The organism is Sutcliffiella horikoshii, from assembly GCF_044809035.1.
GTDB classification, from domain to species: Bacteria; Bacillota; Bacilli; order Bacillales; family Bacillaceae_I; genus Sutcliffiella_A; species Sutcliffiella_A horikoshii_G.
Map to the genome: position 1 here is coordinate 2,633,141 of NZ_CP085237.1, position 57,671 is coordinate 2,690,811.

Here is a 57,671-nt window from a genome sequence, read left to right on the forward strand (position 1 = left end):
AGAAGCTCTTCATAGGTATATACCGCTACGTCTACAGGCATTTCTGTAAAAGACGTGAAGCGTTTAAACTGGTCGGCTTTTCCTTTGCAAAATTCATTGATATTCTTTGCCGCCTGCTTTGCTATACGAAGGAAATCTGCCTCCCAATCAGTGAGTGATTTCTCCATAAACAAAACATTATATAATGTCACTGCCGTGTGAGGGATTTGCACCGAATATTCCATTTTCAAATCCTTTTGAATCAGGCTAGTAGGGGGTGGTGTCACCTCAGCGCCTACCTGTTCACACAAATCTGTGTTCCACTCCATCAGCTTTTGAATTTCCGAGACCATCAGATTAGCATTCAAGCCAGCCAAAGGCTCCCCGACATGCGTTTCTTTTCCATAACAGAAGAAGCCTGGCAAAAGCTTTCCAATGGCGCCTGTATAAAGATAAAGATTATTGTCTCCAGGATATTTTTGAAACATTGGTTCGGAATTGACGCAGGCCTTATAATTCAACTCATGCCTTGAAGCTAGATCAGTCAATGCCGGCAAAGCCTGAAGCATTCCTTGTGAGTTTACCTCTTCATCCGGAACCGCCAATAGGAGCAAGTTTACATCCCATTTTTCCTCAATCGCTTTTTCCAGGAGGGACATTTGAAGAGCCAGTCCAGCTTTCATGTCCATGACCCCTCTACCAAAGATCCACTCGCCTGATAGTAGGTGTTCCCTCGCTTCACCAGGAAGGGCGTCTGCATGGTGTTCTAACTCCCGGGTCAGCTCAATCGGCTGAAACGCAAGATCTTTCAAAAACCCGTAGTCTTCCACCCCTACCACATCAAAGTGACTGACAAGCACAATCGTTTCTTTTTTCTCAGACTGTTTCACTAAAGCGGTTACAAAAGAACGCCCATCTTCCATACGATGGAGTTCCAAATTACCAGGGTTTTCTTGAAAATAATCTAAATGATTCAGTTGATAATAAATAAAGGAAGCTAAGCGCTTCTCTTCCCCGGATAATGTCACACTTCCGTGCTGGACAAGGGATACAAGTAGATTTGTCAGCTGCTCTTTCGTTTGCCAGTGCATCTCCCATCCTCCTCTAGATAGTAGTATTTTGCTCCTATCATACTACTATTTTCAAGAATTGAACACCTATCTTTTGGAGGGAACAAAAACGTTTGATATAATATTTTAGGAACTCGAAATATATAGGAGGAATCATTTATGAAATCAGCATTATTTTCCCCATATACAGTAAAAGGTGTCACACTGAAAAATCGGATTGTCATGTCCCCGATGTGCATGTATTCCAGTCATAATGAAGACGGGCATGTTCAAGATTGGCATATGACCCACTATGTCTCCCGTGCAGTCGGTCAGGTAGGTCTTATCATGGTGGAAGCAACAGCTGTCCAGCCACAAGGGCGCATTTCCCCTCAAGACCTTGGTATCTGGAACGACGAACATATTCAAGGTTTCCAAGAACTAAACAGACAAATAAAGGTCCATGGATCTAAAACTGCCATACAGCTTGCTCATGCCGGGAGAAAGGCAATGGTAGACGGCGATATCTATGCACCAACCGCGTTGGCATTTAACGAAAAAATGAAAACTCCTGTGGAAATGTCTACAGAGGACATAAAAGAAACAATCGCTGCATTTGTGGAAGGCGCCAAGCGTTCCAAGGAAGCAGGATTTGATATTATTGAGCTTCACGGTGCTCATGGATATTTAATCAATGAATTCTTATCACCACTAACGAACAAACGTAAGGATGAATACGGTGGAAGTCCAGAAAATCGCTATCGCTTCCTTCGTGGCATCATAGATGGCGTGAAGGAAGTATGGGACGGACCATTATTTGTCCGTGTATCAGCTAATGACTATCAGCCTGAGGGGTTAACTGCAGAAGACTATGTAACTTATGCAAAATGGATGAAGGAGCAAGGAGTGGACCTTGTAGATGTTAGCTCTGGTGCAGTGGTGCCGGCAGCGATTGATGTGTACCCTGGCTACCAGGTTGGCTTTGCTGAAACCATCAAGTCCGGTGCAGACATTGATACTGGTGCGGTTGGACTGATCACTTCCGGTTTGCAAGCGGAAGAAATCTTACGAAATAACCGTGCAGATTTGATTTTTGTGGCAAGAGAGCTACTGCGTGATCCTTACTTTCCGAGAACAGCGGCTAAACAACTCGGTGTTGAGATTGAATCTCCAAAACAATATGATCGTTCTTGGTAAGACAAACGGCCACTCATCGAAGAGTGGCCGCTTTTTTTAAATGGAAGACTCAAGCAGGTTTTTCTTTTCTTCTCTACCAGAAAGCAACTCTTCCTCCATTTGGTCCCGCTGACTTTTCAAGCTTCCAAGCAACCTGGAAACTCTTCCGATAATCTGAGACGTCTGTTCATAGCTTTCTGTAATTTTCCCGTGCACCATCCAATCGACAATCAGCCCGTCAAAGAAGTAATCAGCAAAAGTGAGCATCCCGCCTACTTCAATCGTGGAATCAAAGTGATGCTTGATATCAAGTAACTCATCTTGGAACACTCTCAACTTATTCTGTGCCTGATGAATATGTTTTTTTGCTTCATCCAATCGGCTATGCTTCATCGCAGTGGAAACCATCCCGCCGCCGAACATATCAAACGTGGACCAGCCTTTAGCAGAATCTAAGGAAGATAACGCCCGCTCCAAAGCATGCAATGCCAATTGACCGGCATCTATTGCCTCATCGTATTCATTCAGGTTCGTTTGCAGTTCTGCTTCTTTATCCGCAAGATCAAATAATTTTTCACTCCACACCGAATTGGTGTCGTGAATTAATCTTTCCTTTTCACGGATGATTTTCTCGTATCTAATCGCAGAATTAGCAACGGGTGCTAATAACAATTGAAACTCTTCCAGCTCCTTCTCCACGTCCTCAATCGTCTCCATAGCTTCGGTATATTTCAACTTTGCTGCAAGTACTTCCTTTTGTTCTTGATCAAGCTTCTCTAACTTTTTACCAGTCATTGAGTAGAACACACTTGTTAGAGTAAATCGTTCAAGGCGAGCAACATCCTCTTCTTCTTTTTCCAACAGTGCCTTTAACTGACTTCTTTTACGTTCTTCTTCTGTCAAATATGTATGCAATCTTTCAATATGTTCTTCGTACTTTGCTTTCTTACGCAAGTTGTCCTTTACTTCCATTAACTCCTGATTTAAATCTGCAAACAAAATAAATCCCCCTTTAATTAAAATCTCATAATCTATCTACGAACGAAGGCTCCATTAGTTACAGATTCCCTAAAAAGGATTTTTATTTAACTTGCATCAAACTTGTCCACAGAAAATCTTCACCAAATAAATCATTTGTCAGCGAAATTTTTACCATTTCTCTGAATTCAATTATCTCAAAGTCTTTTGAAAAAATACGTTTCAGTCTTTCTTCCGTATAGCCAATTCCACCGTTCATGCTTTTTTGTTCATATACATCCCAGTCAGCAGTTTCTGCAGCCGCTTTTGTATTAAAGCAGACCAAACCGAAGTGTCCGCCTTTTTTTAGTGCTTTCTTTATCGTTTCTACATAGCTCAGCCGGCGATGTGGCGGAAGATGATGGAACAACCCACAATCATAGATAAAATCATAAGTATGGGGTTCCACTTCATACTCAAAAAGGGAGGCATGGTGAAAGTTAATATCCACCTTTTCAGAAAAAGCCCTTTCCCTGGCCCAAGTCAATGCCCTTTCCGAAATATCTATAGCATCTACTGTACAGCCCATTTTTGCTAGAAAAATTGCATTCCTCCCTGGGCCACATCCTATCTCTAATACTCGTTTTGGTAACAGGCAGTTCTCCAAATAGGAAACTAAATTTTCATCTGGACCATTCACTTTAAAGAATGGGATCTCCTTGTTTCTGTCCTCATAAAAGTCGTTCCAAAAAGTTCTCGGCTCTCGTAAAAGGCCGTCTAACATCTGAAAAAGGTCATCATTATTGACAATTTCTTTAGCCATCTTGTCTCCCCCTCACCTTATATGTAATATTGTACCAATATACTATCAATCTATTGTTACACCGCCTTTAAAGTTAGGTAAAATAGGTAAAATTGGAAACCATTACTCCCTATTAAATCTTTATCTACCGCAACATTACTACCCCTATTTCTTCTCTATTAACACTAATAGACATATAGGATAAGGACGTACTAAATGATGTTCTATCCGACCTAAAATCATTCAGATTAGTGACCCCTTTTACACTAACTCTCTCCATTCGTAACATTTGTAATGTAAATGCAACAAAAAGAACGATTACCTCAAAAGTAATCGTTCTTCTCTATCAATTATGCCTTTTATTTAATCGTAATGACATCCAAATCATTTACTACGGCCGTGTTTGAAAATATCTCTTTTGCCTCTTCCATTAATGATAGTATGTCCTCTTGCTGGTACCTCGCACTTATATGCGTTAAGAGCAATTGTTTCGCCTCTGCCTCCTTGGCAACCTTTGCCGCCTGGACTGTAGTAGAATGAAAATACTCTTTTGCCAGCAATTCGTCCTTTGCTGCAAAAGTGGCTTCGTGGATCAGGACATCCGCAGCTTCTGCCAACTCAACAGAAACAGGCGTATACCTAGTATCTCCGAGGACCGTGATTACCTTCCCTTTTTTGGGAGGACCGATATAATCTTTTCCTTCTACTATTCTGCCGTCAGAAAGGGTAACGCTTTTCCCCTCTTTTAGGTCTTGGAGGTGTGGACCTGAAGGAATATTTCTTTGCTTGACTTTGTCCATCAATAAAGCACCTGGCAAGTCTTTTTGAACAATTCGAAAGCCAAAGGAGGGAATTCCATGGACAAGTTTCTTCCCTATTATGGTGAAATCCTCATCTTCTAGGAGTAACCCTTCTTCTTCAAACTCTTCAATGATTAGCGGATACTTCACATGTGTCATACTAACTCGCAAAGAGGTTTCGATAAACTCTTTTATCCCCACAGGTCCGTAAACCGTCAAAGGTGTTTCCCCACCTTGAAAAGAACGGCTGCTTAATAGACCAGGCAAGCCAAAGATATGGTCTCCGTGCAAGTGGGTGATAAATATTTTGGAAATCTTTCTTGGTTTTAATGATGTATGTAAAATTTGGTGCTGTGTCGCTTCTCCACAATCAAACAGCCACACCGAACCATCTTTATCATCTATATGTAATGCCAGCGAGGATACATTTCGGTGCTTTGCAGGAACACCGGATCCTGTACCTAAAAAAGTTAGTTTCATATTCATCCGCTCCTCTTGTTCCATTATACTCAAAAAAGAAATTTTCCATAATACAAACAATGAATATAGTACAATGATAATATCACGGATAAAGGAGTATGGATGCTATGGACAACATTTCTACAATCGTATTTGATCTTGACGGTACGCTTTATGAGGACACCCACCACTTTCAGTATTACGCCGATCTTCTCAAAAACAAGTTGCCTGCGGAAAAACAGACCAAGTTTGAAGAAGACTACAAAGCTATTGAGGCAGGGACGCATACGCTTAAGATGGGTAGGGTGTATGATGCTAAGAGGAATCTAATTCTAGCACATATTGATGGCAAGGTAACAAAAGGCTGGACTTGGGATGGAGTGGAAGTATCACAAGTAAAACTTACTTCCTATTATCCTGACACTCTTCAATTTGACCTGTTTGACATGCTCAGCATCGGAGACCTATGGTGGGTACCAGTTTCGATTGCCAAGCACTACGGATTAAGCAGCGAAGAAGCATATGCTGCCTTCCTGCAAACAAGAAAACATATGATGACAGAAGACTTCCTATTAGAACCACTAGCAGAGTTTGCTAATGTATTAGAAAAACTCCATCAAAAATATACATTAATTCTTATGACCAATAGCCCGCAGACAGACAGCGATGTCATATTGAAGAAACTTGGGTTCACTTCTTACTTCCATGATAAAATTTATGAAGCCAATAAACCGGTACATACAGCAGATCGTCTTTCATACATATCTCAACAACACCATGTTCCTTACAGTCAAATGCTCAGCGTGGGTGATAACTATATAAATGAAATTCTTCCAGCTGCATTATTGGGTTGTAAAACTATTTGTATCGATCCTTTTGACCTATTTAAAGAAAGCGAAGCAACCTATACAGTTTCCGGGTTAACAGAACTTTCCATGCTTTTAGATAAAGCCTTCTTGAAATAACACTTCACGGTGTTATTTTTTTTTGCATAAAACGCTTGCTTTTAGAACACTTGTTCGATTATAATAAAGATAGAACAAACGTTCTAATAACTTATGAGGTGATTCTAATGAAATTAATCCAACAATCTTTCTACGTCATTTTGAAACTATTGGCTGTTTCCGGTTTTGCCCTTCTTTTTTATGTCATGATGACAGATAAGACAAGCCATGCCCCAATGTTCATGCTCAGCCTGATGACTTCGCTCTGTTTAATTGCAATCCCTGGTATGAAGAATGTTATCAATAACTACGAAGAGACTCATCATGAATCCTGATGCTTCTTCCGTTTCCAAGGAAACTTCCCTCAAAATTGCCAAAAGATTGATCAATTATAATGTAACGAATGATTTAGATATTATCAGCTCCGTAGTAGATGTTTGTAAGGAAGATGTGGTTGCCTACCTAAAGAAATCAGCATACAAAAATAAAAAAAGCCCTGCGACCGAACATCACAGGACAGGCTAATCAGTTATTATTCTTTTTTTCTTCTACTGGAATCTCTGGGATAATAACTGGTGCTACTCCTCCGCCACCACTTCCGCTTTGCTGATAGTACATTGGCACTTTACCCGGAATAACCAAATCACCTATTTTAACGGAGTTATTGATCTCCATTGGCTGTTCCACCAACGGAATGATAATATTCATTTTCACACTGACATTTACGTATACTTCAATGATCGTATTGTTTATCCCGGTTTCCAGCACCTTTGTCTCTACGTTCGAGATAACATCTCCCAGTATCTCAAACCTAACGGGTATTTTTGGACCTAGATTGGAAAAAAGGGTCGTTTTGGTCGCCATCCCTAACGGAACCTTATACACGATACCATTCTGTTTTTTTGATGCTTCGTAATCTATGTTCAAATCATTTTTATATGATTCCATTCCTTCCAGATTTCCTTCTTCCAGAAAGTCGAGATACCTTTGGACCCTTAAAGTTGTTTCAGAAATCACCCTGTTTACCACTTTATAATTTGTACTATAACCCATATTATCTGTACCTTCATTGTGCACAATAATCAATTCTCTTGGATCTAAACTGTCAGCAACCTTCTTTGAAACCGCATCATTTATAGCCTGCGTTGCAATCTGTCGAGCCTTAGTCTCCGCAATACTTCTTAAACTTGGTTCCAAATTCTTATTAATGATAATTAAACTAAAAACCGTCAAAATGTTAAATAAAATAAAAGAAATTAAAAAAACGTACTTTAGTGGCAGTGGCCCACTTTTTAAAAGGGAAGTCCGACGCATTCTCTTCATAGTTGCAATCCTCCTCCCCTTATATATATAAGACTGGTGGACAGATTATTAATCATTTTTTTAGTAATAGGACTATGATATTATAAGTTTTCTAGTTGCTGATTGGAGCAAACGGTGTAGACTCCTGCGGGGGGGGGGGGAGCGACATTGTTGAGACCCGCAAGCGTTGTGAGGAGGCTCAAGGTCGCCCCGCGGAAAGCGAAGCAATTTGCGGAAATCAGCAGCGGTGTTACAACGCCACATTTATTTTACATAAAAAAACTGTAAACCAATATGGCCTACAGATAAGAAATTTCTTATTCTAAAAAATCCTTCTGAAAACTAGTTGTTATTTTAGCCTTTGAGCCCGCATCAGCAGTATTCTTATTCTTAATACCCCTTTTAATAATACCCTTCCCAAATTTATCTTCTAGATCTTGAAGGGTTTTATGCAACGGCTCTTTCTTGGCATCCTCTTGAAATGTAAATAAATCAAGCTGTTTGACGGAATCATCCTTTTCCACAAGTTCTTGAGCAGTTACTCCCAATAAGCGTACAGGTTCTCCGTCCCAATGTTTTCTAAGTAAAAACATTGCAGCTTTTTTAATTTCATTTTCACCTTCTATTGGATTGGAAAGCTTCCGGCTTCTTGTCACCGTATGATGAATACCGTATCTTATCATCAATTGAATATTATGGCTGAGCACTGACTTTCTTTTCATTCTTGCACTCACGGAAGATGACAGCTTTTCGATGGTCTTTTCTAACAAACGTTCATCGTCTGAATCCTTTGGTAAAGTAGTAGAGTTTCCAATACTTTTAAATTCAGAGACACTATCGGGATCAACCGGGCGAGTATCAACCCCATTTGCTCGCTTTTTCAACCTCTCTCCATTTATACCTAGTAGATGTTTTAGTTGATAATCATTGCCTTTAGCCAATTCTCCTATTGTAGTGATATTGATTGTCTTCAATTTTTCGGCAGTCTTCGCCCCGACACCATGCATTTCCCCCACATTCATAGGCCAAAGAATTTTCTCGATTTCTCTCTTTCTTAGGATAGTAATTCCCATAGGCTTTTTCATATCCGACGCCATTTTCGCCAAAAATTTATTCGGGGCAATCCCTATGCTACAAGGCAACAAAAGTTCTTTTTGTAACCTTAACTGGATCTCTTTGGCAATTTGTATGGGTGTTAAAGGTCCTGAATAATCTGTAACATCCATATAACCTTCATCAATGGAAACCGGTTCAACCTGCTCTGTATACTCCCTTAGCAGTTCAAACATGGCTTGGGAACTTTTCCTGTACCTGTCAAAGTTAGGCTTTCGCACAATAAGCTGGGGACATTTCTGTCTTGCTTCCCATAAAGGCATCGTTGTTTTCACGCCAAAGGACCTTGCCTCATAACTACAAGTAACGATGATTCCTTTTCTTTCTTCTACATTTCCCGCAATTGCTACAGGCTTTCCTTTAAGCAAAGGGTCATAGGCCATTTCAACTGATGCGTAAAAGCTATTCATATCTACATGAAAGATTATTCGGTGTCCTTTTGTAATTTTTTCATTCATAAAACCCACCCTAAACTTTTATGCCTAATTTATTTTGCAACCAACTTTGTCAGAAGTTCACTTAATACTTTTAGTTCATCCGTATCTAATGAAATTTTCTCTAAAAACTTGTTTGGGATACACTCTACCTCTTTGTTTAAGTCTTTGCCTTTAGGGGTAAGAGTTATCACAACACTTCGTTCATCTTTTTTGGAGCGGCTTCTTGTAATTAATTGATTGGTTTCCATACGCTTTAACATTGGAGTTAAAGTACCTGAATCCAGAATTAGTTTTTCACCTAACTCCTTCACAGAAATGGCATCCCTTTCCCACAGTACCAATAGTACTAGATATTGAGAATAAGTTATTCCCAACTCATCTAAATAAGGCCTATATGCTTTCATCATTTTCTTTTCTGCAGAGTAAATTTTAAAACAAAGTTGATTATCTAGTTTTAAGTTACTTTTCATACATATATCTCCTTTAAATCTCAATAATACTATTGTACAACTCACTTTCCTTATATACAAATTCCTTTTACACAACTTATTAGTTGACTAAATAATTGATGCACGATAAGATAGTAAGGAATTAAGTTTTACGCAATATAATTTTACACAATTTAAAGGAGTGGATTTTACATGGATGCATTATATACAGCGAAAGTAACAGCCTCAGGTGGTAGAGCAGGAAAAATTCAAAGTGAAGATGGGACTTTAGATCTTGCACTTGCAATGCCCAAATCATTAGGTGGAACAGAAAAAGAAGGCGCAACTAATCCTGAACAACTATTTGCTGCCGGGTATTCCGCTTGTTTTGACAGTGCACTAAACCTTGTAGCACGTCAGGCGCGCCAAAAAATTGAATCAGAAGTTGTTGCAGAGGTTTCTATAGGGAAAGATATTGATGGTGGTTTTAAACTGGCTGTCGTTTTAAATGTAAGCATAAATGGAGTTACTCAAGAGGAAGCAGAGAATCTTGTTAAACAAGCTCATGGAGTGTGTCCATACTCTAAAGCTACAAGAGGAAATATTGAAGTAGAATTAGTAACAAAAGCACATTAATACAACAAGCCCACCAGCTAAAAAAGCGGGTGGGCTTATGTTTTTAAAAAACTTAATATGTATTTTTCCTATACAGTAGAAGCTTCTACCGCATCTTTAATATGATGGACTTTTTCAAGGCTACCCACTAATCCAGTTGGATCAATAATTGCAATCAATCGACTATCAAGATTTACCATCCCGCTTATATATGGAGAGGATTGAAATGCCAAAACATTTAAATCTTTGATTGCCTCTTTTTTTACATCTAGTATTTCCTTTGCATCTTCCACTAATAATCCTACAGATAGTTCTAAGGTTTGCACTACAATTAACCGTGTTTTATCGGTCACTTCTATCGGGTCAGAGAATAATATATGCTTCATATCAAGAACCGGAATTAGTTGCCCCCTTACTTTCATAAGACCTTTTAGGTAAGCCTCCATTTCAGGTAAAGCCGTTACGGTTCCGAGCTTTTCAATGGAAACCACGTGTTCAACTGCTATGGCATACTCTTCTTCCTTCGCTTCAAAAATCACTAGTTTTTGGGATTCCATGACTTTTCTCCTATTCGCCCTTTTTCTCTATTATAAAACAAGGCATAAAAAAAAGCTTGGCATTTTCACCAAGCTTTCCCATTTTATTTTGCAACTTCCTTCATGATACTTACAACCAGCTCTGTTGTTTTAATCAATTCTTCAATCGGCATTCTTTCATTTGTCGTGTGAATTTCTTCGTATCCGACTGCAAGGTTGACCGTTGGAACGCCAAATCCTGCGATAACATTGGCATCACTGCCTCCGCCGCTGCGTTGTAACTCAGGCGTTCTTCCAATTTCAGAAACCGCACGTTTTGCCACTTCCACCACGTGATCGCCATCAGCAAATTTGAAGCCTGGGTACATAACGTCTATCGTAACTTCTGCACGGCCACCCATGTCTGCTGCAACTGTTTCAAAGGCTTCCTTCATTTTTGCTACTTGAGCTTCCATTTTTTCTGGAACCAAGGAACGTGCTTCTGCTAGAATATCTACGCGATCGCATACGATATTTGTCGGTCCGCCGCCTTCGAAACGCCCGATGTTTGCAGTTGTTTCTTCATCAATTCGACCTAATGGCATTTTTGCGATAGATTTTGCTGCAATTGTAATCGCAGAAATCCCTTTCTCCGGTGCAACTCCTGCATGCGCCGTCTTACCGTAAATTGTTGCTTTTACTTTTGCTTGAGTTGGTGCTGCAACAATGATGTTTCCAACTGTCCCATCGCTATCAAGGGCAAAACCGAATTTCGCAGTTACTAAAGCTGGATCAAGAGCTTTTGCTCCTACAAGACCAGATTCTTCACCAACTGTGATAACAAACTCGACTTTACCGTGTTCAATGTTATTTTCTTTTAGTACTTTTACCGCTTCAAGCATCGCAGCAAGACCTGCTTTATCATCAGCTCCAAGGATAGTCGTACCGTCAGTCACAATGTAACCGTCTTTAATGGATGGTTTGATTCCCTTACCAGGAACCACTGTGTCCATATGTGACGTGAAATAGATGGTATCCACACCATCTTTTGTGCCTTCAAGTGTACAGATAAGGTTTCCTGCACCATGTCCCGTCTCATTCATGGTATCATCTTCTACTACGTGGACACCAAGAGCAGAGAATTTGTCTTTTAATACTTTGCAAATTTCTGCTTCGAATTTTGTTTCTGAATCTACCTGTACAAGCTCTAAAAATTCTTCGACAAGTCTGTCTCTGTTAATCATATGTATGTTCCTCCTACTACTTTTTAAATCCCATCCTATTATAACCTATTCATGCGATTTTTTCCTTGCTCAGGCTAATTATTCGGCAAAGTAGCGGTATCAAATTCTTGTATAGACCTTCTATATTCATCGTAACGCTCCGTAAAGGTATTACTTGTATATTCCTTGATTGTTTTTCTCCAAAAAGCCTGAGCCGGATAGTTATTTTCAATCTGAAAAATTTTCCATTTACCGGGAAACATAGAAAACAGCTGCTGAGAAGCTATTGTTCCCACCCCTTTTCCATGAAACTTTCTCAGGACAAAGAACTCTTCTATAACATTTGGTGAGTCTCCGTGTTCCACTTCAACCAAGGCAAACCCGGCAAGTTCTTCTCCATAATTAATAAAGAATGCATGATACTCATTGTTATTCCAATACTTGTTCAAATCAAATGGTTTATACTTTCCATCTGTTTCTAATTTAATTTGTTTATTAAATCTTGTGAATTCGTAAATATAAAACTGAATAATATTATGAAGAACCGCTTCCTCATCCTGGTTCACTTTTTTCAGATTAACCATGTTCTTCCCCTTTTTAGTTAAAAAAGATAGCAGGCTTTTTCGACCTACTATCTCTCCTCATGAATTATAGCGGGATATTCCCGTGTTTTTTATATGGTCTTGTTTCTTTTTTATTGCGGAGCATTTCTAGTGATTGTATCAATTTAATCCTTGTCTCTCTTGGATCAATCACATCGTCTACCATTCCTTGACTTGCGGCCACATATGGGTTGGCAAACTTTTCACGATACTCTTCAATCTTCTGTGCGCGTGTCTCTTCGGGATTATCGCTCTCATTGATTTCACGGGCAAAGATGATGTTTGCAGCTCCTTGAGGTCCCATAACTGCAATTTCCGCATTCGGCCATGCAAAAACAAGATCCGCACCAATGGATTTACTGTTTAGAGCTACATATGCGCCTCCATAGGCTTTACGCAAAATTACAGTCAGTTTTGGTACAGTCGCTTCGGAATAAGCGTAAAGGATTTTCGCTCCATGACGGATGATTCCGCCGTGCTCCTGTTTCACACCCGGAAAGAATCCAGTGACATCCTCAAACGTAATCAATGGAATGTTGAAAGAATCGCAGAAACGAATGAATCTCGATGCTTTATCAGATGAATCGATGTCAAGGCCGCCTGCCATCACTTTTGGCTGATTACAAATTAGCCCAACTACTTCTCCCTTCAGCCTTGCCAATCCAACTACGATATTTTTGGCAAAATCTTTATGAACTTCCATGAAGGACCCTTCATCCACCACCTGGTTGATAACGATTCGAACATCATAAGGTCTGATAGCGTCAAACGGGATCGCATCCGCTAAATCCGGACGATAATCATCACCTTGTTCGCAAGAAATTCTTTCCGGCTTTTCTTCATTGTTTTGTGGCAGGTAACTTAGCAAGTTTCGCACTTGTGCCAGTACCTCTTCCTCCGATGAACTGGAGAAGTGGGCATTCCCGCTTATCGCGTTATGTACTTTTGCTCCACCGAGGCCTTCTGAACTGATTTTCTCTCCTGTTACCGTTTCAATTACCTTTGGTCCCGTGATAAACATTTGACTAGTTTTTTCTACCATGAATACAAAATCGGTAATGGCTGGGGAATAGACAGCCCCGCCTGCACATGGTCCCATAATGACTGAGATCTGCGGAATCACACCTGAATAGATGGAGTTTCTGTAAAAGATATGCCCGTATCCATCTAAAGAAAGAACACCTTCCTGGATTCGCGCTCCCCCTGAATCATTCAAGCCGACAATTGGTGCACCATTTTTTGCTGCCATATCCATGACATTGGCGATTTTCTTTGCATGCATTTCTCCTAGAGCTCCACCAAATACAGTAAAGTCTTGTGAGAATAGGTAGATTGGTTTTCCGTTCACTTTCCCATACCCTGTAACGACACCATCTCCAGGACCTTTTTTCCCCTGCAGACCAAAGTCATTGCAACGGTGTTCAATAAAAGGATTTAGCTCCACGAATGTCCCTTCATCCACCAAAAGTTCGATTCGCTCTCTTGCAGTCAATTTCCCTTTTTCATGCTGCTTGTCAATGCGATCGTCTCCACCGCCAAGTTCTACTTCGCGACGTTTATCATAAAGCTCGTTTATTTTTTCATAGATATCAATTGTCATGGTGTTTCGCCGCCTTTTCGCAGAATTCTACCAATACGCCATTGCTTGCTTTCGGGTGCATGAAAGCGATATTCGCTCCGCCTGCCCCAACGCGGGATTGCTTGTCGATCATCGGAATTCCCTTTTCCATCATTTCTTGTATTCTATCTTCTATTGATTCTACACTTAAGGCTACATGGTGGATTCCTTCCCCACGCTTTTCAATAAACTTGGCAACCGGACTATCCGGAGAGGTCGGTTCCAATAACTCCAGCTTGCAATTTCCGGCATTGATGAATGCCACTCTCACCCTTTGCTCCGCTACATGTTCCACGGCTTCAAAGGTCAACCCCAAAGTCTCTGTATAAAATGGAAGCGCTGTCTCAATGGAACTGACAGCAATTCCGATATGATTTACACTTTTGATCATGCTAATCCCCCTTGTTGTATGTCCCCTAACTATGACTCTATAACAATTCGACTTTTTGTGCAAAATTCCTTCCTTTTTAGTGTAGAATCCTAACTTGAGAAAGAATTGAAATCCATGTAAAATAGAGATAGTAGAATGAATGGGGAGTGAATGAACTCAAATGATGAACCGCAAATTCCAAAAGGTTGTCGTATATTTAATGATCGGCGTTATGCTAATTACCACACTATTAGCTGGAGCGTCCATGTTTTTTTAATAGATTAACAGACAAAAACGAGCCAGAGATACATGGCTCGTTTTTTGATTAACTGTAAAGTTTTAAAAGGGAGTCAATATTGAACAGGAAAACCACAAAGACAACATTCATAATTAGTGTAATGATAAATTCTTTAGATTCCTTAATGTAAGTATATTGGATGATTGCCTGAAAACAAAATAGAACTGTAAATAATATGATAAAAAGATAATTCATTTCTAGTACTTCTGTTTCAATAAAAGCAGGATACATAATAAATGCTAAAATGACACAAATAATTCTTCCGAGCATATCTATTTTCTTCCCTTTTGGATCTGTAAGCTTCGCACGTTTTATACCCAGTAACTTTCTCACTGCTACATCCACGAATACAAGCGCTACAGCTATTGTCAACATCAACCACACAAAAGTCATGCCAACACACCCCTTTCCTAAAAGACTTTGCGGAATTCCCCAATTTGTATCAACATAACAAGGACTTCTGTTCCTCGATTTCCCTTTCACAGAGGTCTTCATATCTCTATGAGGACTTCACTTCCTGGATTTCCCTTTCACAGAGGGCTTCATACTCCGTTCTAATCACACATAGTGAAAATCTCCCCCTTAGTAATACGTTAAGAACCATAGGAGGTTTCATTTTATTATTTCCAACATAAAAACCGAACCAATGCGGTCCGGCTAACTACTAAAAACCCAGCATTCTTGGAATAAATAATACAGCGTCCGCCCAATATGTGATGATCATCAAGATGAAAATTCCCATTATTAGAAATGGGGTGGTAGCCTTTATTAGCTTTTCGATTTTCACATCCGCAATGGAGGAGACAACAAATAATCCAGTTCCAACAGGAGGTGTTAAAAGTCCAATGGTCAAATTAATACAAATGATAACACCGAAGTGAATAGGATCAATACCAAAAGCAACCACAAGGGGCATCAATACTGGAATCAAAATAATAAGTGCAGCAATGCCATCTAGTACGGCACCAAGCAATAAAAGCATCAAATTAACCATTAATAAGAATACTAGCGGGTTTTCTGAAATGCTTAACATGCTGTCCGCAACAAGTTGCGGGATTTGTTCAAACGCAATCATCCAACCAAATATGTTTGCCATCGCAATAAGAAACGTCACAGTGGCAGTACTAATTACGGTGTTCATTAATAGCTTTGGAATATTCTTCAGTTTTAACTCTTTGTAGAGAAACATACCAACTATCAGCGCGATAAAACATGCAACGGCAGCCGATTCTGTAGGGGTAAATGCACCACTTAAAATACCGAAGATAATGATAAATGGAACACTTAATGCAGGTATGACATACAACCCGTGATGTAGAATCTCTTTGAAGGACGAACGTTCACTTTTGGGAAAATTGTACTTATAACCCATAAAAGCAATTAAACCAATAAAACCTAAGCCATATATAATTCCGGGAATAATTCCTGCCATAAACAATCCACCTATGGAGGTGCCTGAGAGAGTCCCATAAATGATGAATATCATACTTGGAGGAATGATGGGGGCGACAATGGAGGAGGCCAGGGTGAGCGCGGAGGAAAACTCTCTTGTGTACCCTTCTCTTTCCATTTCCGGGACCATGACTTTACTCATCATAGCAGCCTGCGCATTTGCGGAACCTAATATGGACGCAATAAACATATTGGATATAATCGTTACATATGCTAGCCCGCCTCTCACGTGACCAATTAATGTTTTAGAAAACTTCACCAGCCTTGTTGTGATTCCACCGCTATTCATCAATTCTCCTGCGAGCATGAAGAGTGGAATTGCCAAAAGTCCGAAATTCTCTAACCCGGAATACAAACGCATAGGTGTCGATTCTAGCAACACCGGGCTTCCTACAAGCAAGAAGTACAATACTGTTGTCATACCTAATACGAGAGAGATAGGAATACCGATTATTAAAAATACAAAAAACATGACAATTACTAAAACCGTCATTCTACTTCCCCCTCCCGGAAAACAACTAGAAAGTTAGTCAAAATATGAAACGCTGCACATGTGAGTCCAATTGGGACTGCACTATAAGGAATCCACATTGGCAACAGAATACCGCTGGATTTTTGCAAAGCTACATTGGGTGATAGTATCCATGTGTAGGTATAGTATAAAATGATTAAAAGAAAAATCAGCATGCAAATATGACTGATCAGGATTAATGACCTCCTAATTGATGTTGACACATACTCCAAAAAAATCGTAACAGAAGCCTGGGACTTATATTTCAATCCCAAGCTACCTCCAATAAAGCTGATCCAGATTAATAGAAAGATAGATACTTCCCCGGCCCATGACAAGGGGGAGTTCAGGAAGTATCGGAAGGCTACTGATAATGTTATGATAACCGCCATGCACAACATTAAGAATGCACCGAGAAATTTCTCGACTTTGGCTATTCCGTCACTGATTCTCATCATTCTTGTGACTTCCCCCTTAAATCTTATTTTCTATACGTATCAATAAATTCTTTAATTAAAGGGTCTGAATCTTTGTATTTTGCATCAAACTCTGCAATCTGGTCGGCAAATGCATCTGCAGGGATATCATAAATTTTCATTCCATTGTCGCTTAATGTTTGTCTGAATTCTTCCTCTTGACCAGAGCGAGTGTTCACTGCAAAATCGGTGGCTACTGTCAGTGCATCACGGACTAATTTTTGGTCCGCTTCAGACATACCCTCAAATGTGGATTTGTTTACTATGGCAACGGATGGCCATACCATATGGTTGGTAACAGCTCCATATTTTACGACTTCATAATATTTATTAGTGATGGCAGCATCCAAATCCATGTCCATCCCATCAATTACGCCAGTTTGAACGGCTGCATAAACTTCAGGAAGAGGCAATCCTTCAGGCGAAGCACCTGCGGAACGATAAAAATCTTGCATTGGCGGGCTTGGTGTAACACGCAATTTCAAACCGGCCATATCTTCTGGTGAAGTCACTTCCTTATCTTTAAAAAGCATGACACGTTGACCGGCAAACAGATAATCCAATCCGATAAGGCCTTGCTCATCTAAAGTAGCCAAAATCTTCTTAGAAACATCAGATGTTCTTGCTTCATGTGCAGCATTGATGTCTTCAAATGCATATGGCATGAACCATGCGGCAAAAGAAGGAGAGCGAGAACTCATATAAGCTGCCGTGATTAGTCCGAAGTCAACAGATCCTGCTTCAATTTGTTGAACCATATCTGCTTCTGTTCCAAGCTGACTTGCTGGATAGACTTCCACTTTCATTCTTCCATCAGATTTGCTTTCCAGTTCTTCTGCAAATTTCTCTGCAGCTTGATGCCACATATGGTTGGTTGGGGTAATATGTGCTAATTTAAAGGAATATGTTTTACCTGATTCATCTCCGCTTGTTTCGTCTCCTCCACATGCTGCGAGCAACAATACCAGTGACACGACCATCATCATTACTATATTTTGCTTCACCTTTTTCATCGTTCTCCCCCTTTTTTTCCTTTATTCATCATTTTGTGCCTTAGTAACACCGCCTGTTCCCCAATTTTCCTTGGGTATCTCCATGAGCAACACCCTCACTTGTTCAGGAGCAGTTCCAAGCGTATGGGTGATGGCTTTGGTGACATTTTGTATCAGTTCTTGTTTTTGCTCGACACTTCTGCCTTCCAGCAAATGAATATGAGTAATCGGCATATCGAATCTCCTTTATAATTCCACGTTCAACTTCAGTGTCCCTAAATGATCGTAGTGAACCTCTATTACATCGCCTTGGTATACATTTACAGCTTCCGTTATCCCACCAGCAAGAACCACCATTCCCGGTTGGACGGAAAGCCCTTCGCGGTCCAGCATTTTCACTAATTCCACAATGGACTTCACAGGATGATCTAAAACCGCCGCTCCTACTCCTGACTGGACCGTCTCTCCATTTCTTGACAATGTCACTCCAACCTTATCCCAAGAGGTGAAATATGGGGAAAATGCTTGATTCCCTAAAATGAACTTGGATGATGATGCATTGTCTGCCACAACATCCTCTAAAGTAAAGGAAAAATTTCGATACCTGCTGTCAATGACCTCTATTGCAGGGAAGATGCATTCTGTTGCCATCCAGACATCACGAACGGTAATTTGCTCACCCTTAAGTTCTTTGTTAAGAATAAATGCAAACTCAGGCTCCACCCGAGGATGAATGAGATTGCCAATATGTAAGGTAGGTTCCATCAATTCCATGGAAGAGGTTAATCTACCATAAATGGCCTCTTCAACTCCCACCGACAATTGTTTTGCCTTACTGGTCAATCCCATCTTCCAACCAATTAATCTGTCTCCATTATTTATTGCCTGGTCCATGCTCAGCTTTTGAATTTCATAAGCATGATCGACATTCATATTAGGATGAGATAGAGTGATTTTGTCCATCTCTTGTCCCTTCTTTTGGTGATCAGCTACATGTTTTGCAATTTGAAGTAAGTCCAAACATATTCCCTCCTATTAGAGTTTTACGGTCTTTTTAGCCATCTCGGCAGCAATGTCGACGATCATATCTTCCTGCCCACCTACAACTTTCCGTTTCCCTAATTCTATTAATATATCTTTTGCATCAACCTGAAACTGTTTTGCCGCTTTGTTTGCATGAACCAAGAAACTAGAGTACACCCCTGCATACCCAAGAAGCAGGCCTTCCCTTGTAATTTCTTGGGGCTTCTGCAAAATAGGTGCGACAATCTCTTCCGCCACATCCATCATTTTATATACATCAATACCAGTTTGAATGTTTAGCCTGTCAAGCACGGATACCAACACTTCAGTCTGTGTATTACCAGCTCCTGCCCCTAGACAACGGATACTTCCATCAATTCTGGTTGCCCCTTGTTCTATTGCTACTAAAGAATTGGCGACTGCTAATGAGAGATTGTTGTGGGCATGGAACCCGATTGGTATGTCTAAGCTGTTGCGCAAACAACGAACTCTTTCTTTTACTTGATGCGGTAAAAGAGCTCCTGCAGAATCAACCACATAAACGACGTCTGCTCCATAACTTTCCATCAAGCTTGCCTGTTCGAGCAACTTTTCCGTTGGTGCCATATGGGACATCATGAGAAAACCAACGGCTTCTAAACCAAGCTCCTTTGCAAAAGAAATATGCTGCTTTGACACATCCGCTTCTGTGACATGGGTAGCAATCCGGGCTATTTTTGCACCACGGTTTGCCGCCTCCTTCAAATGCTGAACGGTACCTATGCCCGGAAGCAACAAAACAGCTATTTTTGCTTTCGTAACAACATCCGCCGCAGCGCTAATGAGGTCCATTTCATTTGTACGGGACAACCCATACTGAAGGGAAGATCCTCCAAGTCCATCGCCATGTGACACTTCAATAACAGGAACATCCGCATCATCTAGTGCTTTGGCGACATTTTTCACTTGATCCACGGTAAATTGGTGACTGATGGCATGACTACCATCCCTTAGTGCAACCTCTGTAATCCATACATCACGTATCAACCTTTTGCCCTCCCTCTCTTATGTAGCTCTTACGGGTCTAGATCTTTTCCCTACCAATCTAGTAGCTTTTTCTTCTCCAACTTTAACTGCAGCTGCAGTCATGATATCCAAATTGCCAGAGTACTCTGGGAGATAATCCCCCGCTCCATTTACTTCAATGAAAATACTGACCTTATCACCATCGAATATTGGTTCCGTGCGAAGTCGATATCCTGGTACATATTCTTGGATTTCTTCTACACGTCTAGCTATCGCGGCACTAATTTGTTCTTCATTTCCTTTCAGGTTTTTCACTTGGCAATAAACCGTATCTCTCATTAAAATCGGTGGTTCTGCAGGATTAAGAATGATGATCGCTTTTCCATTTTTAGCTCCACCTATTTTTTCAATCCCACGTGCTGTAGTGGTAGTAAATTCATCAATATTCATGCGGGTCCCAGGGCCAGCACTTTTACTTGCAATAGTCGCAATAATTTCCGCATACTCCACTTCACACACTGTACTGACAGCATGAATGATAGGGATGGTTGCCTGTCCCCCACAAGTAACCATGTTCACAACAGGTTCATTTATATGTTCCATTAGGTTTACGGTTGGTACGACAAATGGGCCGATAGCTGCTGGAGTTAGATCAATAAGATGTTTGCCTGTTTTTTTCAAAGCCTCCGCATGTTTGTAATGGGCTTTGGCTGAAGTTGCATCAAAAAGGATGTCTGCAAGATCCGGCTTTTCTAAAAAACCATCCACTCCGTCCATGATAATATTATGACCGTATGCTTTTGCCCGTCTGAGACCGTCTGAATTAGGATCTATACCTATCATGGCAGTCAGTTCAAGGGACTTGGAACGGTGAAGTTTGAGCATTAGATCGGTACCTATGTTTCCTGAACCTATTATCGCTACTTTCACTTTTTCCAACTCTCACTCCTCCTATCTTTATTTAAAGTTCACTTTCACTTCTCCGAGTGTTTGAAACTTGGCCACAAACTCATCGCCCTCTTCTGCGTTCACTGCCGCCGATATAGCACCTGAGAGGATTACTTCATTGGCTTTCAATGTAATTCCAAACTCAGATAGTTTATTAGCAAGCCAAGCTACACAATAGGCTGGGTCACCTAGAGCTGCTTTTCCCATTCCTTCATTGATTAGTTGTTCATTCTTATAAAACGACATCTTCTCTTCCTTAAGGTCCAGTTGATGTGGCGGGAGCTTTTTATCCCCTAGAACATAAAGACCCGAAGAAGCGTTATCCGCTACCGTGTCACAAAGTTTAATTTTCCATCCAGCTATCCGGCTGTCGACGATTTCTAATGCAGCCACAACATATTCAGTAGCATCCAATACATCCGCAACGGTCACATTTGGCCCAGCTAACTCCTTTTTTAGAAAAAATGCGATTTCACCCTCCACTTTTGGTTCGAGAAGCTGCTGGCGTGAAATAACCTCACCATTTTTCACTTCCATTGATTGAAGAAGGTGACCATAGTCGGGTTCGTTTACGCCGAGAAGTTGTTGCATAGCCAGAGAGGTAAGTCCGATTTTTTTCCCACTGATCGTTTCTCCGATTTCCAGCTTCGCCTGAATGGTATCCAATTGAATGTTGTAAGCTTCTTCCACTGTCAAATCTGGATTCATGTCGGTTAAAGCCGAGACGCCTTTTCTAGATTTTTCAGCATTCCATAACAAGTCAGATAGATTTTTAGTTTGAATGGTCAATTTCCAGAACTCCTTTCAAGCACTAAAGTTTTACCGTAACATTGGACAATTCACTGTAAAAGTCAAAGCTGTGCATGCCGCCTTCCCTGCCGATGCCGCTTTGTTTCATGCCGCCGAATGGCGTTCTTAAATCTCTTAAGTACCACGTGTTGATCCAGATGATTCCCGCTTCAATCTCTCTTGCAACACGATGCGCACGGCGGAGATCATTCGTCCAGATTGTCGCACCCAGCCCATAATGAGTATCATTTGCCTGTTCCAATACTTCTTCTTCTGTTTCAAACGGAATGACGGTGACGACTGGCCCGAAGATTTCCTCTTTGACACATCTTGCCTGTCGGTCAAGACCAACGACAATCGTCGGTTCAATAAAGTACCCTTTATCAACAGAGTCCGGTCGACCTCCACCTGTCAAGATGGCCCCACCTTCTTCTTTAGCTAATTCAATGTATGAAAGCACTCGTTCATAGTGTTCTCTACTAATAACCGCACCAACTTTTGTAGCTGGATTAAAAGGATCCCCTGTTTGTAATTCTTTCGTTCTGGCAGTGAATTTTTCTAAAAACGAATCATAAATAGAACTCTCTACATAAATTCTTGAACCACAAAGACATACTTCCCCTTGGTTCATGAAACTTGATTTTAGCGTGGTATCAATGACCTCATCCAAATCAGAATCGGCAAAGATAATATTGGGATTCTTCCCTCCGAGCTCATAGGATAACTTTTTAAGTGTGGGAGCTGCCGCTTTCATAATGGCTGATCCTGTTTTGGTTTCCCCTGTAAAAGTTATCGCATCTACACCCGGATGCTCCGTTAATGCAGACCCAGCTGAATCAGCACCAAAACCATGTACGAGATTTATAACTCCATCTGGCACCCCTGCATTTTTGCAAATTTCCGCCAGAACAGTTGCTGTCATCGGGGACCATTCCGCAGGTTTCATGACTGTGGTATTTCCTGCCGCAAGACACGGGGCCAATTTCCAAGTCAATAAGAGTAATGGTAGATTCCAAGGATTAATCATCCCGACGACTCCAACCGGTCTTCTAATGGTATAATGAAGCGCAACATTATCTTGTTGGTAGGATTCCCCTCCCATCGATGTTAAAAAGTCCGCGAAAAAATAAAAATTGTAGGCAGATCTGGTGATGTCCATTTCAAGAGCCAATTCATAAGGCTTACCTGTATCCATGGATTCCAGGACAGCCAGTTCTTCTTTTCTCTGTAAAATTCCATCTCCAATTCTTCGTAATAAATCTGATCGCTCCTTGGTTGTATACTTTTTCCACGGACCTTTTAACGCTTTTCTTGCAGCAGATACGGCACGATCAACTTCTTCTTTCCCGCCTTCTGCCACTTTTCCCATCACTTCTTCTGTTGCAGGATTGATATTATCGAAGGTTTTCAGGTTCATAGAATCGATATAATCGCCGTCAATAAAGTGGCGGCAGTCGATTGGTTTTATTTTGCCGGGAATAAACTCTTTTACTTGCATGAGACAACCCTTCCTTTCCATAATGAAGACTCCCTCTCATCCTAGAGAGAGAAGGAGTCGTTACTCTGCAATTTCCACAATCAGTTCTATTTCGATAGCTGTATTATTCGGCAGCTGTGCCATTCCTACTGCAGAACGGGCGTGTTTTCCTCTATCACCGAATACCTCAACCAATAAGTCTGATGCCCCGTTCATCACTTTAGGTTGATCAGTGAAATCCTCTGTACTATTGACAAAGCCCAACATTTTCACGACTTTTTTCACCCTGCTTAATTCACCTAGCTCATGCTTTAACACACTTAATAGATTTAGCATGGACTGGCGGGAAGCAAGATACCCTTCCTCCATGGTTAAATCCCTGCCCAACTTACCATGGTATTGATCCACTCCTTGGCCAGCTGTGAAAATTAAATTGCCCACTCTGACATGACTAACATAGGTACCGACTGCCGGACGGACATCTCTTAACTCAAGATTTAATTGTTTCAGCTTTTCCTCTGGAGTCATCAGCTTTTGTTCCATAGGCGGTCTCCTTTATATTCAAAAATTCCAATGCATTCTTCCCTAATAACAGATTTTTGTCTGATTCAGACAATTCCTCCATTGCATCGATCACTTTTCCCGGTGCAATTTCTCGTAACAGGAAGGGATAATCAGACCCCATAATCACTTTATCGATACCAAATCGTTCAATCAGATACTTCATGGAAAGGGAATCATAGTTCAAAGAGTCGAAATAAAACTTCTTTGCATAATGACTAGGAGGATGTGTCGTAAGCCTGAGGTGCGGCCATACCTCCCAACCCTTGTCCAAGCGTGGTAATATATATGGGAAAGAACCGCCACCATGGGCAAAACAGATTCTAAGTTTCGGGAACTTTTCCATTACCCCGCTCCAAATCAAGCTTGCGGCAGCAAGAGCTGTTTCACTCGGCATCCCGATGGTATACATGAAATTATGTCTTGGAGTACGGTCTTTCGCCATCGTTTCCCATGGATGAATAAATAGCGGTACATTCCACTCTTCTGCCATCTTAAAGAACTCTGTTAAATGCGGGGAATCGAGATTCTCCCCGTTTACATTTGTTCCGATTTCTATTCCGGCAAGCTTCAGGTCATGCATGCATCGGTCCATTTCCTGAATGGCAACCACCGTATTTTGAAGCGGTACGGTACCTAAGCCTATGAATCTTTTAGGATATTCTTTTACGGTATCTGCAATAAAATCATTTTGAATCTGTGCCATTTCAAGTGCCGCCTCTTTATCAGCCCAGTAGGAAAATGTCACAGGTATCGGAGAGAGTACTTGAATATCCACACCCTCTCTGTCCATATCCTGTATACGCTTATGCGGACACCAAACTTGATCGGTCACTTCGCGAAATACCTTTCCCGCCACCATAATGTTTGCCCCACACGTACAAGTCTGATCTAGTGTTGGCCATCGGTCTCCGCCATATTTTTCTGCAAAATCCGGAAACTCCTTTGGAATGATGTGAGTGTGAAAATCTATTCGCATTTCCACACATCTACTTCCTCTGGCATTACATGACCGCAATGGTCACATGTACGCAGTTCTTCGCTTCCATTGAACTCCTCTATCGCTCCCTTTACCTGCGTTTCGATATTGGTTAATTGAACCGTCACCCGGTGCATTTCCTCATTACAGTTATCACAGAACCAAACAAAGTCCTCAAGCTCCCCTTTGTCCCGTTTCCGTTCTAAAACAATTCCGTACGTGTCCGCCACTCGGTGCGGGGAATGCGGTACGTTTGCAGGCAGCATAAACATTTCCCCTTCTTTTACCGTAACCACTTCGCGCTCTCCATTTTCATTGATGCATTCTACGTAGCAGTCACCCTTTACCTGATAAAAGAACTCGTCTGATGGATCCACATGGAAGTCCCTTCTTCTATTTGGACCGCCTAGCAGCATCGCGATAAATTCAGAATCCTCCCAAAGAACTTTATTGTTAACCGGCGGCTTCAATAAATGTTTATTATCCTCGATCACTCTCATAATGTTCATGGATCTCGTCTTCAATGCCATAGCTAATTCCTCCTCATTATTTTGTAAGCGCTATCAAATTGCGCTAATATAACCCAACTCTTTTGAAATTTGCCTGGAGGTCCGCAGAACACTTTGGATGATGGCCTGTTTCTGTTCCCCTTGCATATAAGAAATGGGCCCAACCATGTTGAGCGCGGCTACAGTTTGCCCTGTATAAGAATGAATGGGAGCAGCAATGCCGTATAATCCCAGTTCATTTTCATTATTACTGATCGCATACCCTTGTTCTCTTATTTCTTCCAGTTCTTTTTTTAGCTTTTTCACACAAGTAATGGTATTTGGCGCTCTTTGTAACAGTCCTTTAGAAATGGTAGGCTGGATGAATGACGGATTGAAAGACAATAATATCTTTCCTGTACTTGTACAATAGGCAGGCTTTCTGGCACCTACAAAAGTCGGAACAGGTACGGAGTTTTTGGCAGAAACCTTCAGGACAAACCGAACTTCCCCAGCATCGAACATACCGATATGAACCGTTCCGTTGTATTGACGGACCAGGTCCTCTACAATCGGGATGGCTTCGCTGTATATTTCTTGCTGATACATAACATGGTTACTCCACTCCAATAGCTTCCAACCCAGTCGATATTTTTTTCGACTGTCTTGTATCAAGATACCTTCATGGCATAGCGTACTGACAATATGATGAACAGTACTAACATTCATCCCTAACTTCTCTGCGATTTCCCGATTACCCAAAACCGGCTCATTTCCTGTAAAACAGTCCAAAATCTTTGCTACTTTCAGCACAGAGGATATCATGTCTTTGCCCCTTTTCCATCAAAGTTCTACAATAAGTATCAGAATATATGTAATATTCTAATATTTACACAAAGAACGCCATTTCCCTTTATTTTAGATGAGATTTTTTTCTGGCTTAGTTGTATCCTTTAGGGCCTTTTCCGCCATTTCAAATTTACTCTTACGCTTATATTGGTTATAAAAAATTGCTCTCTTTCTAATTGGATCTCCAGTATAATAGCGTTCATATTGCAATAAGCGTTGGCCGAATGCTTCTCCGCAAAGGTCCCATGCCAGCTTAAATATGCGAACACGTTCTTCTGCAGAAACTCCTTCTCGGCCACCAAAATACTTGTCCAAATCAGGGCGCAATTCCATATTTTCAAAGTCGGCACCTGTAGGAGACATCAGCAAACCACCCGCTCCGATAATCTGCATCACTTCGATTGCCCGTGGATACATCTTTGGTAACAAGCCTCTGATTGTTTCAAGTGGTGCAGGCGCTGGACGATATTCGCCGTCCTTTGTGACCTCATACTCATATTCGGATACCCGTAATAATGCTCGAATGGTTTCTACGGCCTGAACTAGTTCTCCAAGATCATTTTGCACATTCAAAAATCCGTCTACTCCGATCGAATCTGCAACTTTACACGCTACTTCCGTTGCAAAGGCCAGTTTCACATATCCTCTGACTCCTGACTGATGTGCAGGCTGCTGAGCAATTCCTGTCATTGGGTACAAGGAATTGGCCGCTTCCACATTGTTATACATAAACACCCTGTCCCACGGAACCGTTACATCGTCAAATGCAAGAATAGCATCCATTTCTTCGTACCTAGAGGCCAATGGATGATCGAAAACTGAGCGCTTTCCATCCTGCATTGGTTCCCGGCAAATAATCCGTAATCCTGGTGTATCAATAGGAATGGCAAATGCAAGTGCATACCTCTCATCACCCGGTTGGAAGCCCGGGAAAGAATAGATAATCACTTCATCTGTGATAGGAGCTAGTGTTGCCAACATTTTGGCACCTCTAACAACTAGCCCATCCTTTGTTTCTTTTACCGTTCCTAAATGGGTAAACAAATCCTTTTGTTCATAGGAAGCTTTACTTCGATCATTTTGCGGATTAATGATGGCATGTGTTAAAAATAAATCATTATCCCTGATATGACGGTAATAGTTTCGTATATTCACAGACCAATCCGGATTGTATTTATCCAAAAACCAGGAGTTGCTTGCCATGGAGGTGACCACCACATTCAGGAAATCCGGAGTTCTTCCCATCAGTCCGAACGTTGCACGTGCATAAGCCTCAAACAATCTGCTGCGAGCCATAAGATTTTCATGGGACCTAGGTACAAGAAATGCGTTGTTCACTCGTTCCCCTGTCTCTTCACACACATGCGTAATCTTGTCTTGATACTCGGGATCAAACTGCATGTCATATAGTTTGGCAATTTCATGAATTGGTTGCTTGAACACATCTTCGTTATATAAATCCTCCACTTTTCGACCACCAAGCCAGACTTCAGGCTTTCTAGCTCTTAAAGAGTTAATGTATTGCTCCCCTGTCCTGATTCCCATTCTATTTCCCCCTTTTATTGAAATCGCTTTCATTTTATGAAGCTCAGTCTCCAAAAATATGTAGTTTCACCTCCATACAAACTCTCTTTCTAAACTATAGGCCGAAAGTTTTATTGAAACAATCAGAAAATTTCAAATAGTGAAATCCCAACAAAAAAAGCCAATTCTTTTTGTTAGGAAAAGAACTGACTCTTTTTTATAGCAATGTACCTACCTTCTACCTCACTTCAATACACCCTTCTCCCTACCAAGTTCCTCAAAAGTTTTCCCTGTCTTCACTATCCATATTTTCGTCCCTACCGGCACCCTGTCGAATAATGCCTCCACATTCTTATTTTCCAAACGAATGCAACCTTGTGTCACATAACCCCCTATCGAATAAGGATTGTTTGTCCCGTGAACACCATAGGTACGCCCGTCCGTATCTTCTGCGTCAAAACCAATCCACCTTGTTCCTAGCGGATTTTTCGGATCGCCCCCAGCGATGTCTTTTTTACGATAGTATGGGTTAATTGCTTTTACGGTGATCGTGAACTCCCCCTCAGGAGTAAGCTCTTTAGATTTTCCGGTGGCTACGGTATGGACCTCTTTCAATTCTTCTCCTTGAAAGTAGGCAAGTTGATTTGTTTGTTTATTAACGATAATATATGGATCGCCTGGAAGAGGATTTGGTCCAAGCGGCCAAAGTGGTGATGTCACCAATGCAAATATCAATGAAAAAATGAACACCTTTCATCCACCTGCCTTTTAGGTATAGTGTGGTTAAAAGATGTTCATTCCATTCGTTTACTTCTTCGTTTTCAATCCGATAAAATCACTTTTAAGTATGAGGTATTGTTCAAATTCTTTAAGGAGATGACGAAGGGCCGCTCTTGTTTCAAACTCTTCACGTGATTGTGGCAACGGCATTTCTTGAAAAGCTTCGTGCATATCGCGCAAGCGCTGTAAGAAAAGATAAGCCGTATTTCCTGCATGAATGGCATGCTCAAGATCCTCAATAAAATCTGCTACCATATGTGCTTGTTCCACATCATGTTCTATCGTAGCTACTATAGGAAGCATCCGTTCCATAACATCCAGCTGTTTTTCCCTCATTTTAAAATAAAAATAATAATGATTTTCCTCACGCCTGAAGTGGTTCTCGACATCACGAAAGGCCAAACTTTTCGCTTCTTTTAATATCTTATTCGTTTCCGGTATCTCTTGCCCACCCCAACCTCGATCTCCGTGTCGAAGAAAATAGGCTATCTCGGAAAACACCTTATGAAAATTTTCTTCCACCTGTAGCTGGTAGCTTTTTAGTTCTTTTTCTACGCTCGGCATGTATGTATTCATAATTAGCGCTACACCGATTCCGATGGAGATGATACTTAACTCATTGACTACCAGCCATAATGAATAGGCCTCTACTGAATAGACGTGAAGAAGAATAACCGAACTGGTTGCTATACCCTCTGTTATCCTGAGCATAACAGTAACCGGTATAAAAAATAACAACAACAATGCTATGGATACCGGATTGTACCCTAACAGCTCAAAAAACACAAAGCCGAATAAAAGGCTTAAGGAACATGCGATAAAGCGGGCAGTTGCCACTTTCCAAGACTTTCTTACTGTATTCTGAATACAGAGGATTGCAATGATCCCAGCGGATGCGTAAAAGTCCAAGTTCAATAACTGAGCGATACTGATTGCAATCCCTGTACCCAATGCAGTTTTTGCTGTTCGGTATCCGATTTTAAATTTTCTCATACATAAAACTCTCCCGACTTTCGTTTGTTCAACATATCACATAGTACTACTATACATGAAAATGGTGGGGAGTTGTTTACTTATTTCTGAGCTATTATTTTAATAACTCCTCAAATTCATTAACCAGTTCTTCAAACCGTTTTAACGATTCTTCAATCGGTTCTTTTTTACTCATATCCACACCCGCCCGCTTTAGAATATCAATTGGCGGTAGGCTGCCACCTGAAGAAAATAGCTCTTTTACTATCTTGTTCTGCGACTCAGAGCCACCTTCTTCCAGTTGTTCCGCAAGGGCTGCGGAAGCGGCAAAACTTGTAGCATATTGATACGTATAGAAGCTTGAATGGAAAAAGTGCGGCACCCTTGCCCATTCCATCGCAATTCCTTTGTCTATTTCCATGTCTTTTCCATAATACTTTTTATTGAGATCATGATAGACCCCTTTAATAGCCTCTGCGTGTAAAGGTTCTTCATTTTGCCCCATTTCATGAATAATCTTTTCAAACTCCGCAAATTGCGTCTGACGGAAAAGCGTTACGCGGAAATCTTCTAAGTATTGATAGAGAGCATGAATCTTTTCTTCCTTCGTCGTTGCTTCATCCATCAGTTGCTTATGAAGAAGATGCTCCTGCAAAGTAGAAGAAACCTCCGCCGTAAATGTCACATACCTTGCATCTTGGTAAGGCTGATTTTCATTGGAATAATAAGAATGCATCGCATGTCCCATTTCATGCGCAAGTGTTAAAACATCACTTGGCAGACCCTGATAATTCAACAAAACAAATGGATGAGAGTCATATGATCCTATCTGATATGCTCCTGTTGCTTTACCCGGAGTGTTATAGACATCCACCCAATTGGAAGAGAGCCCCTTTGATAGTGTTTTGATATAAGCCTCTCCTATCGGCGATAATCCTTTCATAACTATTTGCTTTGCCTCCTCATATGGGATCTTTTCCTCTTTTGTAAAAGGAGACGGAGCAGATAGGTCGTACATGTGCATGGAGTCGTCAATGCCAACATATTTTTCTTTCAATTTAAGGTATCGATGAAAAAGCGGTAGTCCTTCTTCTACTGTTTCGATTAGTTGCGTGTAAACTTTCGGATCTATGTCTTTCCCTTCCAGATGCGCATCTAATGCAGAAGGATAGTTTCTCGTTGTAGCAAAAAAGTTATTCGCCTTTACAATATTAGCAAGCATGGAAGCAAAGGTATCCTGGTAATTCCCAAGGGTTTGGTAATATGTTTGGAAAGCAGCCTTTCTCACTTCCCTATCCTTGCTTGACATATAGACAGAATATAAAGGTGCCGACATTTCATACACTTTATCCTTTACCGTAAAGCTTGGGAGGACAAGGTCTTTAGACATCATCGTAAAAAGCTCACTTGGTGCGTTAACAATCGGCATTGTTTTGATTAGCATTTTCTCCATTTCTGGAGGCAGGGAATGTATTTTATCTTCATACGTATCTTTTAGATGGTTGTAGTATGGCTTGAGTTTTGGGCTTTCGAGAAGCTTTTCCCAATCTTCCTTTTCAATTGCCTGCAATTCATTCGAGAACCACGCTGTCCGCTCCACCACGTAGATCATCATATTTTGACCTTCATCAGATAAGGCCTGAGCAGATGTGTTGCTAATATCCACATCCAGGTTGATTCGGGAATAAACAAAGATTTTTTCCATCAAACGAAACAGCTCAAAGTAATCCTCTAAAAGAGTGAGAATTTGCTTGTCACTGTCCAGCTTTTCTTCTTTTTTCGCAAAACGGTCTGCCTGCTTTTTGGCTTTATACACATCCTGTTTCCATTGCGTTTCATTCTTATATAGAGTCTGGAGGTTCCATTTATATTCGGGTGGAATATCTGCGCGAGATTTGTAGGTTGGGCTTTCTGCATAGGTTAGAGTTGACGTGAAACTTATAATGACGGTTATTAATAGTGATGTAATGATTCGTGTGGTTTTCATTGTCATTGTGGGCCTCCCTTAGTTTTCTGCTAAGGGTTAGTGTTTGTTTTCCAGCTTTTTCTATACATTTTGGTGTTTGGTCACTCTGTTTTCCTTAAGAACATGTTGATTAAAAATAGGATAATCATAATGTGGAGTATCATTCCTCCAATAAGATACAGCCAAAAATCAAATGTCCCTGCAAAAAGAAGCGTCCATACCGGCCAAAAAGTAGGAACCAACATAAAAAGCCACTCCCACCCTTCCGGTACAAAGTAGGCAATAATTGGAACGATAATGCTGACGCTTAGCACTTTATTCAACGCTAACCCCTCTACCTTATTGTTCGCAAACAGCGCTAATAACAACGCAAAAATTGGAGCTTCCAAAGCATAAAGAATGCTTAGTGGGAAATTGACCCACCAAGAAAGTTCCAACAAGTCAGAAAGGGACACGACTACATAAAATAGAAATAGAGAAAGTATGAACGTTACCATGATTCTATATCTTATATACCCTATCCTTTTGAGTGGCGTTACTGCAAAGTAGGTGAGCAAGCCTTCATCACGGTCATCCAGTAGCATAAACCCTGCCATCATCCCAAGCATAGATGGTGTCATCAAGAGAGTAACCCCCATAATTAATTGGAGATGATTATATAGATTTAAGCCTGCAAGTTGGTAGGCTATTTCTGCTACATGAGAAAAACCAACTCGGAAAAGAAACGCGATAAATATTGGGGCAAGAATGCCTACTAATAAAATACCATCCCTCTTAATTAATCGAAAATCACTTACTATTCTATCCACCAGAGAAATCATTAGATATCCTCTCCTCTTTCCAAAACATGATAGCTAAAAGATTTGGTTGCAATGTTGAAAAGAGCGAGGCTCCAAACGACAAGAGTAGTGATGGCATACATTGCTTCTCCCCAAGATATAGGCTCAAAAGCGCTTTGGATCATCAAGATACCAGCATAACTGGGAAGTAACATCAAAAAGATTGAGTCCCACCATTCAAAGACAATCACTATAGGCAAAAAAAATACCGTTATCACTAATGGTGATGCTAGTAAAAACTGGTTAACTGTCCGGACTCTGACTGCAAGAAGAAAACCGATGAGCGTAAAAACGACTGAACTCAACACAATACCTATACATAATGGAACAAAATGAAATTCTACCTTATGAACTAAGATTAAAATAACTAAACTGGATACAAGGGAAAGGAATGATAAAGAGATTACTTTAGAGGCGATAAATGTTTTAACTTTAAGACTTGTCATAAAAATCGAAGGATATACGCTCTGACTTTTTTCAAGTAAAACAATTCCTCCTATAAAAAAACAACCTAATATGGTCGGGTCTGTAAAAACGACTAGAACAGTTAGTGGTTGTAAATAGTATACGGGTGTTGCGTGAAGCAACAACACATAGATTGTTACCATAAATAAATAAGCATAGTAGAACCCATGCAAATATTGAAATTTGATGTCTGTATATAACATCCAAAATAGTTTCTTCATTATCGAAGGCTCCTTCCTGTCACTTCCAAGAATACTTCTTCCAACGTACGTTCTTTTGTATGAATGGAAAGAATTTCTTTTGACCGTAACAATTGCTGGAAGTGGACATTTGATGCTAAGGAATGAAGGTCAAAAATAGCTATTTTAATTATTTGACCTTCCATGTATTCAACAATCACCTGTTTACTGGTATTTTCTCGTTTCAATTTATCAGGGGTATCTATCAACGCTATTTTTCCATCTACCATAAACGCCACACGGTCACAAAGCTCTTCTGCAAGATGCATATGATGGGTTGTGAGAATAATAGTCTTCCCCTCATCCTTTTTCTGCAACATAATGTCTTTTAAACGTCTACTATTATTTGGATCAAGTCCAGAAGTGGGTTCATCCAGAAACAATATTTCGGGATCATTCAAAAGTGCCCTGCAAAAATTCAACCTCATTTTCATCCCTTTTGAATACTTATGGAACCTCAGACTTGCAGCGTCTTCAAGGTCAACCTGCTTCAATAAGGACATCGCATCTGTTGTTTTTCTTTTATATAAACCTTTAAAAAGATTTATATTTTCCAATCCAGTCAGTTTATGATAAAAGTTAGGAAACTCGAAAGCCACTCCTATTTGTTCGTAAAAGTCCTTGCTTTTTTGTTTCATCTCCTGTCCATTTATTTTGACAGTTCCCTGATAATCAGATAGTAAGCCGATCATTATTTTTTGAGTGGTACTTTTCCCCGCACCTGATGGTCCAAGAAACCCAAATATCTCTCCTTTTTTCACATGGAAATTCACATCATTCAGAGTGGAATCTCTTGCTTTTTTATATCGATAGCTTAGCCCTTTAACTTCAATCACCGCATTTGCTCCTCCTTAAACAGCCGGTTTGCTAATCCTTCTGCAATCAGCTCCATTGTAGAATCGTACACTCCTTCCCCTATTTCTCTTTTATGCATGGCTAACAGAATCATCGAACGAAATGCTCCACTTATTACCTCTGGCGATTCCTGAACCATGCTTCCTTCCTTTTGCCAGATTTCAATAAGAGGTGTAAGGTCATTAGTATCCTTTTTAATATGTTGCTGCAATTTCTCTGATGGTAGCTTTCGAATGAGCTGCTCCATTTCTTCCTGCTTAAAAAGCTGCTGGATAAAAGAATTTTCCTCTACCATTCGCACTGACAGCATCAACAAATTTTTAAAAGCTCCTGCTGTCATCGGGCTTTCAATCTGTTGAAGGATTTTTTCTTTCAGCAATCCTTCCTCTTTTTCAAGTATAGAAAAATATAATTCTTCTTTAGAGGAAAAAAACAGATAGAAAGATCCTTGCGCAATTCCAACAGATTTAGTGAGCTGGGACATGGATGTTTTTTTTAGTCCAAACTTCTCAAATAGCTCTCTTCCGTTTTTCATCAATTTGCTTTGAATAGCATCACGTTCTTGATCAGTAAAACCTTTAGCCATTTACTCAAACCTCCACCCTAATATGAATATATGAATAATTTTATTTTATATTCATACATTTATTATAGACGATGAACTTAGTAAAGGGAAGTGCGTACGGTGCTTACATTGAAAAAAGCAGCTATGGGCTGCTTTTAAAGTAGAGATTTTGGTTACCACTTTAGGGTATTCACTAACGAAAGTAGTTCGTTTTTTTCTCCTGTTTGCCACGTCTCTATTTCATCTTTTAAGGAATAGAGGGTCCCATGTCCTTTCACAAAGCTGTTTAACCTCGCTACCAAAGTTGCATTGTTAAATGCTTCCTCTGTCAGAAAGAACTTGCGTAGTTTTTGTGTCGCATTTTGGTATCTTTTCAAGTAATACTTCTGGTGCCTTTCTTCTGCAAGTGTGAAATAATTTAGTGGTGCAATTTCAGTTCCAATTGTTTGAGAATTTATATCCTGGGTTTCTTGCTTAATCTTTTCCAGTACTTCTTTTTGGTAGTAGTCATGAAATAAAAAGATAGACAGATACTGCCGACCCTTATAGTTACCTCGATTGGAATTGTGTGAGTTCCAAAAATGTCGGACAATTTCTTCAAAAGTTATTTGGGTAGGATTAAAGTCAATTTGTAGACATTCGGTATGATCTCCCATTTGTTTGTAGGTAGGTGAAAGTGTGGTGCCACCTGCATAGCCTACTCTTGTGCGGATAACTCCATATAAATACCCGAACCGGGTATCGGTTCCCCAAAATCAGCCCATGCCGAGAGTGGCCGTTTGGAGGTTGTGGTCGTGTTTGGTCATTTTTTGTGCTCCTTTCTTTGGCAAGAGTTATTGTTTGTTAGTGTTAAGTTAGCATGAATAATTATGTATGGGAAGGTGTTTTATGAGGACAATGTTTCTCCTTTTTTCGCTAACTTTGTCCTCATACATAATAAAGAAAACCAGCCCCTCAAAGAGAGCTGGTTCCACATCAATCCTACAACATCTTCTCCAAAAACACCTTAGCACGCTCGGACTTTGGAGCTGTAAAAAATTCTGCAGGAGGAGCGTCCTCCACTAACATTCCATCATCAAGGAACAATACGCGGTCAGCCACCTCACGGGCAAAGCCCATTTCGTGTGTCACAATAGCCATCGTCATTCCCGTATGAGCCAGTGCCTTCATTACTTCAAGCACCTCTTTTACCATCTCTGGATCCAGTGCGGAAGTTGGTTCATCAAACAACATAACCTCAGGGTCCATCGCAAGAGCACGTGCAATTGCCACACGTTGCTTTTGCCCACCGGACAGGCGGTTAGGATATTCCTTTGCTTTCTCAGCTAGTCCCACTTTTGCAAGCAGATCCATCCCTTTTGCTTCCGCTTCCTTTTTCGAAAGTCCTTTTACCGAAACAGGTGCATATGTTAAGTTTTCAAGAACCGTCTTATGAGGAAACAGGTGAAAGTGCTGAAACACCATTCCTAAATTCTGACGTACTTTATTGATGTTCGTTTTCCTATTTGCAACATCCTGATCTTTAATCCAGATGTGACCGGAAGTTGGCTCTTCCAATAGATTCATACAGCGAAGTAAAGTAGATTTACCAGACCCCGAAGGCCCGATGATTGCCACTACTTCCCCTTCTTTTATTTGAGCAGAAATCCCTTTTAGCACCTCTAACTTGCCAAAGGATTTATGCAAATCTTGTATTTTAATCATAGCGTCTCATTCTCCTTTCAATGAGCTTGCCAATTAACGTGAGAATCATTACTAGAACATAATAAATAAGTCCGGCAAACATGAATGCTTCTAAATATGCATAAGTACTCGATGCTGTCATAAAAGAACGTCTCATAACATCCATTACTCCGATAACTGTAACAATGGCTGATTCTTTTGTAAGTGTAATATATTCATTCATAAGTGCTGGTAAAATGTTTTTCAATGCTTGTGGTAAAATGATATCTTTCATCATTTGGCGATAGGGTACGCCAAGGGCCATGGCAGCTTCTCGTTGTCCTTTATCAACAGCCATAATTCCTGCTCTGATTACCTCAGATATGTAGGCTCCAGAGTTTAACCCAAATGCAAGAATGGCGGCAGTGACAGGTTCAAACGTGATACCAGTTGCTTGCGGCAGCCCGAAAAATATTAACATTAATTGAAGAACAAGCGGTGTTCCTCGGAAAATGGATGTATAAACATCCGCAAAAATTCTAAGTAGTTTGATTCTACCAATCTTACATAAAGCCAACAACGTTCCGATGATAAAACCAATAATCCCCGCTAGTGATACAACTTGAAGTGTTACCTTCACACCGGCAAGGATATAATCCATCGAACCTGTGATGGCGCTAAAATCTAAGAAGTCAATCGTCAAGTGCTACCAGTCCTTTCTGTCATATTAACAAGAAAATCAAAAGGGCGGTTATTGCACCCTTTTGATCTCAGTAAGACTTATTCTTCTTCTCCACCAAACCATTTGTTAATTAACTTTTCCATCTCACCGTTCTCTTCCATTTCTTTTAGAACACGGTTGAATTCTTCCGTTAATTCGCTACCTTTTGGAAGGGCAATGGCCGATCCTTCTTCATCAGACTCAAGAGTAAATCCTGTCAAATCGGCATCCTTCTCCATAAAGCCCTTCATGACAGTATCTTCAATGATCGCTGCATCAAAACGGCCAGTTTTCAAGTCTTGAACAATTTGCGGGATACGGTCGCGGTTTTCAATAGTAATATTCACTTCTTCCGCAATTTCTTCTGCTTTATCATACTGGATAGAACCCATTTGAACCCCTACCGTTTTACCTTCTAAATCTTCTAAACTAGTAATATTGCTATCTTTCAAAGAAACAATCATATGATTCGCTGTATAATATACATCTGTGAAATCAACTTGCTTTGCACGGTCTTCTGTCGGTGTCATACCTGCCAAGATAAGATCGATATTACCTGATTTCATGGCAGTAATTAAACTTCCAAAGTCCATATCTTGAACTTTCAACTCATAACCAAGTTCTTCTGTAATAGCTTTTGCAAGGTCCACATCAAAACCAATAATCTCTTCTCCAACTTCTGTATCAATGTACTCAAATGGAGGGTAGTCAGCGGAAGTCCCCATGACTAGAACTTTCTTTCCATCTTCACCTTCTCCACTCGTTTCATCTCCATTACCGGATGTTCCACAAGCGGACAACAAGCCTACTACTAAAATACTAATTAATGAATACAAAAACCATTTTTTCACAATAATTTCCCCCTATTCTTTTTTCAGAAAAGTTAAAAATTTAATCTAATTATGAAACAAACCTACATTTAAATCAAGTATTATTATAATGTATGTTTATTCGAATAAATGTATTTTAACACAGGTTAATATTTATGCAATATAGTTTATAAAGATAAATAAAGTTTTTGTATTTTTATTATTCTGAAATATACTGTTTCTGTTATAGTTCCATTAGACTAGGTTCATGTTATAATTACAATGAACTAGAAAAAGGAGGTGATAGGAGATGAACACAGATGCAAAATTAGACTTGATTTTGAATAGGATGTTGGACTTTAAGGATGAAATGAAAAAAGAATTAAGTGAGTTAAACGGGAAAACTTCCACCCTTTCTGAGAATCAGTTGCTTATGAAGGATGAGATCAAAGGGCTTAGCGACAAAACTTCCACCCTCTCGGACAATCAGTTGCTTATGAAGGATGAGATTAAGGGGCTTAACGAGAAAACCTCCATCCTCTCTGACAATCAGTTACTTATGAAGGATGAGGTTAAGGGGCTTAACGAGAAAACCTCCACCCTCTCGGACAATCAGTTGCTTATGAAGGATGAGATTAAGGGGCTTAACGAGAAAACCTCCATCCTCTCTGACAATCAGGTACTTATGAAGGATGAGGTTAAGGGGCTAAATGAAAAGACATTCATGCTTTCAGCTGGACAACACCAAATTAAAGAAGCAGTTCATTCTTTAACAAATACAACAAGCACACTTCGCGAGGAATTCTATTTAATCAGGCATGATGTGAACGACCGATTTAATGAAATCAACGCTAGCCTGACTAGAATAGAAGAGGATCAAACCAAAGATATTGAAGCCATCCTTGAGGAAATATCTGCAAAATTGGATGAAAGAGATCAACGTGATTTTGAATCAACTTAATCAATCCCGTTTAAGTAACCTTTGGAGTTTGTCCCCGTTAAAACTTCTCAAGTAAAACATTTATACAAATTCCTTTTCAAAAAAGTGCAGGGAGCACTTTGAAGAAAAGTGTTCCCTACACCATTAATCCCTTATGCACTCAACTCTACAGCCATACGCTCTTTTAACTTCCTTCTGGCTCTATGGATCTTTGACTTAACTGTTGCTGGATTCATCTTCAATGCTTTAGCAATTTCCCGCTCCTTTAACCCACTTTCCATTTTTAGAACAAGCAGTTTTTTGTCTTCTTTTGTGAACTCTTCTTCCATCTTTTCATCTAGGAGCTCCATTAACATTTTTATTTCCACTTCTGCTTCAACGTTATGACCTGCTTCTTTTCCTAGACAATCTAACACATCTAGTTCCATCGGACATCCTCTATTTTTTCTCTCTCGTCTGACAAAATCAATGGCTGTTCTCGTTGCAATCACGCTAAGCCAAGCACCAACTTTATCACTCTCTTGCAGGCTATCCAATTTCTTATACGCCTTTATGAAAGTTTCTTGCACATTGTCTTCAGCTAACTGGCGGTCGCGAATAACGGCGAAGCTTACGTGAAACACTCTGTCATAATGCTCATTATATATAGTAGTGAAATCCACTTAATCCACCACTTTCAAACAGATATTCACTTTAAACAAATCGCCGTCCGTTTCGATGTCAAGACTGCCTTCATGAAGATCGATGATGGATTTAGCAATTGCAAGACCAAGGCCAGATCCTTCCGTATTCCGTGAAGTATCTCCTCTTTTAAAGCGCTCATATAGTTCTTCACTTTGGTCATTCAATTCGTATTTTGAAACATTCTTAAATGTGATTTTGGCTTTGTCATCCAACTGCTGCACATGAATATATACACGCGAATTTCCCAAAGAGTATTTCACGATATTTCCTATTAGGTTATCAAACACCCGCCACATTTTCTGTCCATCCACCAATGCATAAAGTGGCTTATCAGTGTTAGCAACCCGAAATTGTAATTTGGATTCCTTCAATGAACTATCATACTCCGCCAACGCCTGTTGCAGAAGTTGATTAAGGTCCACTCGCTCTTTTACAAGCTCGATATTCCCGCTTGCCATTTTGGATACTTCAAATAGATCCTCAATCAACCCTTTTAAACGTTGTGACTTTCTATCAATAATCTCAAGGTAAGCGGATCGTTCCTCAGCAGTCAGGTCGTTTTTCTTCAGAAGCTCCGTGTAAGTGATGATGGAGGTCAACGGTGTTCGAAGATCATGGCTGACATTTGTAATCAGCTCTGTTTTCAAGCGCTCACTTTTTGCCTGTTCGTTTAAAGACAGCTTTACCCCTTGATTCAATACATTTAAATTTGCTGCCATTTTAGAAAGAACGGAATTCCCCTTTACTTCTATTGGCTCCCCTAATTTGCCTGATGCCATCTCCTCTGTTTTGATGGAGATCTTATTGAAATAACCGACAGTTTTTACTAAAAGAATGAACGTCGGCACTCCTATGAAAATAGCGAAGAAGAAATAAAGAAGAAAGAAAGCTATATCAATAAAAATCATAAAGAAACCAAAGCCTAGTCCAAAGACTATCGCCAGGAGAATGAACACTTGGATACCTGTAGTTGTATTTAAAAATGCATCCTTTACAATCCGGGAGAACTTTCGATACACTTTTTTACAAATTCTTAATGCTCTTATAAGCACACTTTTTGTCCACGCTTGCTTGAAGTCCGATAAACTTCGCATCGTTGCTATCAAATATCTTAGTTGATAGTAGGTTAGTAAACTCATGCATGCTGATGCTAGAATACTAATTACGAATTCAGTAGCCCATACCGTTGATAAGCGGTACGTCAATTGATTGATACAATCATGCACCCACATTAGACCGAACAATAATAAAAAGGTAGTGACTCCCGCCCCTCCAATCCTAAGATCCACTGGAATTTTATCATATAGGCTTTGCCATTTCCCCGTTTCTTTTGGCAAAGATATCATTTTTACTATCGTGACAAACCATAATAATAATACAATAAGGGAACTTATCCCTAGTCTCCAAAACCAAATCCTATTCTCTTCATAACTAGTTTTAAAAGTCATCAATTCGCTATCGGATGAAAGTTCTAATGGCACACCAATCTTCCCATTAAAATCACCTCTAACATCCGCCAGTGCTTGGTAGAGCCAATCCTCATATGGCCAATTGTATGAATGAAAATACCTATCTGCATATATCGTGTAATTAGTAACATATTGCATGTTGTTTTCACTGAGTAATTGTTCTTTTGATTTAATCTGGGCATCTGTGTTAGTAAAAATTTCTCCGTTTTGTTCAAAATAGTATAAGAAATCCTCGTTGAAAATAGTTGAAACAGGAGCGAAATTACTCGCATCTTCAAAGTAGTCTTCTACTAATTTTTCTTTTTCCGCTCTTATTTTTCCCTCTACATGTTCATCGCTTGAAAAGTTTTTTCGAATGTCATCTAATATTTTATCTCTTTCTGCTATAATTTCTTCTGGTTCTTCACTTAGTTCCCCATTTTCGGCTAGTTGAATTCTCTCCTCATATTGATAGCGGATGTTATCAAGTTGAGCGTCCAACGAACCGTATCTATAACGGTGTTCATCTATTTCCTCCAAGGAAACGGTAATCTTTTCTTTTACACTATCTTCGGATAACGTTCCCAATTCGCTTGTAATTAAGTAATTTGCATATTGCTCAAGCTCAACTTGAAACTCTTGCGTTTCAAAATAATTTTCCTGGCCAAATCGATCTAAATTATTGATAAAATAAAAGCTTCCGCTTAACGCACAAACAAAAACCAGTGCCATTAAAAAAGCTATTATTCTATTTCTCCATCTTGTACCCAATCCCCCATACCACCTTTAAATATCTTGGATTTTTCGGATCTATCTCTATCTTTTCTCTAATTTTTCGAATATGTACCGCCACTGTATTTTCCGCATTGAAGCCAGGCTCTTTCCATACCCGCTCGTAAATATCATTGATGGAAAACACACGTCCGGCATTGGTCATTAACAATTCCACTATTTTATATTCAATCGGTGTCAACTTGACCGGATCTCCCTGAACCGTAACTTCCTTTGATTCTTTATCAATGGTCAGTCCATTCAAATCAATGACTTTCTTGATTCCTTCAAACGGTCCAAGTGTGACATATCTTCTGAGCTGGGATTTCACTCTTGCGACAAGCTCCATCGGATTGAAAGGCTTTGTTACATAATCATCCGCTCCCACCTGCAGCCCAAGGATTTTATCGGTATCCTCACTTTTGGCGCTTAAGATAATAATTGGAATGTTCCGCTCTTCGCGAATCCTGTGTGTTGCAGAAATGCCATCAAGCCTCGGCATCATCACATCCAATAAAATTAGATGCACTTCGTTTTCATGAAGCATTTCTAACGCTTCAACCCCATCTTGAGCTTTTAAGACCCTAACACCTTCATTTTTTAAATAGATTCCAATCGCATCTCTTATTTCTTTCTCATCATCCACTACCAACACCGTATAGTTCGACATCTCTCACCCTTCTCCCACTTACCATTCTTCTCTATGTACACATCATATATGGTAAATCTTAAGTATTATTGAAGTATTTTCTTAAGAATTTCTTAAGTTACTAACCTATTATATAATTGTTGGGAAGTGGGAGACGATTTTTCCCAAACTATATTGAAAAAAATTGAATAAATTTAGGATTACCTTTTATTAATTGGGGTATTTTTTCAAACAGCAGGACTTTCTTACATGTAAAACAGCAATATCCATTTTATTTACCAACTCGTTCCTGCTACCAATCTCCCATTTTTCACTATTTAGGCAGCTTTTGACCGTCTTGTATTTTATTATAAAACACTAACAGAATTAGGTGATTGTATAACATCCACTAGGGAGGACAATAACGTGAAATTAAACAAAAGTAGAATATTAATTGGAAGTATAGGTCTATCACAAATGTTAGGTTGGTGTGGAAATATGAATCAAAACAAACGAAAATGAAGGAAATGAACAAAACGAAACAACAAACGCTGAAAATTAAAATTCTGATGATAGATTAGTCCGTGTACAGGATTACATTAGGTGAAGGTTACACTCTTAAAAATGGAGAAAAAACCGACAAGATAGCCAAGGAAAATAAAGAAGAAATTACGAAGGCTGTGGAGAAATTCTTCCTCGAAAAATACAAGACAGAAGTGATCGTACATAATAGGGTAGGTGCCAATGATGGTGCCAGTGTATATGTTGAGTCTCTAAGAGAACCTCACTTTTATACTTAGCAGTGTTGTCACGGACTTGCAGTTATATGAGGAACTCTGTTGACTTGGTATTGACGAAGTGTAGCATACAACGTGTATTTTTAGTTTTCTAGACGGTACACCTAAGTTAATATAAGTAGCAAGAACCGAGTACCAATCACCCAGTTCTTGTACCACTAAAAATCAATAACTTTTACAGTGAAACATTCTACATTGACCGAGGGATTTGCTCCCATAACTTATAATAGCGAGTAAAATTATCATCTCTGGAAGAAGCATTGGATTCCAATAGTTCAACATAGAAGGACCAGTCTTGGTTTAAGCTTTCTTCCGAAAGAACAACGCTATATTCCCAAACTTCATTCTCACTATATGCTATACCTTCTCTGAATATAGCTTCTGTCGAAATGTAGTGACTTCCATTAAAACAAACAAACCGAACCTTTTTATTCCTTGACGAAGACTTAATTATAATCGCTCCGGTAAGGTTGTCATGATGTAGGTATAATTGATGATGCTTAATTTTAGTTTCTTCCATGATGATTTCTCCATGTCTTCCACCAATATAATAAATATCCGTCATAGAAGATGAAGAGCTTAAACGAAAAGAAATACCTTCTGAGGACAGTCCAGACTGTTTTTCTAAAAATGTCATGAACTTAACCACTTCATAATTATCAATTGCTGTTACTTTTGAATAAGGGATAGATATATTGTTCTTACCTATGGAATAGTTTATCAGCAGTTCTTCGTTCACTATTGCGCTATGCACCCTCGCATAGGCCTCTAATTTATACAGGTTATATGATTGATCAGTAAGCTCTGCATGGAGCAACGATATTTTCAAATATATCCCCCGTCTCTCATTCTATCTTTATTGCTTCACCCAAACTGAAACAGACCCTCCATTAACAGAGAAGTCACCCCAACCATCTGCATTAATCGTGACGGTACCAGTCCTATTTCCAGTAATATCTCTCCAGACTTGTCCAGCTTTATTTTTTCCGACATACATCCATTTGTTACCTCCTGGACCATCTGACATAATAGTCGCAAGTCCTGAATTTGGATGCGAACTATTTCCCTCTCTTGTCCACCCGATAATATCATGATGATCAAAGTAATCATGTTGCGTTCCATAGGCATAAGTTTGACGTGCCTGAAGAAGAGGGTCTATTTTTGATCTCATAGCTGGAACACCATGAGTCGGAATTCCGTAGTAATCACCATAAAATACAGAAGGATAACCTTGCTCCCTTGTGAGAACCAATGCATATGCCAGTGGTTTAAACCAAGATTGGACAAAGGATTCCAATGCTTCTCCGGGCTGAGAATCATGATTATCAACAAATGTGACAGCATGAGTCGGGTGTTTTTGCACAACAGAACCATTTAAAATATTCCTCATGTCATAATATCCACCACCATTAGATGCATTGTACAAATTATAATGTAGAGGAACATCAAACACCGAGTGATTCCAACTTGTTTTATTCAAATAATTCTCAATTGCACCTAAGTCATTTTTCCAAAACTCCGCGACTGCAAACATCGGTTTACCTGTGGTGTTGCGCACATGTGTTAGCCAATCCCTAGTAAAGCTATATTTAATATGTTTCACAGCATCAATTCTAAATCCATCAAGGTTCAGTGTATTGGTATACCAAACTCCCCAGTTTCTAAGTTCAGTAATTACTTCCGGGTGATCCATATCAACATCTGCATACATTAGATAGTCATAGTTTCCATTCTCTGTATCGACTTCCCAGTCCCAAGCCTTGCCTGTTCCCCTGAATTTATATATCCTGTTTTGCAGCTGGCGAGACTGATCCCAATCTGTCCCATCAAAATGATACCAGCGCCACTTAAAGCTGGAATGGGTATTTCCCCTGCCAGGAAAATCAAATTTTGTCCATGCTTGAATTGCATACTCTCCTGATGTTTCCTGGTTTCGGTTGCTCCGATTCACTTCCACCGCATTTACTGTTTCCGTACCATCTGCTCCACCTTTATGGTTCATAACGACATCTCCATATACCTGAATGCCATTATTCTTTAAAGATGTCACAGCCGACTGCAACTGGCTGCGAGTACCATATTTAGTACGAATGGTTCCTTTTTGATTAAACTCACCCAAATCATATAAATCATAGGCTCCATATCCAACGTCATTCTGGGAAGTCCCCTTCCATGCAGGCGGAATCCATACAGCAGTTATACCTTTACTCTTTAAATTAGCAGCGTCATCCCTTAACCTATTCCAATGATTCCCATCATTTGGCAAATACCACTCAAAATACTGCATCATGGTGCCATTTGTGCCATTATGATGGGCTTGCGCTGGTTCAGTTGTGTACGGCAACAGTGCTGCTAACGATAAAATTAGGATTAATATTACACTTATAAAACGTTTCTTCGGTCTCATCTAATACCCCTCCCCACAATTTGTGCAAGCGCTTTCATTTAAAGATAAAAAAATAGATTTTTAGTTACTATCATCTCCATCTCCCAACACTTTATCTTTTTTTGTGCAAACGTTGGCATCTTTGTCTAAGTTGTATATTTCAAATTTATATTAACACGAGGATTTTCTTCCGCGCAAACGTTTTCTTTTTATTCTGAAAATAATGAATCTAAATTCCTATATTTTTTTACTTTAGATTATAGTAAGCACATACTCACAGTGACTTATAAAGAAACGCCCCTAAGGAGCGCTTCTTGGAACTAGCTATTAGTTACTGGCTTTCATGCTAATTTTCATCTGTTTAATTCTGTATATATTGTTTCCAATAATACTCTATCAGGATCCTGACTTAATTCCCACATCATCGCTCCACCAAGTGCATTGACCTTCAGGAATTCAGTTTTCTTCGTAATCGATTCTTCATCATCATAACTGATGAAGGTTTTGCCATTATAAAGAATCGGTACCTCTGTATCTTCTAACCAGTAACGTTCAAAGCCATTTTTATTAATATAATCGGAATCAAGCTTTGCATAGCTAAACGATGTACCTCCATCGAACGGCTGGTATAATCCGTTGTTAGCAGGGTCTGCACCACGGAACACCCTACCATAAAAAGGAAATCCCATTACAAGCTTATTTGCAGGCACACCACTTTCCTTATAGGTTTGTATGCCATCTTGTACACTCCACTGCCAACTGAACGTACTATTAGGATCTTTATACAATGGCGCATTCAAACCGGTCAATTCATCCCATTCCCCATTGATGTCATAGGTCATTAACTGAATATAATCCACAAATTGATGCAGCTCTGATAATTCCATGTTTGCAGCATGTGACTCACTCGCTCCCGCTGCAATTGTAAGCAAATACTCCTTGCCATCCTTCATTTCTTGGTCGTTCAAGATTCCCCTGATCTTTTTAAGTAAAAGTGTGTAATTTCGCTTATCCTCTGGCCGGTTTACATTATCAGGATGTCCCCCACTCACCGGGTACTCCCAATCCAGATCCACCCCATCAAATCCATTTTCTAAAATAAAGCGTCGAACACTTTCTGCAAAATTGGTTCTAGAATCTTCAGAAGCTGCTGCATCAGAAAAGTTCTTTGACCAAGTCCAACCTCCCACAGAAATCATTGTTTTCAGATGAGGGTGCTTCTTCTTTAGTTGTTGCAGCTGCTTGAAATTTTCATAGTCGCTTCCTGGATCACCCACAATAATTTCTCCATCGTCTGAAATATTAGCAAACGCATAGTTGATATGTGTCAGTTTACTAGCATCAATATCGGTAACCTGGAAACCGGAATAGCTGGCCCACCCGGCATAATAACCGACCATTTTGTAGTCCGCTTCCGATTCTTCTTTATTTTCTACCATTACCTTTTTCGTTGCTTCCGCCTTTTGTCCGGCGCTATCATACACAACGACTTTTAGTATCTGCTCCCCATTTTCCACCCAAGGATCTGTGGACCAATTAATAGTGAATGGCGCATCTGTCTTTTCACCAATTAAGTAGTCCCCATTACTTGAATAAAATTCAACTTTACTGATTGAGTTGTCATCTTTTGCTTCTAATTGAAGTTCTACAGCCCCACTTACTACAGCTTCTTCCTTCTCATTTGAAGCATGGCTGAATCTAATAATTTCAGGTGGATTGTCAGTTAACTCTTCCACGACTTCCGGTTTCTTTTCTGAAGAGGTATTAGTAGGGACCGACTTTGTAGAATTCATTAAATATATAGCTACAGCGCTCACAAGAACCAGTATAGCCAATAAATATAACGTAAGTTTCCGTCTAAGCTGCATGTTCTGTTACTTCCTCCTATTAACCTGCCTATCTATTATTGTAATATGCTATGGGTGGAGGATGTAGCGGTAAATATTAGCTTTCTGCGCAACAAAAAAATGCCGATCCCATATTCGGAATCGACATTTTCTTAAATCTTATAGCTCTTCACAATGCTCTTCGAAATACCCTTGTAGCTTTGTGATAACAGACATTGGCGCATGGCCTTCGATTTCGTGTCTTTCTACCATCGTTACAATCTTGCCGTCTTTTAATAAAGCAAAAGATGGAGAGGATGGCGGGTAGCCTTCGAAATATTCACGCGCTTTCTCCGTCGCTTCTTTATCTTGACCTGCAAACACAGTAACTAAATGTGTTGGACGTTTGTCATAATGCACCGCATGCGTTGCAGCTGGACGCGCGATTCCGCCGGCACAACCGCAAACAGAGTTCACCATTACAAGTGTCGTCCCTTTACGAGCAAATGCTTCTTCCACATCTTCTACCGTTCTAAGTTGCTCATAGCCAGCATTATCCATTTCTTCTCTGGCAGTACGAACAACATCATTCATAAACATATTAAAATCGATATTCATGTTGTATCACCTCTTCTTAAACTATCTCTATCATACCAACTTTTTTCAAATAAAAAAACAAAAAAGGTTTATTTTCTATTTTGGCGGGTATTATATCAATAACATCTAGATATCCATACCCCTATACTCCCTAGATGAAGGAAAGTGATATGCTCACTTTCCTTTTTTTGTGACTATACAGAATCGAATTTGAATTCATAACTATTCAATTATTAAGCTTTTGAAAGAGTGATGTATAAAATTTGTGTGAAAATAATAAAAAATGAACTACAATTATTAATATTTATATTTGACATTCTTTTCTCAAGTCTTTAAAGTTAAACATATTTTTGGTATATCTGACAGTCCTCATCGCCACTAACTAATAATGTTTGTTCTTCCTCTTGTAACTCCTCAATAATGGTTCTTCTTTTTTCTATTTCTCTAAACTCCTTTAAGGTTAATAGAGGTGGTAGTGCAATATTTTTACTCGCACGATTATAAGACACGACCAAAATAATAAGGATTGCGTGTCCAGTCATAAAAACTAAACTCACAATCCTTGTTATACCGCAGAAAAGCGGGTTTAGTTAAATGATGATACAGGTGGTCGAGGCGAACCGACTCCAGGAGGAACACTATTTTGAGTCGTGCGTGTCTTTCAATTCCGCCACACCGTTGATATATCAGCAAATTCAAAAAAAACCAATCAATGATTGCCTTGATATTGTCCATACGATTAAAGAAATACCTTACATTACTTATTTTAAAACATGAATCAATAAAGTCAATAAAGCAATCCTAATCTATTTTTTCTAACAAAGTATCAAATAAGGCTTCAATTTCTTCATCTTCTCTGCCCTCATAAAACCGTTCCCTATAGTCGTCCATGTAATATTCTTCCATATCCTCATAATCAGGTTCAGGCACTTCACTTATAAACGCTTCTAATCTGGAAATATAATCAGAGGTATCAATATCCAATGTAGACCCTACTTCTTCAAAGGTATTCAATACTGATTCTAATTCTCCAACATCGCAATTTTCAAAATCACTTTCGGTATCTTCCCAAATCAAGTCAATTATTTTCCCTAAATTTATTTCATTCAATATTTCATTATATATTTCAGAAAAATTATTTTTAATAAATATGATATGTTCTAGATCACTAAATAGTTGAGAGTTATCTATTATACTAAATAAACATTCTTTATAGTCTATTTCGGTAAATAGTATATTTTTGAACTTATTAATAAGGAAAAGGTAATCTGTCACGTTCCCTAAGTATGGGCTTGTAATTTCTTTTATTACAGTTGTAAGTATAGTTTTTAGTTCTTCATATTCATTAATATTGAAAACATCTGATATGATTCTTAATTGAGATAGCTTTAAATTGTTGTTTCCACAATCTTCATACTCATCAAATCTCCTTACTAAAATTTTTACAAGTCGTGTTTTTAAAATAGCTGGAATCTTTATTTTCCCCTGAATCTCATAGCCTGAAAAAGTTTTCAACAAGGGCTCAAGGTATAATGTTGTATTCCAGATCATTTCAATAATAGAGTTATCCTTTGAACTATACTTTAAAAGAAAATCTTGTATTGAGGGGTTCTGGAAAGTAACAATATAGGTATTGGTGATACTTTCTTTATATATTCTAATAAATGTTTTTTCTAATTCTCTAATACCATTTTTAAAAGCCCTATTATTAAATTTATTGTTTAATAAAATATTAAAATTATTAAAATTATTTTCCAACTGCAACAAATCAACCTTTGTTCCCATTACCATTAACAAAAGTAATATATTCTGTGATGCTTCCTCAATCTGATTTTCAAAGACATGTTCCCAAATTTCATTTGGATAATCCAATTTATTTATAAACTCTTTTGGATAATTTTCTTCTGAAATATCTTCAATAATCATTTTGTTAGTCATTAAATTAATAATTCTGGGATTATAATTTTTGTGTTGAATAATTTTTTGATACGCCTTCCCTTCTACTAATATCCTAACATATGATGGAGGAACTTCAGAAAAGTAAACATGGTTATATAGAATTTTTGCTCTGATAAATTTATTATAATTTTCTACATTAATAATGTACTTATTGAAATCAAATCTTTTATCTTTTAAAAGATCATGCTTTAATTGTGCTTGTCTAAGTATATATTCTCTGGTGGTCATTATAAAAATTTTGTTTGGTGACAAAACGACCTTGTTTATGAAATTTAGTAATCTCCTATCCTCATTTTTTGATAAGTTTCTTTCTAAAAAATTTCTCCCAAGAAAATCATCATAATAAAAAATTTGTTTTTCACTCTCAATAAAAACCTTCTCTCCCTCATCTATATCCTCTGATATTTCAATAAAATTATATCCACTTGCAATGTAGCTATAACTTAAAATTTCGGCTAAAGTTGTTTTTCCTACTCCAGGACTACCTGATAAAATTAGAAAGCCTTCCTCTTTTAACATTTGTTGTGCCTTTGAAAAACTTTCATTTTGAACATAAACTCTAATTTTATTTTTTATTTGCTGCTCAGTAAATTCAGAGCGATTTAATATATTATTATTAACAATGGATTGTAAAGTATTAGTACTTGAAAGCCACAATTTATAGTGCTTTCTTTCTACCTGTTTATGATTTCCTAATAAACTTTTTATTTCATCTCCACCAATAATATCTGATGTTTTAATTATATATCCTTGAAATAAATCTTGGATATATTCCTTATTTCCTGGACTCAAGCCCGCAGAAGTCATAATTATGTATTTTTTCGGATTAAGTTTTCTTACTTTGCTTACTTCTTTTTGAAGATTAACTTTTAAACTTTGAAAATTATTATATCTCTTGCATTGAATAATGATATTTTCCTTTTTATTCTTTGAATACCTTAAGTCTATTCCCCCATCTTTGCCAGTTTTAAAATTTTCTAACTTTATATTTCTCTCTACCTCAAGTAAATCTTTGCACATTATTTCAAATTCATCAGGCGATAATACAGATAAATCGTAATTCCCCAAAAGACTTACTCCTTCCATTCCTGATTTAACTAAACAAGTATTTATCTAAAGAGTCTCTTCTTATATTTTAATCGATACAAAGACTAAAGGTAATTCTAAGTTTTCAATAATTTTCCTTATTTTCATTTTCCCATGAGCACAACTTAGATTCTTAATTATATAAACTCATCAACAAAACTGCATTGACAATATTACTTCATTGAAAAGATAAATTGGTCTCAAAGGTACTTCTTAATCGCAACTTGATATCCACACGAATAGCTTTTTGCTCTTTAACAGGGGAAATACAAAAACGCCAATGCCATGATTAATTCAAAGAATTGAGTTTCTTGGTTTTCTAATAATAAATGATACCGGTGGTAGGGGAGCGAACCGCCACTCCAGGAGGAACACGATTTTGAGTCGTGTTCTTCTATTTCACTCCAATATATCCTTCCATCAACCTCTCCACCGCCATCGAAACCGAAACTTCATTTTCCACAATCTGCTTATCTAATAACGGCAACAGCTTTTTCACCTTTTCATCCTCAAAAAACATCCGCTCTATCTGATCCTTTAACGATGTATAGAACCAAGTCTTCTTTTGTGCATTCCTGCGTTCACTAAGAACCCCTGATTTCTTCGTCTCTTTTAAAAACTCCTGAACAATCTTCCACGTCTCATCCACATTCACATTATTCATAGCTGAACAAGTAAATGCCTTCGTCTCCCATCCTTCTGTTGCAGGCTGCAAGAAATGAAGGATTTGTTTGTATTCATGAGCGGTTTTTTCTGCTCTTTTTTTATTATCTCCATCCGCTTTATTCACCACAATCGCATCAACAAGCTCCATAATGCCCTTTTTCATGCCTTGAAGCTCATCCCCGGCACCAGTTAAAACAAGCAGCAAAAAGAAATCCACCATGTCTCGGACAATGGCTTCGCTCTGTCCGACGCCAACAGTCTCCACTAAAATCACATCATAGCCTGCTGCTTCACATAAAAGAATGCTTTCACGCGTTTTCCGGTGAACTCCACCTAGCGTGCCACTAGAAGGAGATGGACGGATGAAGGCTTGCGGATGCCTTGCGAGTTGCTCCATCCTCGTTTTGTCCGCTAGGATACTACCACCTGTCTTGGAGCTGCTCGGATCGACTGCAAGCACAGCCACTTTATGGCCTTGCTCGCATAAATACAATCCAAACGCTTCTATAAATGTACTCTTACCGGCACCCGGCACACCGCTAATGCCGATGCGGACAGAGCGACCAGTCGAAGGCATGATCTCTTGTATGATCTCTTGGCTTTTATGAAAATGACGTGTTGCATTGCTTTCCACAAGGGTTATTGCTTGGGCGAGGTCGGAGCGGACTCCTGCATGGATACCTGAAATGATATCCGCTGTACTCCGCTCTTCCTTTTTTAGCACCTTTTTTCGAGGATTGCGCTCTTTAGTCATGCGTCTCTTCCACTTCCTCATAGCCAAGGCGATCGTAGATTTCCTCTAGAACCTTTTCCGCTGCACGCGGTATGACCGTTCCAGGTCCGAAAATAGCAGAAGCGCCTTTCCTATATAGGAATTCATAATCCTGCGCCGGGATTACCCCACCAATTACAACGATAATATCTTCACGGTTCAATTTTTTCAGCTCTTCCACGAGTTGCGGAAGAAGTGTTTTATGTCCGGCAGCAAGGGAGCTGATTCCGATAACATGCACATCATTTTCAACTGCTTGCAGCGCTGTTTCTGCAGGTGTCTGGAAAAGAGGTCCGATATCCACATCAAATCCAAGATCGGCGAACGCGGTTGAAATAACTTTTGCCCCTCTGTCATGCCCATCTTGGCCCATTTTCGCAATCATAATCCTCGGTCTTCTTCCTTCGAGCTCGAGGAATTCCTCAATTTTATCCTTCACGGCCCTCATCTCCTCCTCATTGGAGAATTCACTGCTGTACACGCCGCTGATGGAACGGATAACAGCACGATGACGATTTGCTACCTGTTCAATAGCATCTGAAATCTCACCCAGGCTTGCACGCGCACGGGCAGCGTCCACGGCTAGCTCCAATAGATTGCCTTTCCCTGTACGAGCGGCATCTGTCAGTGCTTCTAGAGCAGAAACAACTTCCGTTTCATCTCTGTTTTCACGAAGCTCCTGCAAACGGAGGATCTGTTTTTTACGAACCTCGGCATTATCAATATCAAGAACATCAATAGCCATATCTTCTTTTTCCAAACGGTATTTGTTAACGCCAATAATTGCTTCTTTACCGGAATCGATCTTTGCTTGACGGCGTGCAGATGCTTCTTCAATCCGCATTTTCGGCAAGCCTGTTTCAATAGCTTTTGCCATACCTCCAAGCTCTTCAATTTCTTCAATATGTGCCCAAGCTTTATCAATCAATTGCTTCGTCAAGGATTCCACATAATACGAACCAGCCCAAGGGTCGATGACTTTGGTTATTTCCGTTTCCTCCTGCAAATACAATTGCGTATTACGGGCAATACGGGCGGAAAAGTCTGTTGGTAGTGCAATGGCTTCATCCAATGCGTTAGTGTGTAAGGATTGCGTATGTCCATTTGCAGCCGCTAGTGCCTCAATGCAAGTACGCGTCACATTATTGAATGGATCTTGTTCAGTCAAGCTCCAACCCGAAGTTTGAGAGTGGGTCCTTAAAGCCATGGATTTTGGATTTTGTGGTAAAAATTCCTTCATCATCTTCGCCCAAATAAATCGAGCGGCACGCATTTTTGCGACTTCCATGAAGAAGTTCATGCCAATTGCCCAGAAGAACGAAAGTCTTGGCGCAAATTTATCTATATCAATGCCAGCTTCAAGTCCCGTTCTCACATACTCCAAACCGTCTGCAAGCGTATAGGCAAGCTCAATATCTGCCGGTGCTCCTGCTTCTTGCATATGATACCCGGAAATACTGATGCTATTGAACTTCGGCATATGCTGGGACGTGTAAGCGAAAATATCCCCTATAATTCGCATGGACATTTCTGGCGGATAAATATACGTATTACGAACCATATATTCTTTTAAAATATCATTCTGTATCGTACCAGAAAGTTTATCTGGACTTACCCCTTGTTCCTCAGCCGTAACGATATAAAAAGCCATAATTGGCAGAACCGCCCCATTCATCGTCATCGATACGGACATCTTATCCAATGGAATTCCATCAAATAATACCTTCATATCAAGAATGGAATCAATGGCCACACCTGCTTTTCCAACATCCCCTTCTACTCTGGGATGATCGGAATCATAGCCACGGTGTGTCGCAAGGTCAAATGCAACCGACAGCCCCTTTTGCCCCATTTCCAGATTTCTTCTATAAAATGCATTGCTCTCTTCTGCAGTAGAAAAACCGGCATATTGACGGATCGTCCATGGACGGTTAACATACATCGTCGGGTAAGGTCCACGTAAATACGGGGCAATACCAGGAAGAGTTTCCAAGTGATCGGCTCCATCCAAGTCAGCATGAGTGTAATTAGCCTTCAATTTAATCTGTTCATTTGTTTCATAAAATAGTTCTTCCACCGTTTCGTTTGTTAGTGGCACTGTTTGAGTGGATGTAGCAGTTTTATTCAGAGTTTTGGTTGAAAAATCAGGCTTCATAGTCGGTCAACCCCATTTCTTGATGTATCTTTTCTAATTGCTCATAACAATTGGAGCGCATATGGATAAAATCACTAACCCCTATTCCCTGCAACTCTTTTTGACGAGCTGCTTCAGGAAAGCCAGCAACTAATATTTTTCGAATAGGCGAATTGACAGCCATAACCGCTGCATTTAACAACTCTTCATAAGTGTCATCACTTCCGCAAATGCATACAAACCCCGTTATGTTTTGATCTGACACCCATTTCACTATTTCTTTCGCCTCTTCAAAGCTTGGACTAACTATAGGTTGCAGACCTCCTACCTGGAAAAAGCCTGATGCAAAGTCTGTCCGAGGCTTGTGTGATGGTAATAAACCAAGATTAATCAAGGTGATTTTCGGAGATGTCCCCTGTTTTTCTTGATAAACTTTTGCTTGGTAACGCAAGATCTCAAAGACTTCAGATAATCTTAAGGGTTGAATGGCCTGTACTTTTATCGGAGCATATTCATTATCGTCTACACGTTTTGTGCCTATTTGCCACTTTAGCTCCTCTTGAAGATTTGCATACATATTGGTACCGACCAACACTTTTCTCCTGCTTTGGACGTCCTTAAGTCGCTTTTCTTTCACCTCATCAAGGCTGTCCTGGAGGAAATTCGTTCTCAGAGCTTCTACGATGCCGCCAAGCTTGTCCAGCCCCTGAAACAGCTTCCATGCCTCATCAGCCAATTGATTTGTCAGCTTTTCAACGTAGTAAGAGCCTGCTGCTGGATCGACGACTTTATTTAAAAAGCTCTCTTCTTTTAAGATGTAGTGGGTATTTCGGGCAATTCTTCGAGAGAAAGCATCAGCACCTTGCTGATAGCTGTCTACATGGATGCTGTCTGCTCCACCTATGGCAGCTGAGAACGCCTCTGTTGTTGAACGGAGCATATTGACATACGGATCAAGATTAGACTTTGTCAACATGGAAGTTGTGGCATGCACTGTCATCTTTTGTGCTTTTTCATCTCCGCCATAAGCCTCCACGATATTTGCCCATAACACTCTTGCCGCTCTCAACTTGCTAAGCTCCATGAAAAAGTCACTTCCAACCGGAAAAGTAAATGCTATTTCCTGGGAAGCTTCATCAATGGATAATCCTCTATTGAGTAGTGCCTGCAAATATTCAACCGCCGTTGCCATCACAACTGCGAGCTCCTGCACGGCATTTGCTCCCCCGTTGTGATAGGCATTGGATTGTACCCACACAGTTTTAAGGTGCGGAGCATTGTTTTCTTTCCACTCTATATTGGATTTCATCTCGTCATAATACTGCTCCAATGGCTGTTTCAGTTTACCTGTTGCTGCTAACTCGCCCACAGGATCTGCTCCAATGATTCCTTGCAAGTTCTTCGTTTCCATCCCGCTATCAATCAACGCATTGATGAATGTTGTGGCACTTGCTCCAGCATGTATTTGGAGAGCTACGTCGTTTAATGAAATATCTTTTAGTAAAGCCTTAAGGTCTGTTTGATTTTTTATCAATAAAGCATGTGACTCCATAGATGGGTAAGTGGAAAAATAAATAGATTGCAAACCACTTTCTAGTTCCTGTTTCAGTTGAGCATTCATTTCCTCAAATGAAGTAGATGCATATAATTGCTGACTGACTTTCCAATCAGACTTATCTATTAATTGTTTGGAAGTATGGTTATTTTTATCATCTTCTGTATAAACCGGTTTACGCGTAATGCCTTCATATGTAGCGGTGTTTAGCTTGGAAACAGGCTTCCCCTTTAACGCCTTTTCCGCCGCATTCACCCAATCGTCCATAGTCACTTTCGGGAAACTATTGTTTTTCATCTCTTTCAATCTACTCATCTTCATCCCCTCGTCCCCTCAATTACGTAATCGCTTACAAATTTAAATTTTTAAAAAGTTCATATATTTATTTTAATATAGTTATGTGAGCACGGCAAATAAAGAAAGCAATAGAGGTGCTTATTTTTCAGTGGTATTCCTTATAAAGAAAAACTATACTTACTATATAAATGATAGTTTCTTAAAAAGGTAGTGATTTGTAGAGATGTTATACATATGGCATATTGAAAACATAATTAAAGAAACGCTAGAAGAACTCAACCTTGACATCAACTTTGAATTTGACAATAACTTAAAAGCACCAATGAGCTTTAACATATCTACTAATACGATCAAATTCAATTATTTACAGATTAATGGATACAAAGCGAAGATCAACAATAAAATCAGAGAGACAGATGAAAACTTTGTGAAGCTCATACTCTTTCATGAAGTCGGCTATTACCTGGATTTTAAAAAGAACAAACATGATTTAAGGATATTGATGTATGGCGGAGAAGATGAAAAAGTCATCTTGATGCGGCAAATTGAGAAGAATGCGTGGGTGTTTGGAAGGACCGTTGTGCCTGATCATCTGCTGTATGCTTATGATAAAATGCAAGAGTTGGATAGGACGTTCTTAACAAACAAATAAACATATTAACTGCGAAAAATTAGAGTGTATGAAAACATATCGATTTCATACACTCTTATTATTTACTTATAACGATTCTAAAGTTTCGTCTATAACAACCCCAACATTCCCTTTCTTATGTCCCTTTTCCACATAGCTGTGAGCAACTGATAATTGTTCCATCGGATAGCTTTTATCGACAACTGCTTTATACTTGCCCTTTTCAATCAGTTCTTTTAAAAATCTAATATCGTCTTCGTTTTCCAATGCAAGACCAGAAATTATTTTATAGCCCCGTGTCACTCCGCTCCAATATCCCTGCACCATCTGAGTAACTCCTGCTCCACCGAGGATCCAAGTTCCTTTTTTCTTAAGTGTCTTCTTGACTGCTTCATAAGGTATTTTCCCAACCGTATCAAAAATGACATCATAATTTTCTCCAGCAATCTCTTCTTTTGTATAATCAATTACTTTGTCTGCTCCTAAAGACTTCACCATTTCTACATTGGCTGTGCTGCATACCCCTGTAACCTCGGCACCGTATAATTTGGCCAATTGAATGGCTGCTGTACCGACCGCACCTGATGCCCCATAGATGAGAATTTTTTGCCGTGATTGTATGTTTGCTTTTCTTAGAAAATGAATGGCAGTGTGCCCGCCGAAGGGAACAGTTGCCGCCTCAACATAGCTTAAATTGTGTGGTTTTAGTGCGATAACTCCGTTTTCTGGCAGACACAAGTACTCTGCATAAGCACCGAAATTCATTCCTGTAGATCCAAAGACTTGGTCCCCTGCTTTAAATCGTTTAACATCACTGCCTACAGATTCCACTATTCCTGAGAGGACACCTCCGAGAATGG

At 39.6% G+C, this 57,671-nt stretch carries 59 protein-coding genes and 1 pseudogene (2 of these 60 running past the window's edge); 9 read left to right on the forward strand and 51 right to left on the reverse strand.

Going from position 1 to position 57,671, the window contains the following annotated elements; genetic code table 11:
• Positions 1 to 1,070: the 5' portion of a M20/M25/M40 family metallo-hydrolase gene (locus LG307_RS13760; protein ID WP_404442920.1), read on the reverse strand. It extends 532 nt beyond the left edge of the window; only the first 1,070 of its 1,602 coding nucleotides appear in the window; the start codon lies at positions 1,068 to 1,070; its stop codon lies off the left edge, out of view.
• Between the two features lie 138 nt (positions 1,071 to 1,208).
• Between LG307_RS13760 and namA the strand changes: the two genes are divergently transcribed.
• Complete coding sequence (gene namA / locus LG307_RS13765; RefSeq protein ID WP_404442923.1) at positions 1,209 to 2,225, forward strand: NADPH dehydrogenase NamA; 1,017 nt, start codon at positions 1,209 to 1,211, stop codon at positions 2,223 to 2,225.
• 36 nt (positions 2,226 to 2,261) lie between these two features.
• Here the strand turns inward: namA and LG307_RS13770 are convergent, their stop codons facing one another.
• From LG307_RS13770 to rnz, 3 genes are all read right to left on the reverse strand, one after another.
• Entirely contained in the window at positions 2,262 to 3,203 is a 942-nt protein-coding gene (locus tag LG307_RS13770) for a hypothetical protein (RefSeq protein ID WP_404442926.1), read from the reverse strand.
• An 82-nt stretch (positions 3,204 to 3,285) separates the two neighbouring features.
• On the reverse strand, positions 3,286 to 3,984 hold the full coding sequence (locus tag LG307_RS13775) for a class I SAM-dependent methyltransferase (protein ID WP_404442929.1): 699 nt from the start codon (positions 3,982 to 3,984) through the stop codon (positions 3,286 to 3,288).
• A gap of 338 nt (positions 3,985 to 4,322) precedes the next feature.
• Positions 4,323 to 5,243: a ribonuclease Z gene (gene rnz / locus LG307_RS13780; protein WP_404442931.1), complete on the reverse strand. Its 921-nt coding sequence runs from the start codon at positions 5,241 to 5,243 to the stop codon at positions 4,323 to 4,325.
• 107 nt (positions 5,244 to 5,350) lie between these two features.
• Between rnz and LG307_RS13785 the strand changes: the two genes are divergently transcribed.
• The 3 genes from LG307_RS13785 to LG307_RS13795 all read left to right on the forward strand — a co-directional run bounded on the left by LG307_RS13785 (position 5,351) and on the right by LG307_RS13795 (position 6,691).
• The gene (locus tag LG307_RS13785; protein ID WP_404442934.1) at positions 5,351 to 6,187 is read left to right on the forward strand and encodes an HAD family hydrolase; all 837 of its coding nucleotides are present in this window, start codon (positions 5,351 to 5,353) and stop codon (positions 6,185 to 6,187) included.
• Between the two features lie 107 nt (positions 6,188 to 6,294).
• Positions 6,295 to 6,501 (forward strand): hypothetical protein, encoded by a 207-nt coding sequence (locus LG307_RS13790; RefSeq protein WP_404442936.1) that lies wholly within the window; start codon positions 6,295 to 6,297, stop codon positions 6,499 to 6,501.
• Positions 6,491 to 6,691, forward strand: coding sequence for a hypothetical protein (locus tag LG307_RS13795; RefSeq protein ID WP_404442939.1), 201 nt, complete (start codon positions 6,491 to 6,493; stop codon positions 6,689 to 6,691). The genes LG307_RS13790 and LG307_RS13795 overlap by 11 nt, the downstream gene beginning before the upstream one ends.
• On the opposite strand, the gene yunB is transcribed toward LG307_RS13795, so the two are convergent.
• The 3 genes from yunB to LG307_RS13810 all read right to left on the reverse strand — a co-directional run bounded on the left by yunB (position 6,692) and on the right by LG307_RS13810 (position 9,488).
• Entirely contained in the window at positions 6,692 to 7,489 is a 798-nt protein-coding gene (gene yunB, locus LG307_RS13800; protein ID WP_404442941.1) for a sporulation protein YunB, read from the reverse strand.
• Between the two features lie 296 nt (positions 7,490 to 7,785).
• Positions 7,786 to 9,039 carry a DNA polymerase IV gene (locus tag LG307_RS13805; protein WP_404442944.1) on the reverse strand — a complete coding sequence of 418 codons (1,254 nt, stop codon included), beginning with the start codon at positions 9,037 to 9,039 and terminating at the stop codon, positions 7,786 to 7,788.
• A gap of 29 nt (positions 9,040 to 9,068) precedes the next feature.
• Positions 9,069 to 9,488, reverse strand: coding sequence for a MarR family winged helix-turn-helix transcriptional regulator (locus tag LG307_RS13810; RefSeq protein ID WP_404442947.1), 420 nt, complete (start codon positions 9,486 to 9,488; stop codon positions 9,069 to 9,071).
• 171 nt (positions 9,489 to 9,659) lie between these two features.
• Here LG307_RS13810 and LG307_RS13815 point away from each other — a divergent pair, with 171 nt between their 5' ends.
• Positions 9,660 to 10,082 carry an organic hydroperoxide resistance protein gene (locus LG307_RS13815; RefSeq protein ID WP_404442949.1) on the forward strand — a complete coding sequence of 141 codons (423 nt, stop codon included), beginning with the start codon at positions 9,660 to 9,662 and terminating at the stop codon, positions 10,080 to 10,082.
• 68 nt (positions 10,083 to 10,150) lie between these two features.
• Here the strand turns inward: LG307_RS13815 and LG307_RS13820 are convergent, their stop codons facing one another.
• The 5 genes from LG307_RS13820 to mce form a co-directional block, all read right to left on the reverse strand.
• Positions 10,151 to 10,618, reverse strand: coding sequence for a chemotaxis protein CheW (locus tag LG307_RS13820; RefSeq protein ID WP_404442952.1), 468 nt, complete (start codon positions 10,616 to 10,618; stop codon positions 10,151 to 10,153).
• A gap of 83 nt (positions 10,619 to 10,701) precedes the next feature.
• Entirely contained in the window at positions 10,702 to 11,820 is a 1,119-nt protein-coding gene (locus tag LG307_RS13825; protein WP_404442955.1) for a tripeptidase T, read from the reverse strand.
• Between the two features lie 74 nt (positions 11,821 to 11,894).
• Positions 11,895 to 12,383, reverse strand: coding sequence for a GNAT family N-acetyltransferase (locus tag LG307_RS13830; RefSeq protein ID WP_404442958.1), 489 nt, complete (start codon positions 12,381 to 12,383; stop codon positions 11,895 to 11,897).
• A 64-nt stretch (positions 12,384 to 12,447) separates the two neighbouring features.
• Positions 12,448 to 13,995, reverse strand: a complete 1,548-nt coding sequence (locus LG307_RS13835) for an acyl-CoA carboxylase subunit beta (protein ID WP_404450459.1) — start codon at positions 13,993 to 13,995, stop codon at positions 12,448 to 12,450.
• Entirely contained in the window at positions 13,991 to 14,410 is a 420-nt protein-coding gene (gene mce, locus LG307_RS13840; RefSeq protein WP_404442961.1) for a methylmalonyl-CoA epimerase, read from the reverse strand. Before mce ends, LG307_RS13835 begins: the two co-directional genes overlap by 5 nt.
• Before the next feature lie 160 nt (positions 14,411 to 14,570).
• Here mce and prli42 point away from each other — a divergent pair, with 160 nt between their 5' ends.
• Positions 14,571 to 14,666, forward strand: coding sequence for a stressosome-associated protein Prli42 (prli42, locus tag LG307_RS13845; protein ID WP_010194162.1), 96 nt, complete (start codon positions 14,571 to 14,573; stop codon positions 14,664 to 14,666).
• Positions 14,667 to 14,714: 48 nt separating this feature from the next.
• Here the strand turns inward: prli42 and LG307_RS13850 are convergent, their stop codons facing one another.
• From LG307_RS13850 to LG307_RS13975, 26 genes and pseudogenes are all read right to left on the reverse strand, one after another.
• Positions 14,715 to 15,080, reverse strand: a complete 366-nt coding sequence (locus LG307_RS13850; RefSeq protein ID WP_404442964.1) for a DUF4181 domain-containing protein — start codon at positions 15,078 to 15,080, stop codon at positions 14,715 to 14,717.
• A 271-nt stretch (positions 15,081 to 15,351) separates the two neighbouring features.
• Positions 15,352 to 16,632 carry a TRAP transporter large permease gene (locus LG307_RS13855; protein ID WP_404442967.1) on the reverse strand — a complete coding sequence of 427 codons (1,281 nt, stop codon included), beginning with the start codon at positions 16,630 to 16,632 and terminating at the stop codon, positions 15,352 to 15,354.
• Complete coding sequence (locus tag LG307_RS13860; RefSeq protein ID WP_404442970.1) at positions 16,629 to 17,108, reverse strand: TRAP transporter small permease; 480 nt, start codon at positions 17,106 to 17,108, stop codon at positions 16,629 to 16,631. The genes LG307_RS13855 and LG307_RS13860 overlap by 4 nt, the downstream gene beginning before the upstream one ends.
• A gap of 23 nt (positions 17,109 to 17,131) precedes the next feature.
• Positions 17,132 to 18,139 (reverse strand): TRAP transporter substrate-binding protein, encoded by a 1,008-nt coding sequence (locus LG307_RS13865; RefSeq protein ID WP_404442973.1) that lies wholly within the window; start codon positions 18,137 to 18,139, stop codon positions 17,132 to 17,134.
• A 21-nt stretch (positions 18,140 to 18,160) separates the two neighbouring features.
• Complete coding sequence (locus tag LG307_RS13870; RefSeq protein ID WP_404442976.1) at positions 18,161 to 18,352, reverse strand: 2-hydroxymuconate tautomerase; 192 nt, start codon at positions 18,350 to 18,352, stop codon at positions 18,161 to 18,163.
• 12 nt (positions 18,353 to 18,364) lie between these two features.
• On the reverse strand, positions 18,365 to 19,138 hold the full coding sequence (locus LG307_RS13875; RefSeq protein ID WP_404442978.1) for a 2-keto-4-pentenoate hydratase: 774 nt from the start codon (positions 19,136 to 19,138) through the stop codon (positions 18,365 to 18,367).
• A 15-nt stretch (positions 19,139 to 19,153) separates the two neighbouring features.
• Positions 19,154 to 20,167, reverse strand: coding sequence for a 4-hydroxy-2-oxovalerate aldolase (gene dmpG / locus LG307_RS13880; protein ID WP_404442980.1), 1,014 nt, complete (start codon positions 20,165 to 20,167; stop codon positions 19,154 to 19,156).
• Positions 20,168 to 20,185: 18 nt separating this feature from the next.
• Complete coding sequence (locus LG307_RS13885) at positions 20,186 to 21,085, reverse strand: acetaldehyde dehydrogenase (acetylating) (RefSeq protein ID WP_404442982.1); 900 nt, start codon at positions 21,083 to 21,085, stop codon at positions 20,186 to 20,188.
• Positions 21,086 to 21,103: 18 nt separating this feature from the next.
• On the reverse strand, positions 21,104 to 21,883 hold the full coding sequence (locus LG307_RS13890) for a 2-keto-4-pentenoate hydratase (RefSeq protein WP_404442985.1): 780 nt from the start codon (positions 21,881 to 21,883) through the stop codon (positions 21,104 to 21,106).
• Positions 21,884 to 21,905: 22 nt separating this feature from the next.
• Entirely contained in the window at positions 21,906 to 23,381 is a 1,476-nt protein-coding gene (locus LG307_RS13895) for an aldehyde dehydrogenase (RefSeq protein WP_404450460.1), read from the reverse strand.
• A 60-nt stretch (positions 23,382 to 23,441) separates the two neighbouring features.
• Complete coding sequence (locus LG307_RS13900) at positions 23,442 to 23,903, reverse strand: RidA family protein (RefSeq protein ID WP_404442988.1); 462 nt, start codon at positions 23,901 to 23,903, stop codon at positions 23,442 to 23,444.
• Positions 23,851 to 24,900, reverse strand: a complete 1,050-nt coding sequence (locus LG307_RS13905; protein WP_404450461.1) for an amidohydrolase family protein — start codon at positions 24,898 to 24,900, stop codon at positions 23,851 to 23,853. Before LG307_RS13905 ends, LG307_RS13900 begins: the two co-directional genes overlap by 53 nt.
• Positions 24,891 to 25,430 carry a 3-hydroxyanthranilate 3,4-dioxygenase gene (locus tag LG307_RS13910; protein ID WP_404442991.1) on the reverse strand — a complete coding sequence of 180 codons (540 nt, stop codon included), beginning with the start codon at positions 25,428 to 25,430 and terminating at the stop codon, positions 24,891 to 24,893. Before LG307_RS13910 ends, LG307_RS13905 begins: the two co-directional genes overlap by 10 nt.
• Before the next feature lie 33 nt (positions 25,431 to 25,463).
• Positions 25,464 to 26,213, reverse strand: a complete 750-nt coding sequence (locus tag LG307_RS13915) for an IclR family transcriptional regulator (RefSeq protein ID WP_404442994.1) — start codon at positions 26,211 to 26,213, stop codon at positions 25,464 to 25,466.
• A 93-nt stretch (positions 26,214 to 26,306) separates the two neighbouring features.
• A complete protein-coding gene (locus LG307_RS13920; protein ID WP_404442996.1) occupies positions 26,307 to 27,782 on the reverse strand; it encodes a 4-hydroxyphenylacetate 3-hydroxylase family protein in 1,476 nt (491 codons plus the stop codon).
• 222 nt (positions 27,783 to 28,004) lie between these two features.
• The gene (locus LG307_RS13925) at positions 28,005 to 28,505 is read right to left on the reverse strand and encodes a L,D-transpeptidase (protein WP_404450462.1); all 501 of its coding nucleotides are present in this window, start codon (positions 28,503 to 28,505) and stop codon (positions 28,005 to 28,007) included.
• Between the two features lie 63 nt (positions 28,506 to 28,568).
• Positions 28,569 to 29,534, reverse strand: coding sequence for an aromatic acid exporter family protein (locus LG307_RS13930; RefSeq protein ID WP_404442999.1), 966 nt, complete (start codon positions 29,532 to 29,534; stop codon positions 28,569 to 28,571).
• 94 nt (positions 29,535 to 29,628) lie between these two features.
• Positions 29,629 to 31,506 carry an oligoendopeptidase F gene (pepF, locus tag LG307_RS13935; RefSeq protein WP_404443001.1) on the reverse strand — a complete coding sequence of 626 codons (1,878 nt, stop codon included), beginning with the start codon at positions 31,504 to 31,506 and terminating at the stop codon, positions 29,629 to 29,631.
• A 74-nt stretch (positions 31,507 to 31,580) separates the two neighbouring features.
• The gene (locus tag LG307_RS13940; protein ID WP_404443003.1) at positions 31,581 to 32,300 is read right to left on the reverse strand and encodes a hypothetical protein; all 720 of its coding nucleotides are present in this window, start codon (positions 32,298 to 32,300) and stop codon (positions 31,581 to 31,583) included.
• The gene (locus LG307_RS13945) at positions 32,300 to 33,004 is read right to left on the reverse strand and encodes a hypothetical protein (protein ID WP_404443006.1); all 705 of its coding nucleotides are present in this window, start codon (positions 33,002 to 33,004) and stop codon (positions 32,300 to 32,302) included. The genes LG307_RS13940 and LG307_RS13945 overlap by 1 nt, the downstream gene beginning before the upstream one ends.
• Positions 33,004 to 33,858: an ABC transporter ATP-binding protein gene (locus LG307_RS13950; protein WP_404443009.1), complete on the reverse strand. Its 855-nt coding sequence runs from the start codon at positions 33,856 to 33,858 to the stop codon at positions 33,004 to 33,006. Before LG307_RS13950 ends, LG307_RS13945 begins: the two co-directional genes overlap by 1 nt.
• Complete coding sequence (locus LG307_RS13955; protein ID WP_404443011.1) at positions 33,855 to 34,463, reverse strand: TetR/AcrR family transcriptional regulator; 609 nt, start codon at positions 34,461 to 34,463, stop codon at positions 33,855 to 33,857. Before LG307_RS13955 ends, LG307_RS13950 begins: the two co-directional genes overlap by 4 nt.
• 152 nt (positions 34,464 to 34,615) lie before the next feature.
• Positions 34,616 to 35,185: pseudogene (locus LG307_RS13960) on the reverse strand (peptide-methionine (S)-S-oxide reductase); the annotation flags it as partial.
• 238 nt (positions 35,186 to 35,423) lie between these two features.
• Positions 35,424 to 36,146, reverse strand: a complete 723-nt coding sequence (locus tag LG307_RS13965; RefSeq protein WP_404443014.1) for an amino acid ABC transporter ATP-binding protein — start codon at positions 36,144 to 36,146, stop codon at positions 35,424 to 35,426.
• Positions 36,139 to 36,765, reverse strand: a complete 627-nt coding sequence (locus tag LG307_RS13970; protein WP_404450463.1) for an amino acid ABC transporter permease — start codon at positions 36,763 to 36,765, stop codon at positions 36,139 to 36,141. Before LG307_RS13970 ends, LG307_RS13965 begins: the two co-directional genes overlap by 8 nt.
• A gap of 119 nt (positions 36,766 to 36,884) precedes the next feature.
• Positions 36,885 to 37,676, reverse strand: coding sequence for a transporter substrate-binding domain-containing protein (locus tag LG307_RS13975; protein WP_404443016.1), 792 nt, complete (start codon positions 37,674 to 37,676; stop codon positions 36,885 to 36,887).
• 268 nt (positions 37,677 to 37,944) lie between these two features.
• Here LG307_RS13975 and LG307_RS13980 point away from each other — a divergent pair, with 268 nt between their 5' ends.
• Positions 37,945 to 38,595 carry a hypothetical protein gene (locus LG307_RS13980; RefSeq protein ID WP_404443019.1) on the forward strand — a complete coding sequence of 217 codons (651 nt, stop codon included), beginning with the start codon at positions 37,945 to 37,947 and terminating at the stop codon, positions 38,593 to 38,595.
• 131 nt (positions 38,596 to 38,726) lie between these two features.
• Here the strand turns inward: LG307_RS13980 and LG307_RS13985 are convergent, their stop codons facing one another.
• Genes LG307_RS13985 through LG307_RS13995 form a run of 3 tightly spaced genes read right to left on the reverse strand, consistent with a single transcriptional unit; the run spans position 38,727 to position 42,147 of the window.
• Positions 38,727 to 39,236, reverse strand: a complete 510-nt coding sequence (locus LG307_RS13985; protein WP_404443022.1) for an RNA polymerase sigma factor — start codon at positions 39,234 to 39,236, stop codon at positions 38,727 to 38,729.
• On the reverse strand, positions 39,237 to 41,477 hold the full coding sequence (locus tag LG307_RS13990) for a sensor histidine kinase (RefSeq protein ID WP_404443024.1): 2,241 nt from the start codon (positions 41,475 to 41,477) through the stop codon (positions 39,237 to 39,239).
• The gene (locus LG307_RS13995; RefSeq protein ID WP_404443027.1) at positions 41,455 to 42,147 is read right to left on the reverse strand and encodes a response regulator transcription factor; all 693 of its coding nucleotides are present in this window, start codon (positions 42,145 to 42,147) and stop codon (positions 41,455 to 41,457) included. The genes LG307_RS13990 and LG307_RS13995 overlap by 23 nt, the downstream gene beginning before the upstream one ends.
• A 542-nt stretch (positions 42,148 to 42,689) precedes the next feature.
• Here LG307_RS13995 and LG307_RS14000 point away from each other — a divergent pair.
• A complete protein-coding gene (locus LG307_RS14000; protein WP_404443030.1) occupies positions 42,690 to 42,905 on the forward strand; it encodes a DUF1672 family protein in 216 nt (71 codons plus the stop codon).
• 187 nt (positions 42,906 to 43,092) lie between these two features.
• Here LG307_RS14000 and LG307_RS14005 read toward each other — a convergent pair whose 3' ends face one another.
• The 9 genes from LG307_RS14005 to LG307_RS14045 form a co-directional block, all read right to left on the reverse strand.
• The gene (locus tag LG307_RS14005; RefSeq protein WP_404443032.1) at positions 43,093 to 43,731 is read right to left on the reverse strand and encodes a hypothetical protein; all 639 of its coding nucleotides are present in this window, start codon (positions 43,729 to 43,731) and stop codon (positions 43,093 to 43,095) included.
• Between the two features lie 27 nt (positions 43,732 to 43,758).
• Positions 43,759 to 45,309 carry an alpha-amylase gene (gene amyS / locus LG307_RS14010; protein WP_404443035.1) on the reverse strand — a complete coding sequence of 517 codons (1,551 nt, stop codon included), beginning with the start codon at positions 45,307 to 45,309 and terminating at the stop codon, positions 43,759 to 43,761.
• A gap of 332 nt (positions 45,310 to 45,641) precedes the next feature.
• A complete protein-coding gene (locus LG307_RS14015; protein WP_404443036.1) occupies positions 45,642 to 47,156 on the reverse strand; it encodes a glycosyl hydrolase family 18 protein in 1,515 nt (504 codons plus the stop codon).
• 138 nt (positions 47,157 to 47,294) lie between these two features.
• Positions 47,295 to 47,732, reverse strand: coding sequence for a BrxA/BrxB family bacilliredoxin (locus LG307_RS14020; RefSeq protein WP_010194943.1), 438 nt, complete (start codon positions 47,730 to 47,732; stop codon positions 47,295 to 47,297).
• Positions 47,733 to 48,049: 317 nt separating this feature from the next.
• Entirely contained in the window at positions 48,050 to 48,253 is a 204-nt protein-coding gene (locus tag LG307_RS14025; protein ID WP_404443039.1) for a hypothetical protein, read from the reverse strand.
• Between the two features lie 259 nt (positions 48,254 to 48,512).
• Positions 48,513 to 50,738, reverse strand: coding sequence for a restriction endonuclease (locus tag LG307_RS14030; RefSeq protein WP_404443042.1), 2,226 nt, complete (start codon positions 50,736 to 50,738; stop codon positions 48,513 to 48,515).
• 412 nt (positions 50,739 to 51,150) lie between these two features.
• On the reverse strand, positions 51,151 to 52,176 hold the full coding sequence (gene meaB / locus LG307_RS14035) for a methylmalonyl Co-A mutase-associated GTPase MeaB (RefSeq protein ID WP_404443045.1): 1,026 nt from the start codon (positions 52,174 to 52,176) through the stop codon (positions 51,151 to 51,153).
• A complete protein-coding gene (scpA, locus tag LG307_RS14040; RefSeq protein ID WP_404443047.1) occupies positions 52,169 to 54,349 on the reverse strand; it encodes a methylmalonyl-CoA mutase in 2,181 nt (726 codons plus the stop codon). Before scpA ends, meaB begins: the two co-directional genes overlap by 8 nt.
• Positions 54,339 to 56,204 (reverse strand): methylmalonyl-CoA mutase family protein, encoded by a 1,866-nt coding sequence (locus LG307_RS14045; protein WP_404443050.1) that lies wholly within the window; start codon positions 56,202 to 56,204, stop codon positions 54,339 to 54,341. The genes scpA and LG307_RS14045 overlap by 11 nt, the downstream gene beginning before the upstream one ends.
• A 199-nt stretch (positions 56,205 to 56,403) precedes the next feature.
• Between LG307_RS14045 and LG307_RS14050 the strand changes: the two genes are divergently transcribed.
• Entirely contained in the window at positions 56,404 to 56,832 is a 429-nt protein-coding gene (locus LG307_RS14050; protein WP_404443053.1) for a hypothetical protein, read from the forward strand.
• Between the two features lie 66 nt (positions 56,833 to 56,898).
• On the opposite strand, the gene LG307_RS14055 is transcribed toward LG307_RS14050, so the two are convergent.
• Positions 56,899 to 57,671, reverse strand: the 3' portion of a protein-coding gene (locus LG307_RS14055; protein ID WP_404443055.1) for an NAD(P)-dependent alcohol dehydrogenase. 196 nt of this gene lie beyond the right edge of the window; the window shows 773 of its 969 coding nt (coding positions 197-969); the start codon falls outside the window, past its right edge; its stop codon occupies positions 56,899 to 56,901.

What these genes read in the sequence shown, in the direction of transcription:
- namA (WP_404442923.1), top strand. Translation starts at nt 1,209, where the DNA reads ATGAAATCAGCATTATTTTCCCCATATACAGTAAAAGGTGTCACACTG.
- LG307_RS13775 (WP_404442929.1), bottom strand. Translation starts at nt 3,984, where the DNA reads ATGGCTAAAGAAATTGTCAATAATGATGACCTTTTTCAGATGTTAGAC.
- rnz (WP_404442931.1), bottom strand. Translation starts at nt 5,243, where the DNA reads ATGAAACTAACTTTTTTAGGTACAGGATCCGGTGTTCCTGCAAAGCAC.
- LG307_RS13785 (WP_404442934.1), top strand. Translation starts at nt 5,351, where the DNA reads ATGGACAACATTTCTACAATCGTATTTGATCTTGACGGTACGCTTTAT.
- LG307_RS13790 (WP_404442936.1), top strand. Translation starts at nt 6,295, where the DNA reads ATGAAATTAATCCAACAATCTTTCTACGTCATTTTGAAACTATTGGCT.
- LG307_RS13795 (WP_404442939.1), top strand. Translation starts at nt 6,491, where the DNA reads ATGAATCCTGATGCTTCTTCCGTTTCCAAGGAAACTTCCCTCAAAATT.
- yunB (WP_404442941.1), bottom strand. Translation starts at nt 7,489, where the DNA reads ATGAAGAGAATGCGTCGGACTTCCCTTTTAAAAAGTGGGCCACTGCCA.
- LG307_RS13805 (WP_404442944.1), bottom strand. Translation starts at nt 9,039, where the DNA reads ATGAATGAAAAAATTACAAAAGGACACCGAATAATCTTTCATGTAGAT.
- LG307_RS13810 (WP_404442947.1), bottom strand. Translation starts at nt 9,488, where the DNA reads ATGAAAAGTAACTTAAAACTAGATAATCAACTTTGTTTTAAAATTTAC.
- LG307_RS13815 (WP_404442949.1), top strand. Translation starts at nt 9,660, where the DNA reads ATGGATGCATTATATACAGCGAAAGTAACAGCCTCAGGTGGTAGAGCA.
- LG307_RS13820 (WP_404442952.1), bottom strand. Translation starts at nt 10,618, where the DNA reads ATGGAATCCCAAAAACTAGTGATTTTTGAAGCGAAGGAAGAAGAGTAT.
- LG307_RS13825 (WP_404442955.1), bottom strand. Translation starts at nt 11,820, where the DNA reads ATGATTAACAGAGACAGACTTGTCGAAGAATTTTTAGAGCTTGTACAG.
- LG307_RS13830 (WP_404442958.1), bottom strand. Translation starts at nt 12,383, where the DNA reads ATGGTTAATCTGAAAAAAGTGAACCAGGATGAGGAAGCGGTTCTTCAT.
- mce (WP_404442961.1), bottom strand. Translation starts at nt 14,410, where the DNA reads ATGATCAAAAGTGTAAATCATATCGGAATTGCTGTCAGTTCCATTGAG.
- prli42 (WP_010194162.1), top strand. Translation starts at nt 14,571, where the DNA reads ATGATGAACCGCAAATTCCAAAAGGTTGTCGTATATTTAATGATCGGC.
- LG307_RS13850 (WP_404442964.1), bottom strand. Translation starts at nt 15,080, where the DNA reads ATGACTTTTGTGTGGTTGATGTTGACAATAGCTGTAGCGCTTGTATTC.
- LG307_RS13855 (WP_404442967.1), bottom strand. Translation starts at nt 16,632, where the DNA reads ATGACGGTTTTAGTAATTGTCATGTTTTTTGTATTTTTAATAATCGGT.
- LG307_RS13860 (WP_404442970.1), bottom strand. Translation starts at nt 17,108, where the DNA reads ATGATGAGAATCAGTGACGGAATAGCCAAAGTCGAGAAATTTCTCGGT.
- LG307_RS13865 (WP_404442973.1), bottom strand. Translation starts at nt 18,139, where the DNA reads ATGAAAAAGGTGAAGCAAAATATAGTAATGATGATGGTCGTGTCACTG.
- LG307_RS13870 (WP_404442976.1), bottom strand. Translation starts at nt 18,352, where the DNA reads ATGCCGATTACTCATATTCATTTGCTGGAAGGCAGAAGTGTCGAGCAA.
- LG307_RS13895 (WP_404450460.1), bottom strand. Translation starts at nt 23,381, where the DNA reads ATGCAAGTAAAAGAGTTTATTCCCGGCAAAATAAAACCAATCGACTGC.
- LG307_RS13900 (WP_404442988.1), bottom strand. Translation starts at nt 23,903, where the DNA reads ATGGAACAAAAGCTGATGACTCCAGAGGAAAAGCTGAAACAATTAAAT.
- LG307_RS13905 (WP_404450461.1), bottom strand. Translation starts at nt 24,900, where the DNA reads ATGCGAATAGATTTTCACACTCACATCATTCCAAAGGAGTTTCCGGAT.
- LG307_RS13910 (WP_404442991.1), bottom strand. Translation starts at nt 25,430, where the DNA reads ATGGCATTGAAGACGAGATCCATGAACATTATGAGAGTGATCGAGGAT.
- LG307_RS13915 (WP_404442994.1), bottom strand. Translation starts at nt 26,213, where the DNA reads ATGATATCCTCTGTGCTGAAAGTAGCAAAGATTTTGGACTGTTTTACA.
- LG307_RS13920 (WP_404442996.1), bottom strand. Translation starts at nt 27,782, where the DNA reads ATGGGAATCAGGACAGGGGAGCAATACATTAACTCTTTAAGAGCTAGA.
- LG307_RS13930 (WP_404442999.1), bottom strand. Translation starts at nt 29,534, where the DNA reads ATGAGAAAATTTAAAATCGGATACCGAACAGCAAAAACTGCATTGGGT.
- pepF (WP_404443001.1), bottom strand. Translation starts at nt 31,506, where the DNA reads ATGACAATGAAAACCACACGAATCATTACATCACTATTAATAACCGTC.
- LG307_RS13940 (WP_404443003.1), bottom strand. Translation starts at nt 32,300, where the DNA reads ATGATTTCTCTGGTGGATAGAATAGTAAGTGATTTTCGATTAATTAAG.
- LG307_RS13945 (WP_404443006.1), bottom strand. Translation starts at nt 33,004, where the DNA reads ATGAAGAAACTATTTTGGATGTTATATACAGACATCAAATTTCAATAT.
- LG307_RS13955 (WP_404443011.1), bottom strand. Translation starts at nt 34,463, where the DNA reads ATGGCTAAAGGTTTTACTGATCAAGAACGTGATGCTATTCAAAGCAAA.
- LG307_RS13965 (WP_404443014.1), bottom strand. Translation starts at nt 36,146, where the DNA reads ATGATTAAAATACAAGATTTGCATAAATCCTTTGGCAAGTTAGAGGTG.
- LG307_RS13970 (WP_404450463.1), bottom strand. Translation starts at nt 36,765, where the DNA reads ATGGATTATATCCTTGCCGGTGTGAAGGTAACACTTCAAGTTGTATCA.
- LG307_RS13980 (WP_404443019.1), top strand. Translation starts at nt 37,945, where the DNA reads ATGAACACAGATGCAAAATTAGACTTGATTTTGAATAGGATGTTGGAC.
- LG307_RS13995 (WP_404443027.1), bottom strand. Translation starts at nt 42,147, where the DNA reads ATGTCGAACTATACGGTGTTGGTAGTGGATGATGAGAAAGAAATAAGA.
- amyS (WP_404443035.1), bottom strand. Translation starts at nt 45,309, where the DNA reads ATGAGACCGAAGAAACGTTTTATAAGTGTAATATTAATCCTAATTTTA.
- LG307_RS14015 (WP_404443036.1), bottom strand. Translation starts at nt 47,156, where the DNA reads ATGCAGCTTAGACGGAAACTTACGTTATATTTATTGGCTATACTGGTT.
- LG307_RS14020 (WP_010194943.1), bottom strand. Translation starts at nt 47,732, where the DNA reads ATGAATATCGATTTTAATATGTTTATGAATGATGTTGTTCGTACTGCC.
- LG307_RS14025 (WP_404443039.1), bottom strand. Translation starts at nt 48,253, where the DNA reads ATGACTGGACACGCAATCCTTATTATTTTGGTCGTGTCTTATAATCGT.
- meaB (WP_404443045.1), bottom strand. Translation starts at nt 52,176, where the DNA reads ATGACTAAAGAGCGCAATCCTCGAAAAAAGGTGCTAAAAAAGGAAGAG.
- scpA (WP_404443047.1), bottom strand. Translation starts at nt 54,349, where the DNA reads ATGAAGCCTGATTTTTCAACCAAAACTCTGAATAAAACTGCTACATCC.
- LG307_RS14045 (WP_404443050.1), bottom strand. Translation starts at nt 56,204, where the DNA reads ATGAAGATGAGTAGATTGAAAGAGATGAAAAACAATAGTTTCCCGAAA.
- LG307_RS14050 (WP_404443053.1), top strand. Translation starts at nt 56,404, where the DNA reads ATGTTATACATATGGCATATTGAAAACATAATTAAAGAAACGCTAGAA.